Origin of the sequence: Chryseobacterium sp. 2987, assembly GCF_031456375.1 — a bacterium.
GTDB lineage: Bacteria > Bacteroidota > Bacteroidia > Flavobacteriales > Weeksellaceae > Chryseobacterium > Chryseobacterium vaccae.
Window position 1 is genome coordinate 1 of record NZ_JAVDUN010000008.1, and the last position, 57,671, is coordinate 57,671.

Below are 57,671 nucleotides of genomic sequence, written 5' to 3' on the forward strand. Positions count from 1 at the left end.
CTTTCATGAATAATCATCATAAAAGGTACACCTCACTAGCCCCGATAGCAGCGGTTACCCCGCAACATGCACTGGAAAGACGCTGGAAATGCCGCGGAAAGTAAAGCCTGAGGAGTAGAAGCGAATAGCGGGAAAGTGCTAATAAGCAATTATCTTATTAAAGGGATTTAAAATCTGGAGAAGTTGAAACGTGAAGTTCCTCTTTGACTTCAATAAAGTGATCAGAAAAATCGTTTGAGTAAAGCCTTATATATATAGTATCCCAAAAGACAACCTATAGTATCGGCTACGATATCGAGGGTTTCCATAGATCTTCCCAGTCCCATCTCTTCCTGAAGAATCTCCGTGAGAAAAGCGTAGATCAACATGATCTGAATGTAATAGGAAAACTTTATACGGGGAAATGTGACCATAAAACAAAAGCCCAGAACGGCAAATATACTCAGGTGCAGGACTTTGTCAATACCGCTGAACATAAACCAGTACTCCTGATTTTCCTGCCCGGGTTTGAGAAGCATATAAGTAAGAAATGCCCAATAAATGGGCAAAATCTTACTAAATATTTTTGAAATTTTATCCAATGATAGCCTGGTATTCTTCTGCAGAAAGCAATTCAGACTGATCTGCACCGTCAGCAATTTCTAATTTGATGATCCATCCGTTTCCATAAGGCTCTGTATTCAACAGTTCAGGCTGATCTTCAAGATCTGAATTGAATTCAATTACTTTTCCTGCAATAGGTAAGAATAAATCTGAAACCGTCTTTACTGCTTCTACACTTCCGAAAACCGCTCCGCCTTCAAGATCATCATCTACTGTATCTACATCTACATACACAATATCGCCAAGCTCTCCCTGTGCAAAATCTGTAATACCAATCGTAGCAACATTTCCTTCAATCTTGATCCACTCGTGATCTTTAGTGTACTTTAATTCTGATGGTGTGTTCATTTTTAAATTTTTATTTTGTACAAATGTATTCAAAATTATACTAGCTTCAAATATCAGATATAAAAAATGTCCTTCAAAATTGAAGGACATTTGAGTTTATTTCACTTTATTTTAGAAACCACCTGAATCACCGAACGTAAACGTTGCAGAAATTCCGGCTCTGATGGTAGATAATGGGAATGCCGTTGATATCTTATATTTTGAAGTCATTTGTTCGTAGAAGACTCTCAGGTTAAGATTTTCGGAAACATTGTAATCTGCAGAAAGCTTAATATTCATTAGCTTTTGCCCTCCCGTCACCTGCGAATCATTCAGTAGAATATTCATAATAGAGGTTTTACTGTCCCTTAATGAGATGTCTCCCCTGATATTAAGGTCGCTTCCTTTTCCTCTGCTTCCTCTGGTATTGGCCATACCTAATCTGAAGTTTTTCACAATATAACCAAGCCTTACCACGTATTCTGTATTGGAATCTTCTGTCAGGGTATGGTTTACCAAACCTAGTGATAACATCCTGTTTTTGTTATACTGAATACCAAACTGCATATTATTTCTCATGGTAACATCTATTCCGATAAGCGGAGAGAATGATTCTACATAACCTACCTGTGAGAATGTAAATGGATTGATGTAGTCACCATTCACATCAAACACAGCATTAGGATCACTCCCTTTAGCAGTTAGGCTATTAAAATAATCAATACTTGACTGAACCCCTGCCGCTGTATAGGTTGCTGTGTAGGTATGTTGTATATCAAACTTAGAGAACTGACCATTAATAATCGGGATATTTCTCAATCCGGAATAGGTTAGTTTCCAGTTCGGAATTGGAAGTCCTGCTTTCTTTGCATTCCCCATCTGTTTTACAGATTTACCTTCAACAGCAGCTCTGAATGCAGGAATTAACACATAAGCATTGGAAATACTATAGCCGTCTGCAAAACCATCTGTTAATGGAGCATTAGGACCACCAAGCTGTTGTGAAAGTTCTCTTGCATTCTGCCTGATCGCCTGGTAAATCGCTTCGCTTTGCTTGAACGAGGTTTTCAACAGTACTACAGAATTAGAGTAAGTTACCAGATCATTAGCAAATACATAATCATGGTTTGTTGTTGCCAGGTTATTCCTGTTATTGAATCCTGACTGGGAGAAGTTTCTGTTATAATTATGCAACGCACTCAGATCTATTCTGAATTCATTAATTGGGACAATTTGTAAATTGGCTCTTAATTCCCGTGTTGACATCCGTATATAAGGATCTGTCATATAAGGAGAGTCACTTACCCATCCGTTCTCCAGAACGGTTCTTCTGACGTCAGCCTGAGACCCTAATAAGAATCCCATAGTAGGTCCTCCCAGGGTTTGACCGTAGCCATACCAGTTCGGAGCAGACAGTAAGCCAGGAAGTACTGTTCCGTTATTTTCAGAGTAATTAACATCCAGCTGTTTGAAAGAGGTCATGAAGAATGCTGCACTCTCAAGCGGTGTCAGTTTATTCTTGAACTTATATTTTTTGTATTTGAATCTTTTTTTCTCCCACTGCTGAGTATAAACATTATTCAGGGAGTCAATCTCCTGCTTACGTTTCTGAAGCTTTGTATTGATATTCTTAAAGTACTTAAACTGACTGAAGAACTTCGGAATATCCGCCGTTGCTGTTGCCAGGATCATATTGGTATTCTGACCAACAGAACCAAGGCTTCCTTCAGGACTCGAAAGGAGTGCTGTAGACCTTGCATTCCAGTTGTAGGTAAATCCATATCCTACTTCTGCATTAATGAAATCAAGATACGGAAGATACTGGAACGGAAGTTTATAGTTCAACTGTGCTCTGTGATTGTACAATACCGGCCTTCCCGCTCTGAATACATTTCCAAAAATGGATTTGTCATTCATGGTATTCACATCCACCTGATCATTAAGGGTTCTTGTAGCAGAATTGATTTCCAGCTTTAATGATTTTGTGAAATTGAAGCCCAACCCGTACTGCCATCCAAAATAGAAGTTTCTGTTTTTGATTGCATCGAAGCTGCTTCCTGTGTTTCCACTTAAAATAGCTTCTACATTTCTAAATTCAAGTTCATTATAATTTCTGTCGATTTCCGTTCTGAAAGATAATCTTGTAGGAATAGGATTGAAATTAAACTCTTTAACCCATCTCAGATACTTCGTTGATTTTGCCGTATCGCTGATCATTCTATTGAAAGGTTTGATCACCCACGGTTTGAAGGTATAATTATAATCAACATATCCTCTCAGATACTGTCTGTAATTTCTGGAAGTATAAATATCTCTGAAGTAATCATCGTTATATACCGCCGTTACAGAAACGTTCTCAATATCATAGAATTTAGGTTTCTTATTAGGGTTCATTCTTTCTTTATGCATATTCACTACCCCGATACTTCTCTGCTGGGTATATGTTCTCGCTACTTTTTTCAGCTGTTCTTTGTTGGCAGCTTTATTGAACTCTACATCGGTATCCAGTGGATTGTACTTAGGATCTTCGATGGTTTGTGAGTATGAATAGTTCAGAGGAATTTTCACTCCGCTTTTTTCAGGAAGGAATTTATCTACATTTACCGCTGTATTGATACTGAAAGCTGATTGGGTAGACTGGGTTCTTTCTGCCGGTTTTGAGTCTATGTTTCCAAATCCTACTGAGGTATAGGAAGCGCTGGTATTAACCGTTGCAAAATCTCCAAGATTAAAGTTCAAACTTGCATTTCCGGCATATCCTCCGTCATTTTCAATTTCAGAAAGACGAATCTCATTCACCCATAGAACTCTGGTAATTGGACCTCCTACTCTGTCTCCTGCATTTCTTACCCCAATCATTATGGTTGTAATATTTCCTAAACTTGGACGTCCTTTGATATAAATTCTCTTTAAATCATCACCAAATACAGGATCCATGATTCTTTTGATGATATCAGTAGGTGAACTCTTGTCTCTTCGGATTTTAGCATCAACAAAGTTTTGGATTTCAAGATCTACATCATTTTCAAACGGCCAGATATCCATAGGTGCAGTTGCGGTCTTATCCGTCAATTTCAATGCTGATTCATATTCATAATAGTTATCTGTAGCATCACTACCGAAACGAATAAAGAATCTGGTTCTAGGATCTATTTGCCCGTTATTACTACCTCCACTAGGGGTAGGGTCATGAGCGTGTACAAAAAGTTTCAGCTTTTTATATCTTCTCATATCCAGGGATGTATTTTTGAAAACTCCTCTGGCCTCTTCAAAAAGATTGTCCACTTTCATATACAAAGACGCTTCGTTTTGTCTCTGAGCTCCTGCATTTCCACTCAATACCTGTCTGTCAATTCCCGGAGGCAATACGTAAGGAGGCTGATTTAAAGCATTTTCTTCAATATTTACACTTCCAACCTCAAAATTATTGTTCATCGTATCAGGTCCTGTTGTTCCTTCATTAGGCTCAGGCACTGATATACTGGCAATTTTATTTGGATATCTTCTCCAATCTGATCGCACTAAATCCAATGTTCCAAATCTTAATGTAGAAGTCTGTTCGAATCCGGCTAACATTAATCTCGCAAATCTTACGTTATTAAGTACTGCTGATTTACGCTCTCCTTCTGCTCCAGTTTCCTCAAATTTGGAAACCGGGATTCTGAAAAGGTACCATTTTACATCTGAAGACTGTCCGTTCTGGAAGGTTGCCTTCACCGTTTTTACATCTACGATATTATTCTGTCCTAATGCAAGGTTTGGTTGGTCAAGTTTTACAACATATTCATTATAGCTTTCTGTTTGGTCAAGGTTATAATCTTTGTTGATATCTTCTGCATCCGGTGTCTGTGAAGCAACTTCCAATGAATTCGCCTGAGAGTTTCCTTCCGGGTTTCTGAAATATTTATATCTCTGTACCACAGAAGACGCCTGACTGCCCGTAAATTTCTCGGACATATAGAATACGAAGTCATCTACCGCAGGGTCTACCAGATTGGTTACCGGGTTCACAAATGTATTTCCGAATCTCGATGATTCCTGTTCTGAACTTAAGCCGTCATACCCAAGATCCTGTACTCTTCTATCATCCCCTTCACTAGAGAATGCATAAAGGATAGGGGGTTGTTTTGGCTGAATTCCCCAATTGGAAGCAGATGTTGTAGAAGGTGCTCCTGCTGTAGGAAGACCATTCTCATACTGCATTTTTCCGTCTTTCAGGATGTCTTCAGAAACGTTTCCTAAGTGAAGTAAAAGTCTTGGCGGATTTCCAGGAGACGATCCTAGGGTATTACCATCGGCATACGGATCCATCATCCAGAATTCTACATATTCTATATTCGAAGTGATGAAGTTAGGTACACTCACCGGTCTCATAATTCCCGCCCATCTGCTGGCCGAAGCTTCTGCATTCGGATTCACATTATACGGACCTTTTTCCTGAGGGAAATAAGAAATATCCAGGGTATTGGTGAAAGTCTGCTCTCCAGCTACAAAATCCCTGTTGTTATAAATTTCGGAATATTGTACTCTTCTGGATGCATGATTGGACATTGACTGTGCCGTAATCCCTGCCGGAGCTCTTCCTCCAACTCCCCAGAACCTAGGGTCAATATTATACCAGGATAAAAGTCCTCTACCGTAACCGGTTGTTGTATCATCATTAGCCGGAACTCCGTTAAAAGGAGGGAGCACATTTTTCTCCGGTTTAGAGGCAAGACTCCATGCAGCAGGTTCTTTTAATGATATTTTAGAAGTAGTCTGCTCAAAATCGTCAATATAAGACTGGTCATTTGTTCCTTTATTAAGTCCCGGAAGCAAATAGGCAGCTTCCATCTTGAAGTTCAGATTGGATGGGGCTTCCGTATTTACCAATGGGATTTTATCCGTTAATCTTGTAAGGAAAGGTACCTGATTGTTATACATCATGTTGATACCCGCCATTGTATTATTAACAGCTTCCTGTCCGTAATTTACCTTTTGGGTAAGCGGAGATTCTGAATAATTAACAACCGTTCCTCCCAGAATAAAGTTCTCACTGAATCGTCTTTCGAGGTTTAAGCCGAGGAATCTTTTTCTCTGTGTATTAAAAGTCAGTTGATTTTCTAATGAAATATTGATGGCCTGTCCGGACTGTTTTACATTTTCATTGATAACTGTTACAGTACCCAGCATATAATCTACGGTGTAATCCACCCCTTCTGTCAGCTGTACTCCGTTTGCAGAAACTTTTACGGATCCCTGAGGAACGTTTACTGCACCAAGGGAAATTCCTTGTCCCTGTGTTCCTTTATAACGACCCTCTATGGTATAACGCTGTGCCAGGTTACTTGCCGTAGCGGTCTGTTTCTGCTGCTTATACAGGTCTGTGAAAACAAACTGCGGATCATTTCCAACCTGACTCTGCATAAAGGTTCCGAAAGGCTGTACTTTGGTAAAGATTATTCTTCCGGTTTCAGGTTTGATGGTAACACCATTAACAAAGTCAAAAATACCATCTCCCAGAACTCCTCCACTGTTTTGAATGTCACCATTCATATTGAGGCGGTCCCAATTCAACAATTTCAATAAATTTTTGTCTGCAACCGGTGTTCCGGGAAGATAATTTACTTTACCTCCGGTTTTAGGATCTCTGTAAAAAACGTTGAGGATAAAGCCATCCTGTGCAACCTGCCCTGCATCCAGAGAATAAATATTCTTCATCATCAGGTCCCACATCGGCGAATCTACATTCACTCTGTTATTTACTCTTAGGACTTTGGTTACCAGAACAGGGCTTTCTTCTGAAAATTCCCCTACTTTATACACTTTATTAGACCCATCTGTGTAGGAATAGGAAACAGCTAAAAGCTGATTCTCATTTAGTTTCTGATTTAATGAAATATATCCTAACTGAGGTTGTAATGTATATTCGTTGGAATTCAGCCTTCTTGCTTTGGTATTGAAGATAAACTGTTCCCCATTATCATAAGGCTGCGCACTTCCCGGAAAGGTCTGTCCCTGGAAATTGGGTGCATAATTTTTACCGGCCTCTCTAGGTGTTCCGATAGCGGTATTAATTGATGTATATAAGCCGTTTTGAGAGTTATCCGGCAACCCTGCTCCTTCTCCAAGATCTCTGATCCCGATAATACTTTTCTGATACGCCAGATTACTGTTCCCCTGATCAAGTACCCAGACTTCAAGCCTGGTAATATTCACTGTGGAATTGATCTGTGGATAGTTCATTAAGGCATTATCATAACGGTCATGGAAATAATGTCCAAGGAAAAAGTGCTGGTTATCTTCATAGTCAATCGCATTGACCTTAAAGTTATTCATCACACCACCACCCTGTACAACAATATTTCTTGCTTCACCCTGTTGTTGGGAAAGCACAACAGTTCCATAGGTTTTCCCAAGCTGGAACTCTGTTTTCATACCAAATAGAGACTGCGAACCCCGGATAAGACTGGTTGAAAGCGGCATGTTTACGTTACCGAATTCTACTCTTTTGATGATTTTATCTTCTCCTCCGGCACTTGGTTTATCAACATCACCTAAACCTTTAGTCTGTAAATCTTTCCAGTTTCCTTTTGCCTGCCAGACAAGATTCATTCTGTTCTCGAATGCAAAACCACTCTGGGTGTCATAATTGGCTTTTAGCTGAAGATTTTCTCCAACTTTTCCCAATAATCCCAGCTGTATTCTCTGATCGATGTCAAAGGTGAAACTCGTTCTGTTCTGCGGTAAAATCAGTGGATTGTCTATTTTCTGATACAAACCTGCAAAGTCTAAAGAGGCATATCCCGAAGGAATGATCTCAATCTTGTTGCTTCCGAAAATAGTTTCAAAAAGCTTGTTATTGATCATCAGAGAAGGAATAAGGCCTTTTCTGCGGGCATCACTTCTGTCTTTCCTGAAAAGCAGGTTGTATTTATCCGATTTCTCCTTATAATAAGCCCTTGTCTGGGTTGCCATCATAAATTCTTTATACTCTTCCGGAGACATGGCTGTAGGAGGACCGGTAATTATATTCCCAATTTTTGGATATATGAAATACATTCCGGTTTTTATGTCATAGTAGGCTTCGTATCTTGTAGGATCGGCCAGCTGATATTCCTTTTTTATAATCGCGGTATCACGTACCTGCTGTGCAAAGCCACTTACTGACATACACAGGAACGACAGGAACAAAAATATCTTAAAATGCTTATTCTTCGCCACCAAATGTTAAATGTTTTTTAAAATTTGTTTTACCAGTTCTTCTACAGAAACCTCCGGATTCTGCTTCAGAATTCTGTCTGCAATTTTTTCACTCATCCGTTTAGGAATCCCTAAAACTTCTAATGCAGATAACGATTCTTCCTTGATTTTATTATCTGCAAGGGCAGAAATGTTTTCTTCCGGAAGACTGAATTTCTGGACTTTATCTTTAAGATCTACAATGATCCTCTCTGCTGTTTTTGCCCCGATTCCTTTTGCTTTTTGAATGAGTGCACTGTTCTTTGAAAGTATGGCTGAAGAAATCTCCCCGAGACTTAAAGTAGAAAGCAGGATAAGTGCTGAAACAGCGCCTACCCCATTAACGCTTATTAACAGGTTGAACATCTCTTTTTCTGAACGAGTGTTAAAACCGAAGAGAAGGTGGGCATCTTCCCGGATGATCTGCTGGGTAAATAAGAAAGCCGGCTGATTCAGGGCCAGTACCTGGGAGGTCATCAAACTGATACCTACATAGTAACCAACTCCTTGTACATTGATCACTGCGTAGGTGGGCGTAAGTTCTTGAACGCTGCCTTGTAAAGAAAATATCATTATTAATTTTTAAAACTCCCAAATATAGCAATTTAAACTAATTAATGTTTTTATTTCCAGTACGAATGAATTTTAACTTAAATTTTGACTGTATATTCAATGAATTCATATAAATACAAAAAACCTATCCAAGCGGATAGGTTTTATACTATTTTTATTCTTAAAAAACAGGTTTTTTATTATTTTTTGCTTTCTCTTCTTTGAGCATCCAATACTGCAATTGTTGCAAGATTTACGATTTCATCTACACTGGAACGCATCTGCAATACATGTACAGGCTGCTTTAATCCCATTAAGATTGGTCCGATAACCTGTGCCACTTTCATTCCTCTGATAATCTTGTAAGATAAATTTGCACTTTCAAGATTCGGGAAAATGAATGTATTGGCCGGGGTTGTTCCAAGTTTTGAGAATGGATAATCACTTAAATGATCTGCGTTCATGGCAAAATCCGGCTGAATTTCTCCATCTACAACCATTTTAGGGTATTTTTCATGCAGAATACTTACTGCTTTGGCTACTTTTTTAGAGGTATCAGAGATGGCAGCGAAGTTTTCAAAACCAAGCATTGCAATTCTAGGCTCAATAGCAAAAGATTTTACGGTAATTTCTGCCATTTTAGCGATATTCACCAGGTCTTCTGCTGTTGGATTCTGATTGATGGAAGTATCTGCAAAGAAAATAGGTTTCTTTTCAGACAGGATCATCATCATTGCAGCTACTTTGTCTACGCCTTTATCTTTTTCGATTACTTCTAAAACAGGACGGAGTACTGAGGTATAGTTTTTAGAGAACCCTACGATAAGCCCGTCTGTATCTCCATGTCTCAACATCAGAGGTCCGAAATAATCTCTCTGGCGTACATATCTTTTCGCCTTGTACTCGTTCATTCCTTTTCTCTGACGAAGTTTCCAGAGTGTTTCTCTGTATTTTTTCCTGTTTTCCTTCTGATCGTCATCACTAGGATCGATAATCGGTACATCCAGATTGATTCCGAAACGTACCATCTGTTCCTGAATGTATTTTTTATCTCCTAAAAGACTTGGGAAAGCAATTCCTTCTTCATAAAGAATCTGTGCAGCTTTCAGAACATTGTATTCTTCGGCATTTCCAAGGGTAATTCTTTTCGGGTTGGATCTTGCACGGCTCTGCATCATTCTTACCAGCTTTTCGTCACGTCCCATTCTGTCCAGTAGCTGGTTTTCGTATTCTTCGAAATCTGTGATTGTTTTCCCTGCAACTCCGCTTTCAATAGCTGCTTTTGCTACAGCACTTGATACTTTGGTGATCAGTCTGTTATCAAAAGGTTTCGGAATGAAATACTCTCTTCCGAATTGTAAATTCTGTACATTATATGCTAATATTACAGCTTCAGGCACCGGTTCTTTAGCCAGATCTGCGATAGCGTGTACGGCAGCCAGCTTCATTTCTTCGTTAATTCCTTTTGCCTGAACATCTAAAGCACCACGGAAAATATACGGGAATCCCAATACATTGTTTACCTGGTTAGGATAGTCGCTTCTTCCTGTTGCCATAATCACGTCTTTACGGGTTTCAACAGCCAGGTCATACGCAATCTCCGGATCTGGATTTGCTAGGGCAAAAACAATAGGGTTTTCGGTCATGCTCATCAGCATTTCCGGAGTCATCACATTACCTTTTGATAATCCAATAAAAACATCTGAACCTTTTACAGCGTCTTCTAATGTTTCAATATCAGTTTGAGCGATGAAATCCAATTTTTCAGGGGTAAGATTTTCTCTTTTATGATTGATTACTCCCTTACTGTCGCACATCAGAACGTTTTCCTTTTTCAGCCCCAGTGCAATGTACAGTTTAGTACACGCAATGGCAGCTGCTCCTGCCCCGTTCACTACCATCTTTACTTCAGCAATATCTTTATTGGCAATCTGAAGTGAATTGATTAGTGCTGCTGCAGAAATAATTGCTGTTCCGTGCTGATCATCATGCATTAATGGAATATCCAGCTCTTCTTTAAGTCTCTGCTCAATATAAAATGCTTCGGGAGCCTTAATATCTTCAAGGTTAATTCCTCCGAACGTTGGAGCAATTCCTTTTACAATCTGAATGAATTTATCCGGATCTTTTTCATTGATTTCGATATCAAACACATTGATATCTGCAAAGATCTTAAACAGAAGTCCTTTCCCTTCCATTACTGGTTTTGAGGCTTCTGCCCCAATATCACCAAGCCCAAGCACGGCAGTTCCGTTTGAAATTACAGCTACCAGGTTTCCTTTTCCTGTGTAATCGTAAACTGTTTCCGGTTTATCGTGGATTTCCATACAAGGAACAGCCACTCCCGGCGAATAGGCCAGGGACAAATCTCTTTGAGAAGAGTGCGGCTTTGAAGGAATCACTTCGATCTTTCCTTTAGGTTCTGCTTTATGATAGTCTAACGCGGCCTGATTAAAGTTCTTTTCGTCGCGGTGGGTTTTACTTGACATAGAATTTCGTTTTTTATTAAAGTATATATTTAATATGGTAGTCTACTAAACTTTCGATAGGTTTTTGTACGACATGACCCACATTTAAATGAAGTTCTGCCGCAACAGAACGGAGAATATTTTCATAGTAATAAGCGATAGAGCCGATAAAGTTAATTTCGGCATCTTTTGATTCGGCATAAGGAATCACCTGGTATTCGAAAAAGTTCTTCATTTCTTCGAAAACCATCTCCTTAAGGTAAGGATGATCTTTTCTTTCGATCACAAATTTGTTGAAGTCTGCCAGAAAGGCATTCGGTCTCGGGCTGTGATACATCTTTTTCAATGCTTCTTCTACCGTAAGCTGATAAGCCTGCTCAAATTCGGAATGAAGGTCTGCAGGAAGTTTTTTCATAAAATATCTGCGCACGAGCTGTTTTCCGATCGCACTTCCGCTTCCTTCATCTCCTATAAGGAAACCAAGGGACGGTAGTTCTATTTTCAGGTTTTTCCCGTCAAAATAACAAGAGTTTGACCCTGTTCCTAAAATGCATACGACAGCCGGTTTTCCGCTGTATGCGGCATAAGCTGCGGCCATAAGATCTTCTTTTACCACAATTTCAGCTCTGGTAAATATCCTTTTAAGCTCTTCTTCTATTGTTTCGCAGTTTTTTTTCACACCGCATCCGGAACCATAAAAGAAAATCTTTGTGATGGAGTTTTTGATCAATGTCAGGTTGCTGTTTTTCTCTATTTCAGGGACAATAAGTTCTCTGTTGATAAAGTTCGGGTTGAAGCCGATAGTTTCTGTTTTTAGAAAAACCTTTTTGAAATCATCAAGAATCACCCAGTCCGACTTAGTAGAACCACTGTCAACAATAGCAACCATATTTTACATTTTAGTTTAAGGGTGCTAAAATATGAATTTATCTTCAATTAGCGTTTAAAAACAACCTGGAAGCTGTTTAAAATCACGAATGTTTTATATCAGTTTTTTCGTTATTGAACTGGATCAGCCAGTCTTCAATTTCATCTTCCAGATAGGAGGTCTGAAGAACCATCGCATTGATAAAATCATCGGGTACGGGTTCTCCTGTAGAATTTTCAAGATTCCAGAGTTCATCTGCCATATTTTCATATTCAGAATATACTCTTTTGAAGCGGGAATTTTCTTTTTCAAGAGCTTCAATATTTTTTTGCTGAAGCTGGAATTTTCTGTATTTGTTTTGACGTTTCATACAAATATTGTTATTAATTGAGGGGCGTAAAAATGGGGTGTATGCTTTCAATCGTGCATTACAAGATAGAAAAAACCATCAACACAAGAAGTTGAAAATGAATTTATTATCAGGTTATAATTACATCATTCAGAAGATTAAATTTAGACATAATTTTGATTCAAAAAAATTTTTTAACAACTTTTTTCAGTGTTTAACATATCATTATTAGTTGATCCTTTTCTGAGCTTATGTTTATATGTTCTAAGACACAGGTTATCATCTCATCTTTCTTAATCTTTTTTCTTTATTTTAAATTTTGACTCTCTTTCTTATTAATTTATCATTCACCAGCAAGACGAAATTCACGATTAACAGGTTGAGGAGATACAAAATCTTTTGTGTGAAAACTTTTATTTCCGGTATATTAATATATAGTTATAAATTTGCAGATCATATATTTTGAATGAAAGAGTTACTCATACGCCAGAAGCAGGTTCTGTTCTTCATCATTGCCGGAGGACTGAGTGCTGTAGTAGAGATCGGAAGTTTTAAGGCATTCAGCACCTACCTTCCTCATGTCTTTGCCAGGGAAGTTAATTTTCATGGTATACATTATCCTTTAAGCAATATTTTCTCTACGAGCTGTGGCATCATCAGCAATTATTTTCTGAGCATCTGGTTTGTTTTTGAAAGAGGAAAACATTCCAAGAAACGGGAATTTGCCTATTTTATGGGAGTTTCTTTTGTTTCAACCTTATTGAGTCTTGGATTTTTCCAGGTATTTTACAGTTTTATATTTAAGGATAATATCAATTTAATTTTTTATACCTTAAGCCCGGAAATGATCAGCAAAGTAGCGGCAATCCTGCTGGTTTCCATTCTTAATTATTCAGTAAAAAAGAAAGTAATTTTTAACGGTTAAGCAGTGGCAAAGATTTTAAATTACCTATGGAGATTCTGGCTTCTTCTGTTAGCTTTTGTACTGACAGTTACTCTGGGAATTCCTGTTTATATTTTATCCTTCAACAAAAAGCATTATAAATATGCGTATAAATTCATACGATTGTGGTGCTTTGGTATGTTTTACGGTATGGGACTGAGATATGACCTGATCAAGCTTTCAGACCAGAAGAAAGATAAAAACACCCAGTATGTTTTCATTTCGAATCATACTTCCATCATGGATATTATGCTTACCTGCATTTTATTTCCACACAACCCGATTTGTTTTGTGGGTAAAAAAGAACTGGTAAAAATTCCGATCTTCGGAACCATCTATAAAAGAATATGTGTAATGGTAGACCGGGGAAGCGCCAGAAGCCGAGCCGATGTTTACAGAAGATGTGCTGAAAAGATGGAGGAAGGTAACAGCATCGCCATATTTCCTGAAGGCGGCGTTCCGGATGACACGTCTGTTATTCTGGATGATTTTAAAGACGGAGCCTTCACCTTATCTTCGAAACATAATTCTCCTATTGCTGTGTATACTTTTATCGGGTTAAAAGAAATTTTCCCCTTTGACAGCTCGAAAGGCTACCCTGGAAGAGTAAAAGTATATTTCAACGGAATTATGGAGCCTTCAGATTCTCCAAAAGACTTAAAAACAGAAGCTTATAATCAGATAAAAAAAACGCTGCTGGAACATTCTATTTAAAAGAAATAGTTATATTTGTTTGCGAAATTTTTAACAAATATGTCAAATTATTCTAAACAAACCAATTGGGGACAATTCATTCCTTTGGTTACTGTGTTTTTTTTCTGGGGATTTGTAGCGGCAAGTAATGACATTCTGATCCCGGTCTTTCAAAAAGCCTTTAAACTGACCCAAACTGAAAGTATGCTCGTACAGATCTGCTTTTATGTGGCTTACACTGTGGGTTCTTTAATTTATATGGCTGTTTCAAAGAGTTTGAAACAAGACCTGATCAACAAAATAGGATATAAAAACGGCTTAATTTTAGGTCTTCTTATTTCTGCAGCGGGAACTTTACTTTTCTATCCTGCAGCCAATATGGGTTCTTTCCCATTAATGATCTCAGGACTTTTTATCGTAGGTCTCGGGTTTTCACTGCAACAGATTGTAGCCAATCCATTAGCCATTGAAGTCGGACCGGTGGAAACAGGATCTCAAAGACTGACAATGGCCGGGGGAATCAATAATTTGGGAACAACGATCGGCCCTCTTATTGTTTCATTTGCCATTTTCGGATCTGCTTCTGCTGCTAATACGGAAGCGAGTATTGAAAGTGTAAAAATTCCTTATCTGATCTTAGGGGCTGCATTTGCTTTGGTAGCTGTAATGCTTAAGTTTTCATCTCTTCCTGCAATAACTCCTACCAATACTAAAGATACTGATGATATTGTTCCTGGCGATCATAAAACATCAGCTTTCCAATACCCTCAATTAGTTATGGGGATGATTGCCATCTTTGTTTATGTAGGGGTGGAGGTTTCTACAGCAAGTAATCTTCCTGCATATATGGAAAAAAGTTTAGGTTTCGAAACTAAAGAAGTTGCTCCTTATATTTCATTATACTGGGCTTCATTAATGATCGGCCGTTGGACCGGAGCTGTAGAAGCTTTTGATGTGAGCGGCGGATTTAAAAAGATATTAAGATTCATTGCTCCTTATCTTGCATTTGGAGTCTTCCTTCTGGTGAATGCCATTGCAAAACATGATCTTTCTCCGTTTTATGTGTATGCAGCGGTTATTATCGTAATGATTATCTGCGATATTATGAGTAAAGGAAATCCTGCAAGAATGCTTCTGATCTTTTCCGTAGCTGGTATTGCAGCATTATTGATAGGAATGTCTACCTCTGGAATGACTTCTGTATATGCATTTACCAGTGTAGGTTTATTCTGTTCTACCCTATGGCCGTGTATTTTTGCTCTTGCGATCAATGGTCTTGGAAAGCATACTAACCAAGGATCCGGTTACCTGATTATGATGATCATGGGAGGTGGTATTGTCAGTATGATACAGGGTTACATTGCTGATTTAACAAATATTCACTTCAGCTATATCGTAGGTGTTATCTGTTTTGCTTATCTTGCGTTCTATGCAATCCGTGTCACAGGAATCCTGAAGGCACAAGGTATTGATCTAGACAAAATTTCTAAAGGCAGTGGTCATTAACAGTAAAAAAATTATTCATAAAAAACGATTTTGGGCAGGTGTATTACTTGCCCAATTTCTTTTGTTCTATGGATTTTCGAAATCCAGCATGATGGTTTCTTTTTTTGAACAGTTCTTTGAATATCAAAAAGGAATACATCAGGTACTTTTCAGCTGGATTCCTTTTTCTTTCGGAGATCTGATCTATATTATTCTGGGAATCTTTCTTTTATATTTTCTCATTAAATGTTTTAAAAAGACAGGCAGAAACGATGCTTTTCTTAAAATACTCGCAGGCATCAATATTTTCTATTTTACCTACCAGATCTTCTGGGGAATGCTGTATTTTCAGACTCCAATCATCAAAAAGCTTGCATCTCAACAGGAGCCTGACATTAATAAAGCGAAAACTCTTGCTCTCCGCTATCTTGAAAAATGTAAAGCTACCCGCACCTCCGTTCGGGAAGATAAAAACGGTATTTTCATTATTACTGATCTGAAATCGGTACAAACTGAAATTCTTAAACAACAGCAGCAGCTTCCAAAGTTTATTTCAGACAAAAGAGCCCCGCAGGTTAATGCTTTCAAACCCAGCCTGTTTAAAAAAGTAATGAACTTTACCGGAATATTGGGATATTATAATCCTTTTACGGCAGAAGCTCAATATAATGGAGAGCTTCCGCACACTTTTATTCCGTTTACGTCGGCGCATGAAAGTTCTCATCAGCTTGGCTTTGCACGGGAACAGGAAGCTAATTTTATAGGCTATCTGATTGGCATTCATTCAGACAATATTGATTTGAGATACAGCACCGAATATTTCACTCTTAAAAGCCTTTTAAGATTCATTGTGGAGGAAGATCCTGAATTTGTAAAAATGGTTTTGAACCACTATTCTCCTGCCATGAAAAGAGACAGAGCTTATGAAAGAGCTTTTATTTTAAGGCATCAGGGCTGGCTTGATGATTTTTTCGGATTTACGAACAATCTGTTTCTGAAAAGTAACCAGCAGGAAGGTTCTGTAACGTACTCCTACTTTATTGACCTTCTTTTAAACTATGAGAAATAGTGTAGGACTTAAAATGAAAATTCTGTGAAAGCAAGACACAAAATTTTGAAATAATTTTTATTGACCGCGAAGGCAAACAAAAAATAATAGTGGCTTGTTTTGAAGGCTCTTTGCTCATATTTGAAATATAAGGTCTTTGTATTACTTTACTAAACTTACACCTTTGTTTATCCCTAAATTTATCCATCTCTTTGCCTTGATTTATGTTTGATATAATGTATGATGGGGGTATTTAGTCAGATCTTAAGCAGCTTCAGCTTTTATGCTTTATCCTTTTTAACAGGCATAAAAAAAGAATCGTATCAGGCGATACGATTCTAAAAACACAAATGATGAAAAAAAATTTATTACCTTGACTTGTTCCCTCATTCAAGGCGATGTAAAAGTACAACATATTTCATAAATACAAAAAGATTTCCCTCCTTTTTTTAAACTTTATGAAAATTTTATGATTTTTTAAGTTTTTTTGAGTTTGCTATTGAAAATCAACATTATGTTAAAATCAACAATTCTGCAATAAAATTGATTTTAAAGATCGGTTTTAAATATAAAAAGGTTACAAAATTCAACACTTATATAAAGATATAATAAACAGTTTTTCTTTATTTTTCAGAAGTAAAAAATTAGAGTTATTATCGAATATAAGGTATAAAACGGCTTTCAATTTTTAATAATGTCTCAAACTGATTATGCTCATAGTTAAACCAGGAAAAAACGGATATCAAATACAATTCTGTGTAAAATAAAATCTGGAAACGGTCCCATTGAACAGAACTCTTGTTGACAGGATTGGGGAATTTTTAATAGAAAATGAAAATCTAAAAGATTTTCTGACGTTATCAGCCGCTACAATCGGTTACCTGCTGCTCATAAAAATCTATAGCATAAAATACCAGACTATTTCTAAAAGTACAGATTTACAACCTTATATAGTCACTTAAACGTCGTATATCACCCTTGAAAGAAAAAAAATTTGTTTATTTGAAATCTCTGCGTATTTTAGATAAAAATATTAATATGATTTTTGACAAGCTAATAAACTACCTGAAATTAGACAAACAGGAATTCACATTTCAGTTCAATTCGCATCCTAATTTTCCTTCTGCACTTGCATTCAGCGATACCTTAAACTTTATGGGGGTAAAAAATGATGCCTATGAACTGGATAAAGAATACTGGGATGAATTGCCGGAAGAATTTATTGCTATTGTGGACAACTCTTTCTCTCTTGTAAAAAAATCAGGAAACTCTTATTCAGTTTACTCAGAAAAAGCTAAAACTCTTAACAAAGAAGAACTTCATCAAAAATCTACAGATTTCGTATTATTATTTGAAAAAACAGAAAACGCAGAAAATAAATCAGCTTTTGATTTTAAGCCTGTTTTATATCTTGTTTTTGCGGTCATTCTTATCTACTCTTTTCTAACTCTGAGTGTATATGAAGCTATTTTCAATGTTCTTTCGTTAGCCGGCGTTTACATCTCGCTGGAAATCTTCAACCAGAAATTCGGGAATACTTCCACAGTTATCGGAAGTATATGCGGTGATACAACTGCCAGCCAGGCGGCTAATTCATGTGATAAGATCATCAAACAGGATAAAACAAGTATTTTCGGTTTAAAGTTTTCAGATTTTTCTCTGATCTATTTTACCGGACTTGCAGTAATGGGATTATTCCTTCCAGCTTCAGCTTATATTATTAAGGGATTCACGTTTGTTTCGGTAATTGCCATTGCTTATTCTTTATATATTCAGGCTTTTGTAGAGAAAACATTCTGCAGAGTCTGCCTTTTGATTATTTCAATTCTTGCAGGACAAATCGTAATCAGTACTCTGTTGTTTCAGAACACGGTTTTTAGTATAGGAATATTATTATTAACTCTTATTTTGTGGCTGCTTATCTTTTCAGCCGTCCTATATTCCAGCAATCTGCTTACTCAAAAAGAAAACCTTCAGAAATCTAATGCAAAAAATCTAAGATTTAAAAGAAATTATGATCTTTTCAAAAGTCAGCTTTTAGAAAATGAAAAAATAACATTTCAGGATAACCAGACCTTTTCTCTGGGAAATAAAGATGCTAAACTTCGTATTGCCATTGTATCTAATCCCTATTGCGGTTTCTGTAAAGATGCTCATAAGATTATGGAGGGACTTTTGGAAAAATACCCGGAAGATATTTCCGTACAAATCCGTTTCAATTATTTCCCGGACAGGGCTCCTGAAAAATACACTCAGCTTCTTTCTGCATTCAACTATATGTACCATAACAAACCTCAGAAAGAATTCATGCACACTATAGAAGAATGGTTTGAAACAAAAGATGAGAGCAAAGCTGTGGCAAGAGCAGGCTTGGCTACGACTGAGGATCTTACACCATTCACTGCAATGTCTACTGACAACAGTAATGCAGGACTTAACTTCACTCCTATATTCGTTCTGAACGGATATCAGTTCCCGGATAAATATGATCGTGACGATATCTGGTATTTCGTTGATGAATTAATAGAAGATGAAGACTTTTAGTAAGATTTTCCAAAAGAAAAACCTTTATTGAATTTGAAAATTCACTATCTTAGGAAAAAATAAAAGCGTAATCCGAAAAGCTTTAAAAGAGTAGGAAGCCAACCAAAACTAATTATTATGAAAAATTTAAAGAAAGTATCCCGCGAAAACCTGAAAATGATCATTGGTGGAGACAGTACCCCTATAAGTGATGGTCTGGGTGGATGGCGTTGTTCAAGCAGTTTTGAAATAGTATGCTATAAAGGCTGTACGCCAATGTGCATGAGTTTTACTAAATGTATGATTTCATTCTGCCATGATCCGATCTAATCAATTTATTGAATTAAAAACAACAACCAATACAAAAAAAGACTATTGTGAAAAATTTAAAAAAACTTTCAAGGGAAAACCTAAAGACTCTTAAGGGAGGAATTACTGAAGAATGTGCCCGTATTCAGGCTGTATCGGTATGCTATCCTATCGGCGGATGCCCTTTAGATGAAATTTGTGTACGGGTATGCAATAAGGTATGCATTCTGTAAATAAGCGTTAAGCTTGAATATTAATAATAGTAGATAAATTAAAAATGTCGCCATCTTTTGGCGGCATTTTACAATGAAAAAAGTTTTGAAGAAATTTCCTTTTTATAAACAGCCTGACGCTAAAGACTGCGGGCCCACCTGCCTTAGAATAATAAGTAAATATTATGGCAAAAGCATCTCGCTTCAGCAGATCCGTACACTTTCTGAAACTACCCGTGAAGGGAGCAGCCTCTTAGGCCTCAGTGATGCAGCAGAAAATCTGGGATTCCGGTCACTTGGAGTTCAGATTGATTTCAATACCCTTACAGAAGAAGTTCCATTCCCCTGCATTGTACACTGGAACAAAAATCACTTCGTTGTTGTTTATAAGATTGATAAAAACAATAAAGTCTATATTTCAGATCCTAGTTATGGACTGATTACCTATACCAGAGAAGAATTCATCAAACTATGGATAGGAGAAAATGCTAATGAAAATACAGAAGAAGGCATTGTCCTGATTCTGGAAACAACACCGGCTTTTTTCCAGACCGAATTCGATTCAGAAGAAAGCAAGGCAAGCTTCTCTTTTCTGTCCAAATATCTTTTAAAGTACAAATCACTTGTTATCCAGCTTGCAGTAGGACTTTTAGCAGGAAGTTTACTTTCCCTTATTTTCCCATTCCTTACCCAGAGTATTGTAGATGTGGGGATACAAAATCAGGATCTTAACTTCATTTATGTTGTACTTCTTGCACAGATCATGCTGTTTCTGGGAAGAATGGGAATTGAAGTTATCCGAAGCTGGATCTTGCTTCACTTATCCGCCAGAATCAATATCTCTATCATTTCAGATTTCTTTATTAAACTGATGAGACTTCCTATCAGCTTTTTCGATACGAGAATGACAGGAGATATCATGCAGAGAATTAATGACCATCACAGAATTGAACAGCTTCTGACCAGTTCGTCTTTAAATACATTGTTCTCATTGGTCAACCTTATTATTTTCAGTATTGTTCTATTGTTTTATGACTATAGACTATTTATCGTTTATCTGGTAGGAGCCGTATTGTATGTTGGATGGATCAGCTTTTTCCTTAAAAAGAGAAAAGAATTAGACTATAAAAGATTCTCTCAGGTTTCTCAGGAACAGAGTAAAGTCATTGAACTGATCAACGGGATGCAGGAAATTAAAATGCATAATGCTGAAAAACAGAAACGCTGGGACTGGGAATTCCTTCAGGTAAAACTATTTAAAATAAGAATTCAGTCACTTTCATTAGAGCAATGGCAGTCTGTAGGAGGAAATTTCATTAACCAGATGAAAGATATCCTGGTAAGTTTTCTTTCTGCAAAACTTGTTCTGAGCGGTAATCTTACTTTGGGGATGATGCTTTCTGTACAGTATATTATTGGGCAGCTTAACAGCCCTCTGCTTCAGCTTATTGACTTTATCAAACAAACTCAGGATGCTAAAATTTCTCTTGAAAGGCTTGGTGAAATTCATGATAAAGAAGATGAAGAAGACAAGGATGAGCAATATGCTACAGAAGTACCGCAAAAAGACATTGAGATCAGCAATATGTCATTCAGATACATCGGGTCTGATGTTCCGGTATTTGAAAATCTGGATCTTAGCATTCCTTATCAGAAAACCACCGCTATTGTAGGAGCAAGCGGAAGCGGAAAAACGACGCTCTTAAAGCTGCTCATGAAGTTTTATGAGCCTTCTGAAGGAGATATTAAAATAGGGAATACAAAATTGAAAAACGTATCTCCAAGATTCTGGAGAGATCATTGTGGGGTTGTAATGCAGGAAGGGTATGTTTTCAATGATACGATTGCCAACAATATTGCTGTTGGCGAAGATCATATCGACAGGCAAAAATTAAGACGTGCCGTAGAAATTGCTAATATTAAAGAGTTTATTGAAGGACTACCTTTAAGCTACAATACAAAAATCGGAAATGAAGGCGTGGGAGTAAGCGGTGGACAAAAACAAAGGCTTTTCATTGCCAGAGCAGTTTATAAATCTCCGGAATATATCTTTTTCGATGAGGCTACTTCTGCCTTAGATGCCAATAATGAAAAGATCATTATGGAAAATCTGGAACAATTCTTTAAAGGAAAAACAGCCATTGTCATAGCTCACAGGTTATCTACCGTAAAACATGCCGACAAGATCATTGTTCTGGATAAAGGAAAGGTAGTGGAAGAAGGCAGCCACAGTGAACTTGTTGCTTTAAAAGGTGAATATTACAGACTGGTGAAGAATCAGCTGGAATTGGGGAATTAATCTGTTTTTACTAAATTCACGTACTCAACTTAATACGTATCAATTACAATATTACAAAGAAAAAAATTGAAGACAGCATTACAATGATTAGAGATATGATTGCCAACTGTCTTTGTTATAATTTATTTTAAAATGAAAAAATGAATCAGGATCTTCCTGTGAAGATTTTGGTTTCAACAGACTGCTTATATGGAAAAGGAAATTTTAGATACTATTGAACTTCGTTCGGAAAGCGTTCAGGACATTCTTACCCAGCCGCCCCATTGGATGATACGCTGGGGAAATACGCTTATATTTATTATACTTCTGCTTATTCTTCTGATGAGCTACATCATCAAGTACCCTGAATTTGTTCCGGCTCCAATTATTGTTACTTCACAAAATCCTCCTGAAAAGATAGAGGCCCGGACCAGTTCAAAAATTGAAAAAATATTTATCAAAAACCATCAGGAAGTTAAAAAGAATGATGTTCTTATGGTGATGCAGTCTGCAGCCAACTATAAAGATGTTCTGGAATTGAAAAAACTGGTGGATTCCATTACTCCCAACCAGGTTCTGTCCTTTCCCATCGCGCAGGCATCAAGGTTTAAGCTTGGAGAGCTTCAGGGCGACTACAACAATTTTGCAAAAGCATTTCAGGATGAAGAACTTTTCACCAGACTCCAGCCTTATGCACCGGAAAATATTGCAGCCAATCAGAGTCTTTCGGAATACCGTGTAAGAATGGCAACAACGAAGCAGCAAAAGAATTTAGAACAGGCCAAATATGAACTCACAAAAAAGAATTATCAACGATCGCAGGAACTATTTAACCAGGGCGTTATTTCTTCCATGGAACTGGAAAACGAGAAAATAAAATATATTCAGGCCCAGCAGAATCTTGAAAATATTACGATTTCTCTATCACAGATGGAAGAAGGAATCTCCAACCTACATAAAACCAAAAGCGGTACTGCCATTAATACAGAAAAGGACAAGATTACTTATTCATCACAGACTTTACAGCTTTTCGAACAGCTTCGTAAGTCTTTAAAACAATGGGAACAAACCTATCTTGTAATTTCTTCGACTGACGGTATGGCCAGTTTTCAACAGTTTTTTGGTGAAAATCAGTTTGTAAAAACCGGTGAACCTATTCTTTCTATTCTTCCTGCCAATAAAGAGAATCTTGTAGGACGGATGTCTGTACCTACCATTAACTCCGGAAAAATCATTCCAGGCGAAAAAGTACTGATTAAACTGGATAATTACCGTTTTCAGGAATATGGTATTGTGGAAGGAAAAGTACAGAATATCTCTCTTATTCCGGATGACAAAGGAAATTATTACGTAGATGTAATTCTTCCAAAAGGATTAAAAACCAGCTATAACAAAACCCTCGTATTTGATAAAGAGCTCAGAGGGAATGCTGAAATTGTCACCCAGGACCTAAGACTGATTGAAAGATTCTTCTACCAGATCAGAAAATTACTGGGGTATCAGAGTTGATACTTTTAAAAAAAATATATAAAAACCGCAATCTGATTCAGGCTGCGGTTTTTATTTTATGTTTCTTCAGAATTTAAAGAAATTTTTCAGTCATATCAAAGTGAACCTGATGTTGAATTTCTTCTTTTCTTTTACAATTGATTTTTATTCTGGCCACCATGATCCGGATGAGCTTCAGACGGAAATCAAAATTCCAGCGCGGATATCGTGGATGCTCCATATGTTCACTGATCATAATAACCGTTACCAGAATCATCGCCAGATTATGTCCTTCCGGCAGGATCATCGGGAACAGCATTAAGCCCCATCCAGAACCGATACACCATATTCCGTGCATTATTCCGAATTTCAAGACATCCCGATCTGCAGCCCATCCAAAAGCAGCAATCGAGATGTGATCATGTCCGCGGTTCAAGCACATTTGCTTCACTGGTGAAAATTGCCAGATCAAAGCTACAATTCCTACGATAAGAGCCGGAATATATGAGCCTCCGGGCAATAACAGATTAAATCCGAGGATAACAGCATTCATTACTACTCCCATAACCGTCCAGACCATTGTATAACTTAATACAAAGAGTAAGCTTAGCCAGAAGCGACGTCTTTTAAGGCTTCTTGCATAAATATACTGAACCGGTGAGATCAGCTTTGGAAGCATCATCGCCAATACCATAAGAATCCAGCCTGTCATCATCTCTGAAAAAGGATTCATCTGAAGCATCATCTGCAGAGAAACATTTGATGCGCCGTCTGCCGTCATGTGGCAATGTTTTATCCCCATAATTCCACCCGGATTCACCAGCAATATAATCCAGAATATGATACTTGTGATGAGAATGACAGCCGTGATATAGTTGCCATCTCTTACTGAGATTTTCATAATTTCTGTTGTTCACGGTAGATGCTCACCCGTCCTACCGTAATGGTTTCGTCATTTGGAATTGCGTTATCAGGCAGAATAGCTACTTCCAGAGAATTTACATCAAGATTATTACTCACAAACAGGTTGTCAATGATCTCTGTAATATTCAGGATAAAAGTAAGTCCATTACCTCCATTATGCCCGTCTTTGTCAGAAGCGTTACGTAACCCGAAAAGAGAAACGTAGCCTGCCAGCTGATGATTTACCGAAACACTTAAAACATTGGAATCAGCGGTTCCTTTCACATTCTCCAGCTGAAGATAAACCTGATCCGGCAAATTGTTTACCGAAGCTTTCATCAGACTTCCGGATACGTTTTTCCAGGAGCTTCCTTCCAGCTTTACACTGGTTTTTGTTCCTGATCCGTCTAATTGAACTTGTCCTGCATTGGCACCAACAAGCTCTGAGTTACGTCCTAAATCCATATTTTTTTCTTCCAGATTTTCAACAGGCTGTGCACCTAATTTATTTAATCTCTGAGCAAGTGTCTTCTGAGGCAGCGGAGCCGTGGTCAGTGAAAGGTCATCATAGTTGTAATCCAGTGTCTCTAAGTTACTCATTTCTGCCGGAGTGTATACCCAGCCTTTATCATTACCCGGTACAGGCATGATAAACTCTCTTTCCCCCGATGCTGCAGGCCCGTTTAACCAATCCGGATCCGTAGGATTATCATTGCTTGTATTCCATGCCGCCCACATTCTGTCTATATTGCAATGGTGCAGATAAAAAATAGGATCCAGCCCGGCAGAATCAGGATCTGACATCCAGCCATCCTGGCCTCCAACCTTTACGTGCACCAGATTATGCGGATTGCTTTCTAAATTTCCGCTCACATTACCGTCATGTGAAAATTTCGTTTTTGGCCCTCCATATCCAGGATGTGGCGTTGAAGTATTGCTTCCTGTATAAATAGTATTTCCCTGGCATACCTCTGAGATGGGTGGGATGGGTACATATACATTTCCGTCACTTTTAGGTCCATATCTCGCGGTTACATACAAAGGATTGGCACTACCATCAGGCATTGTCTCTTGCATAAAGGCAGGTGGAATTTTATATTGATCTCCGGGACCTAAATAATTCCAATAAGGAAGTGCCCAGTCTGCCGGTCCTCCTAAACTGATGACCGCCTGACGAACCTGTTCTTCCAAAGCGATAAGGTAACCACGATGCCATGGTGTAAAATACCAGCTTTGATGCTGACATTGATTCCAGAATTTCTTAATAACATCCGGGGAAGGAAGCGGGCTTGTAGGAACTTTCGGAACACCGGTAAGTACATTCCAGTTAGGAAATTTCTTTCCTCCAATCTGTTCACCATGAATAGCGGCAAAGAACCACCAGCTGTTTTCATCACTCAGAAGTCTTGATTGCAAAGCTCCTACTCCCTTTGCATACCAAAAAAGATCAGGGTTATCAAAAGTGCCTCCTTTCTCCCATGCATTTTTTCTTAAGAATTTAGCCATAGAATTAGTTTTTTTTAGATTTATACTTTTATGTTAAATACAAATCTAAGCACCCTTCTAAAAAAAACAGTACGTATTTATACCTAATTTATCCCTTTGTTGTGATAATTTAATATTGAAAAAACATATTCTAAGAATAAATGAAAAAGCTGCAAGAGAACTCTTACAGCTTTAAATGTTATAATGATAAACCAGAATTATATTGAAATCTGCAGTAATTTCCGGTATGATCATTTTCACTTTATTGTATCAATTGTTTGCGTCTTGCATATTTTAAATAAAAAAATAAAAGCAGATTACAAACTACAAAATAAATTAAAAAGAAGATACTCTTTTTAACATCCAGGTATTCAAAATTCGTAATGAAAAACCCTTCCCCAATCTCATTACTATCCTGAAATTCTAAAATAGTAAACGCAAACTTATAAGGAAGAAAAATGATAAATATAATTAAATAGAGAAAAACATTCTTTATTTTGTCATTATTGATCAGTTCATCAAAAAGGAAAGGAAGTGCAACACAGAATATTCTTGTAAGATCAGATCCTGAAACGGACAGAAGTGCAATCAGAAATGTAAAAAACAAGGTCTGCTCAGAAAATTTTCTTCTGATAAACAAGAAGGAAGAAAATACAATAAAGAAACACGCAAGAAGCCGGACTGTATTTTCAATCTCACCATAAAAGCGGTGGAAGAAAAACTCAAGGGCACCAAGCCCTACACTTTCACTGTTAAATCCAAAGATTTCGGCACCCAACTGCAAATAGCCCCAGAAGAGCAGAACAACCGGTACAATATACAACAGGTATTTAAACTTTCTATAGATTAAAAATCTTGTTCCTAAATAGATACAACAAATAGGAATCGTACTTTCTTTAAAGGGCATAAAAAGTATACTTGCCAGTATCACATATAAAGGTTTATCGAAAAACCATAGCATTAAAGCAATAAATAAAAACTGCACCCCATCTACGGTAAAAGGATAAAAAAGAGTAAGCCTGAACGGCATCTGCGGCGTTATCAGAATAGAAAGAATAAAAATTAAAGCAATAGTAATATTCTTCTTTCCCCATTTATACATCAACAGGATAAGCCCGGAGAAGAAAGCTATAAGATTAATTAATTTAAAACTGGTAGCCGCATCAAAAGGAAGAGCTGTTGCCAATTCGGGGACCCCTACCCTTTTATTAAACGGATCGGCATCATGATATAAATTATAATACGTATTGTTGTGATCTTTACTTTTATACAGTTCATTTCCTTTATCTGAAAATACCTGATAAGCTGCATTATAATACACCCCGTCCCATCCTAAGCCATTTTCTTTACCAATCTGCTTCTGGGTAATAAATCCAAAAGCAATATAAGAAATAATAAATAATATTAGAGCTCCATTTATATAGGGGATTACCCCTTCTTTACTGATTTTCATCAATTATCAATTTTCGCTCAAAAGTAAGAAAGATATTCTAGAATAGGTTTAAAAAAATATTCAAATGAATACAAATAAAAAAGTCCCTAAAATTAGGGACTTTGTAGCGAAGACGGGAATTGAACCCGTGACCTCAGGGTTATGAATCCTGCGCTCTAACCAACTGAGCTACCTCGCCGTTTTGGTGGTGCAAATATAGAAAATATTTATTTACTACCAAAATTATTTTACCTTAAAATATTCCAAAACATCGCCTACATGGTCTGGTTTGCTGATTATCTTATTGTTAGCATCTAAAATAAAATACGTAGGTGTTGCGTGAACATTATAGGTTTCGGTATAACTGCTGTTCCAACCTCTCAGTTCAGAATCATTGATCCATGGAAATGCAGCAATTCTGTTGGTGTAGGAATTTTTATCTGTATCTAAAGACAGACCTACAATCTGGATATTTTTCGCTTTCAGATCATTGTATTTCTCCAGAAGCTTAGGCAGCTCAGTTTCACAGTGAGAACACGTAGACGACCAGAAAATTACAACTTTCTTATCTGCTTTTACATCCTGAAGTGACTTTGCTGTGGTATTCACAGGTGACTGGAATTTATAATTAGGAAATACAGCCCCTATTTCTACATTAGCATTAGATTTTAACGTAGAAGCTAATCTATCGGTGATTGTACACTTAAGATTTTTAGCCAGGCTAAGGTACTTGTTTTTAAACTCATCCATTTCGTAAGCATCGAAAATATCAATAAGCTCAGACAGAACAGCCTGCCCTCTTGGAGTTTCTACTTTTAAGCGGTCTAACACCTTATCTACAGAAGCTGGTACATTAGTATTGCCACCAGCATTAAGATAAGCTACTAAAACTGGTCTTAATAAGGATGAAGATTCAAGCATATCATTGGACTTGTCCAGGAAGTTGATAATATCGTCCTGAGAAACCTTTTTAGAAGGATCTGAGGAATTAGACAGAAACTTACTGTAGTTGGTATTATAGAAAGAAATAAAGGGGTGTTTCGCTGCATCTATAGGGGCGGCATTACCTGAAAGTCTGCTAATTTCTGTTTTGAGAGCTTTTCCGAAATCTGTGTTATCTTTATAATATTCTTTGATCTGTGCCAAAGCCGGAAGAATCATTTCCTTTTTCTGAGAACCTTCCTGCTGTTTGCTCATCAGATCATTAACTTCATCCAGATAAGCTACATCTTTAATTTTATTGTTCTGAACATCCAGCTTAATATTGACATTCTTATTTTCGGAAATAAAACTCACCGTATTATTGGAGCCCGGAAAATACACCTTCATCATTCCCATGTAATGATTAGGATTCTTGAAAGTCCATGTATTGTTCTTATTTTGCTCTTTGGTAACAATAACGTCCTTTGAGCCGTTGAGTGTATATAGAATGGCATCCTGATCTTTAAAATCTGCAGGCGCCTGAATGGTTACAGTAAACTGAGCCTGTAAAGAAAATGCAGCTAATACTGCAGATACTATATAAATCTTTTTCATAGGGTAAAAATAAAAAAACTCTCTGATTAATCAGAGAGTTTAATGTTATTTTAATAAAATTTTAGGCTTTTACGCTTTTATATTTTTTAGTGTAATAAACAATGAAGAGGATAGCTACTATTGACAGTACATAAATGTACATATCGATAGGAGATGCCGGTTTTCCAGGACCTACCGTTCCTGTTCCGTCTCCACCCGGCACTGGCATATCATTAGGATCTGCTGCCCTGACCAGTAATACTGCGAATATAAAAAGAGCTGATACTAGTTTATTTATAGTTTTCATAATATTTATTTTAAGATTTTAGTGCTAACGGTTATTCCTTTATCTGAAACAATTTTTACAACATAAGAGTTTTTAAGAGCGCTGTTAAGCTCAATTACAAAATCTCTAGATGTGTCAACTGCTTTTTTAGAAATAACCAGTTTACCACTCATATCATAAACTTCAATATCTGCTTTTTTCCAATCCGGATCGAATCTCACAATGTAGTTGGTAATATCTGGATTATAAACTACCATTGTTCTTGATTGTGTAGCCTCAGTATCTCTCGCTCCTAGCGAACCTTTGTTTGGCTCTCCGTAATATAAATTATAAGATTTAGAACTTAAAGAAACTATATCTCCTTGTTTTGCCTGCTGTACTGTACCATTAGAAGCTTTGTAATAGAAACCTTCCCCAGAAGAAAGCTGGTGTGTTCCAGCCGGAACAAGTTCAGCGTTTTCTCTGATCTCAAATTTATAAGATACAATTTTTCTGTTTGGCTTATCGTAATCATAGTTCCAAAGTAAAACATCTTTTCCAAGGAAGTTGTTTTCATTGGCTTCATTGATGTATAACCAATATTTAGCGTTGTAGTTCGGATCATAGCCTCCACTTGGTAATTCTTCAAATGTTCCGATTAGGTTAGCACTTGTATTGGTTGCCTGAACGGTAGTAGCAATTGAAGACTGAAACCCTGTAGTGGCAGTATTGGAAACTACATAATACGCTCTTGAAACTTCATATCCGTTAGCATCCAGACCAATTACTCCAAGTTGCTTCAGAGTTCCTGAAGTTACGTTTTTAGCAGCAGTTACGTTATAGTCTGTACCTGCAGCTCTGGTTGTGGAACTAAATCTTCTAAGGGTATTAAAATTTAAAGTCTGAGGATTATTGTTTCTCAGTTTCAAAACAAATGCCTGCATAGGCTTAATAATAAGTCCTACATCCCCTGCCGGAATTCCGGAAGCATTATACGTCTGAATCTGAGCTCCCATACTGTATGCATTACCCGCAGGAGTAGCAACAACAGTTCCAGGGTCATATCTTACTCCCCAGATATTGGAAATATTATTTCCGTCAGTAACTCCTCCGTTCTCTACATATCCGATTCTTGATAAGTCAAGATTGGTTAGGAAAGGATTTCCGAACTGATAAATATTTTTACCATATGTTGATGATACCCAGGCTCCTGTTGAAAATTCAAACTGATCCTGAATATGGGTGTTATACTTTTCACCATATGGATTCAGGTTGTTACCTCCTGCTCCGAAATCTACACTTCCTCCATTCTGCAAGGTAGCGTTAGCCAGTGTTGCATTAGGACGTCCGTTAAGGGTATAAACAGAACCTGTAGGGGTTGGAGCAATGGTTGCCATTGAAGTTGGCGGCGTACTGGTATCTAAGTTATTATTGTTTGATCCCAACATATAATAACCGGTTGCATCGCTGGTTGTTGCTGCAAGATTGGTGAGTGTTTCTGCAACATTGTTAATGTTGTTCAGCTTCAGAATTTCATTTTTACTGTATCGTGCAGTATTGAATACTTTACCGAATTCTGAGGACAGAGAACTCAATGTTTTACCAAAAAATGGCATTGCCAGCTGTTGATAATAGCTACCGTTACCATGTTTCTTGCTTCTGAATTCTTTACTTACAATACCTGTAATATCGCCTTGGTTTAACCCATTGATATACAACTGTCCGTAAGTAGAAGTGTCATAGCTGCCTGAATTATTCAGCCTTAATACGATATTACCACCATCGGTTTTATCTGAACCGGTGCCGGTAATTGTTTTTAGGGCATCTCCTGCGGCACCTACAATCATAACGTTACCGTGAACATCCAAAAGACCATTGCCTTTTGTCTGAACACCTCCACCGCTATAAACCAGGGTACCTTCGCTTACATACATATTAGCGTTAGTGTCTACGTGACATAAAACATTCTGCGCCTGAACAGAATAGCTAACGGCTAAAAGACCTATAGCAAATAAACTTTTTCTCATTGTATAAATTATTTGTGTGTTAATACAATCTCACCCGCAAAGGTATGATTTTTATTTCTTAGAAAAAAATATATTTTATTTATTAACAAAAATATTATCTTCCGTCAATATGATTTCTTTCTCTTCTCCTATTGAAAACATATAATCCTCCAAAACCTTCTCGGTTGTTCCTCTTAAGCCTCTGGCGCCCAATCCTTTCTCAATGGTTTCTTCTACAATTTTCTCGATAGCACCGTCTGTGAAAGACAATTGGGTACCATCCATTTTGAAAAGCTCCACAAATTGATTAATGATAGAATTTTTAGGTTCTTTCATAATCCTTACCATGGTTTCTTTTGTTAGTTTATCAAGATAAGTAATGATCGGAAATCTTCCCAAAAGTTCAGGAATTAATCCGAAAGAACGAAGATCAATTGCATTAATATTTGTTAATACATATTCATCTTCATCTACTTTATTAATCTTTTCAGAACTAAACCCGATAGCCTGCTTGTTCATTCTTCTTTCAATGATCTCTTTGATTCCATCAAAAGCACCTCCGGCTATAAACAGGATATTCTGGGTATTTACCTGGATATACTTCTGATCCGGATGTTTTCTTCCTCCCTGAGGCGGAACATTAACAATGCTTCCTTCCAACAGTTTCAGCAGTCCCTGCTGTACTCCTTCTCCGGAAACGTCTCTTGTAATACTCGGGTTATCTGATTTCCTTGCAATCTTATCAATTTCATCAATAAATACAATTCCTCTTTCTGCTTTTTCCACGTCATAATCTGCCACCATTAAAAGTCTTGAAAGGATACTTTCGACATCCTCCCCTACATAACCGGCTTCTGTCAGGATAGTTGCATCAACGATACAGAAAGGTACATTAAGTTCTCTTGCAATGGTTTTTGCCAGTAAGGTTTTTCCGGTACCTGTTTCACCAATCATGATGATATTGGATTTTTCCAGCTCTACTTCTCTGTTTTCATCCTTGGCATGAAGAAGTCTTTTATAGTGATTGTACACCGCGATCGAAAGCTGTTTTTTTGCCTGATCCTGCCCAATAACATATTGATCAAGAAATACCTTGATCTCCTTAGGTTTTTTTAATTCGTCTATATTTTCTGCCGGGGAATATCCTGTTTTTGAAACGCTGTCTTTTACAATCACATGCGCCTGCTCTATACAGTTTTCGCAGATAAAACCATTCTGCCCGGAAATCAGCATCTGTACTTCATTTCTTTTTCTGCCGCAGAAAGAACATTGGTTTGAGTTCATACTATAATAATATATTGTATATGTTAAAGAAAATCGTAAAAAATTACTTTTTTACGATTTATGTTTTTAAGAATTAATAATAGAGTTTTTAATCTCTGTGTATTCTTCGTCCGTTAATTTTAATCTTTCATTTCTGAAATTCATGTCTTCCACCTTATTCAAAGGGATGAGATGAATATGTGCATGCGGAACTTCAAGTCCCACTACTGCCACCCCTACTCTCACGCAGGGAACAGCATTTTTAATCTTCTTCGCTACGTTCTGTGCAAATCCCCAAAGGTTTTTGTATTCTTCACTCTCCAGATCAAAGATCAGGTCTACTTCTTTTTTGGGAACAACCAATGTATGTCCTTTCACCAATGGCATTGCGTCCAGGAATGCGATAAAGTTCTCATCCTCTGCAATTTTATAGGAGGGAATTTCGCCGTTGATGATCTTTGTGAATATACTGCTCATGTTGTAGAAGTTAGAAATTAAATAATAGAGTTAATAATCAGAAATTCAGATAAGAAGATGTATCAGACTATAGAGAAATGTCTAATACTTCGAAAGACAGTTTGTTTCCGTTAGGCAGAACGATATCTGCAGTTTCGCCTACTACTTTTCCAAGCAGTCCTTTTGCGATAGGGGTATTCACAGAAATTTTCCCTGCTTTAAGGTCACTTTCATTATCCGGTACCAGTGTAAACACCTGCTCCTGTTTGGTAGCGTTATTTTTAAGTTTTACCGTTGTAAGAATGGAAACCTTTGAAGTATCTAATTGACTTTCATCTATGATTTTAGAGGTTGCGATAGTATCTTTCAGCTTGGAAATTCTCATTTCAAGCATCCCTTGAGCCTCTTTGGCCGCATCGTATTCCGCATTTTCAGACAAATCTCCTTTGTCTCTTGCTTCTGCGATCTGCTGGGTAATTTTTGGTCTTTCCACAGTTTCTAACTGTTCCAGCTCAGCTTTCATTTTCTCTAGCCCCTCCTTTGTTACATAGCTTGCCATAATTTTCAAAATTTAGTTTTAGTATAAAAAAATAATCCGACATTTGCCGGACAATGTTTTCGTATTATAATCGTTTTATTTTTACAAATATATAAAAATTTAAATTGAAATGAAAAAAACTTTTTCGATACTATCTATTTTCATACTTCTGATTTTCAGTAATTTAACTATAAACTCATGTGGAAGCAGAGAAGATACTGTAAGCTGCTTTCCCAACAATCCTATTAATGTTACCTTAAACCTCAACCTTCCGGCTTATTATAATCTTACGTACAGCGGAGGCTGGATTTATGTGGACGAACAGCAGTCCGGAACCAGAGGGCTGATTGTTGTCCGTGTTGGTGACGCCTTTAAGGTTTATGACCGTAATGCTCCTCATCTCTGCCCTGATTCCAATACTACCCTTGAGGTACAAAACAACATCAATATTCTGTGTCCAAAAGATAATACAAAATGGATACTGAATACAGGCCAGCCGCTGGATGGAGCTCAAACCTCCCTTCCTCCGAAAACGTACCCTTACAATTATGACCCGGCATCCAAAACCCTGAACATTTATTATTAGTCCAAAATAAAAACCGCAATGATCTTAAATTGCGGTTTCTTTATTCATTATCGGGATATTGAATAGCCTTATCCAATTCTATCGGGTTATTAAAAGATCTGAGCTTTTTCCGTTCATTTTTTTCTGCCGGCTTTAATTCTTCTTTGGTCAGGATGGTGCCATCATCCAACTGAAGCTTTTTGCCTTCAGGAATACTCAATTTTCCATTAAAAACGTATTTAAAAGGGCTCTGATACAGTTCTAGTTTCAGATCATTCAGTTTTTTCTGACTGACTTTTATTGCTTTGCTTCTCCGCTCTTTAAGGCTGTAGCTTTCGTAATTTCCGGGAATTTTCTCACTTTTAATCAGCTTGAAAATATAATCATTCCGGGTATCATGGATTTCAATGATCATTCCGGGAAGACCATTAAATTTATACGGGCCATATGACAAAGGGATTTCCTGGGTAAACCACGCAACCCATTTTCTTCCCCCAAAACCGGTTTCTGCTTTCTGTACTTTCAGCTCGCCTATCATCTTTGTACTGTCTGATATCTTCCATACAAGATGGGCAGGTGTTTCCAGTTTATAAAAATTCACATCTCCTATATATTCGTAATTTTCATAAATGGAATTCCCTTTATTTCTGGTTAAAAAGGAAGTTAAACGATATCCTTTAAAACCCTCTTTTCCTGTTGCCGCAAATACGGAATCATTGATATAAAAAATTCTGTTGTAATAGGCTATTTCTTCTTTTGTAATGTCTAAATGGTAATTTTCTTTTGTGATTTCGCTGGAAGCAGAATCTTTTTTGAAACTGATCTCATAAATAAAGCGGTCATTTTGAGAATATAGTAAACAGCTCATGAGCGCCAATAGTATCGCGGCTATCTTTTTCATTGTTATCATGTTTTTAAAGCTTTTCAGAATACTGAACATAAAAGGCTGACAATATATAAAATTATAGCTTACCATTGAACAAAACTTTCCTGAATTCTTGCTGCTATCCTTTGAGTTTTCTTATATTGGAAGTTTAAAAGTAAAGATCAATAAAATGAAGATTGTCATACAAAGAGTATCGGAAGCCAGTGTAAAAGTAGATGGAAAAACAGTGGGTGAGATCGGTAAAGGCTTAATGCTGCTAACCGGAATAGATGAAAACGATGAAAAAGCAGATGCAGACTGGCTGGTTCAGAAAGTACTGAATCTCCGGATCTTTGGCGATGAAGATGGGAAACTGAATCTTTCTGTAAAGGATATTTCAGGAGAAATCCTTTGTATCAGTCAATTTACATTGATTGCTGACTATAAAAAAGGAAACCGTCCTTCATTTATAAAGGCAGCAAAACCTGACAAAGCTGTCCCTCTCTTTGATTATTTTAAAGAAGAGATCGCCAGATCCGGATTAAAAACTGAAAGTGGTATCTTTGGGGCGGACATGAAGGTTTCCCTAATTAATGACGGACCTGTAACCATTGTGATGGATTCAATAACAAAAAACTAATCCAGGAATTCATCAGTATTCATTAAGAATTGAATACCTCACCAGCATTACTTTAATCCTCTATAAAACAGCGTCTTTCAAAATTTCTGAAAGACGTTTTTCATTTTAATCCTGTAAATATAGTTTTCATCAGTATTAAAAGAATTATTTATTTGAAAAATTCACAAAAAAGTGATTTGCATTTATTTTATTCTTATTTTTGATGTAATCTGATTATAGCAGATGAAGATTTCGTTCGTTCATTTATTTTTTATCTCATTACCTAAAAAAACACCAATTATATATGATTCACAACCATTTAATACAATATTATGAGAGCAAAAATTTCACTTCTCACGTTACTTATTTTATGCTTTACCCTTTCTTTTGGGCAAAATACATTTAATAAAGCAAGCCATTTGAAAGATCACATTTATGTATGCTTTTCAAAAGGGATCAACTCTGAAAAAATGGCATTCAGTAAAAATCCGGAGCTGGAAAGCTTTGCCAGAGCCAATCAGATTTCATTTACTTATGATCTCGGTTTCAGTGATCAGAAACTTGATGAAATGATGAGAGACAGTAAGGCCAATGGTCATTCGGGTGAATCTGTAGAAAAACTGAAACGGATATTCAAGGCAGAGCTTCCTCTACAAAATGAAGAAGGTACAAAAAAGATGATTCGGGTTCTTGAAAAATTTCCTGAGATTGAGTATGTATCAGTCATGAGCGGAACTCCAATTGAGCCACCGTTAGTTAAAATGTATACCGTAACACCTAATCTGGAAAGCCTGCAGACCTACCTCAACGATAATCCCGGCATCAATGCAAAATATGCCTGGTCCAGAGGGATTACCGGACAAAACATCCGTATTCGTGATGTAGAATATGGCTTTCATAAAACCCATGAAATGCTGTCCGCACAGAACTTTATACAGCTGGAATCAGGATACACTCCTAACTCCGGATTATCGGGCAACAATTATATGGATCATGGAACCGCTGTGGTAAGTATTATGGGTTCAGCAAAAGATAATGTAGGGCTTTCCGGGGCAGCCTATGGTGCTTCTGAAATAAAAGGTTATTTAGAATGGACGACTGTTGGTTATAACAGGGCTTCGGCGGTAAGCAGATCTATCAGTGCTTCTCAGGCAGGCGACATTATTTTATACGAAATGCAGACCGGCGGGAAAGATGGTTACTGCCCTGCAGAATATGACAGTGTTATCTGGGATATGACAAAAGCCGCTACAGATTCCGGAATTATCATTATTGCTGCTGCAGGAAACGGAAATCAGGATTTAGATGAGCCTTTTTACGCAGCGTACCGGGCAAGAGGAAACAGCGGAGCCATTATTGTAGGAGCCGGTTCTCCTAATACTACCCATTCTAAACTAAGCTTCAGCACCTACGGAAACAGGGTGGATGTTCAGGGCTGGGGAAGCAGTGTTCTGGCGGCAGGATATGGTTCTTACCAGAAATATGATAATGATAACAACAGGACTTATAACTATTTCAGCGGAACAAGTTCTGCCACTCCTACCGTAGCCTCAGCAGCTGTATTGATCCAGTCTTTCTACCGTCAGAATACAGGCCAGTATTTAACTCCGGCTGCCATGAAAAACCTTTTGGTTTCTACGGGAATTCCTCAGGGAGGAACAGACACCAATAAGAAAATAGGACCACTTCCCAATGTAAAAAATGCCATATTACAATTAGAGGGCAGCTTTGCAGCTCCTGTAAAAAATATGCTTCCGTTAGAAATCAAAATTTATCCTAATCCGGCAGGCAACTATATTGCATTAAAAGGCGGTGAAAATAAAAAGCTTGATATAGAAATTATCAATATGCAGGGACGATCTGTGATCAAAAATTCGGTTTCTACAGATGAAAGAATGGACATATCTTCTCTTCCTCCGGGACAATATATGATCAATATTAATGAAGGACAAAGAAGAGTTGTTGAGAAATTCACAAAATTATAAACTCAACAAAAACACCTTTCAGCAGTACTGAAAGGTGTTTTTTTAATCAATATATATTAAACTATTTCGCAGGAACGCTGCTGAAATTAAGCGCAACTTTGATATTCATATCTGAACTGGTCTGGTTTTTCAATTCATAAACGGTTCTTACGGTAAGTCCGGAACTTTTTACGACCTCATCCAGAAATCCGGTATCATTAAGATCAAGATTCAGGCTGGAAGAATTGGTTGATATATTGGAGCGGGAAGCAACCAGTCTTTCTCCGGTACCGCCTGATGAAATGTATACTTTAACTGTTTTAAAGGCACTCAGATTTCCGCCTGAAGGAGAAACTATAGAGATTTTCGCATCAGAAATTCTTACGTCTTTAATTTTAGCGTTATTATTTCCTCCAAACCATGTCTGTACATTGGTTGCCGTAGAAGTTGATGAAACTTCTTTATCGGCAGGCACTCCCGTAGAAACTAAAACATTGGCTGTATAGGGGAATGTATTCTGAACCAGCGACTGTACCGTTCCACAACTTACTGCTACCACAGAAACAGCTGCTGTCATTAAAAATATATTTTTCATAATTTTAAACTTTAGTGTTCAGTTTGCAGAAACTATACCAAACCGATTACAATTATTCTACATTGACCATAAAACTACCTTTTGTATTTCCTGAAGCCATATTACTTTTCCCGATTATCAGCCATACTTCGCCTTTTTCCGGAATTTTATAGGTGATATCTCTTCCGAAAGGGCCATCATAGCTTCCGTTCGGCAGCCTGATCTGGTTGAAACGGATATTAAAGTCTTTCTGGTTGGTAGTGATTGTAGCTTTAAGATCCGTCTTTTTATAATTTCTGAGTTTAAGAACAAGCTCCTGCCCTTCTTTTGTAAACTCCTCCCCCAATGCGAAAGGCAGCTGGGAAGCATCTGCTGTTCTTATGATCTGTCCATCTTTTTCTTCTCTCATGATTCCCTTCCGTCCGCCAGCCGGAACATTCCTGGTGACAGAATCTCTAGTAAGCACTGCCGAATCTGATTTTACTGCAGAATCCGGTATTTCTGTTACCACTGCAGAATCTTTGTCGGGTACTGTAACCGGGGGTACTTCTTTTTTACAGGAAAGAATCAACAATGGAATGAAGAATAAGCTCTTTTTCATAGGACTTTATTTTAGAATGATGTGTTAACTGTAGTTTAAACCGGGAAAACATATTTTCAATCATCCGTATCTCCGGTTCATATGATCTTTTCAAAGCTAAAATTATTCCAAGTGTTTTTCAGACAATCTTTTATTTCTATTTCAGGGTTTGATAATATACAATCTTTGAAAGGAAAGGTTTTAATTTCTGTTCTTTAATTTTATCCTGCACTTTCTTTCTAAGTTCCGGATTATTCTTTTCATCTGCATATTTCAGCAGAGGTCTTTCACTAAAATTAATAGACCTGAAGTGATAATCCACGACAAAATCTTTACGTTTCATATTCTGTGAGGTAATAAACCCTCCCCAGTTGATGTAGCTGCAAATCAGGATCGTTCCATAAAAATACCAGGCCATTGTATTGAACAGGAATACATTTCTTTTTTGCTTCTGAATTTTAATAAAAGTCATTGCCAGCCCCGCCAGAGACAGAATCAGAAATGCAAACACACCAAGTCTTTTATAGGTAAACCCGTAATTCACGATATATTCGTAGTTTTTTACGGCTGCAGACAGCACCAACACAGCATTCAGAAATATCCAGATTTTGGCTAAAATTTTCATCAGCCGGGCTTTGGGATCAAAATTAAAGCCAGATTTAAAGTAGAACATGATGACCAGAATAGCCATTATAATAGATACAATCACCGCATTCACTCTCTGATGGGTTTCTTCTGAAAGCTGGTAAGGAGTCTTTACAGCTTCATAAAATTGTTCATAATTGTAGGTCAGAATAAAAAAGACCAGCAAAATGTTGAGGGAGAAGAAAGAAACGACCCCGCTTATTCTTTCGGCATCAAGATCCAGAAATGAATAGGTGGATTTCTGAGGTTTCCTGTTTTCACTAAAGTCATTATCCAACAGGTGATTCATTTTATAGATTGGTCTTTCTACTGCATAATTCCAGTAATTGAAGGCAATAAAAAACCCGATGGCTGACAGACAAATGACCTGCCAAACGTTCAGATCCAGTTCATAATCTCTGAAAAGTGCAGCAAAGTGATCACTTCCTGCTGAATAGATCGCAAAAAAAATGGACAGGAATATGAGTGGAATTAACACAAAAGCCAATGTTTTCTGCCAGACCCCTGAGACGTTTCTTTTCGGCAGCCATGCATCAAAACTGAAAAACCGGAAAAATGAGGTAATGCAGTTGATTATAAAAACCGGAATCAGGAATAACATTTTCAGCTTCCTGTTTCGGGAACGGTAAGAAAGCATAAGGAATGAACTTACAACCGCCAGAAATGAAGGAAAGTCCCCGTACCATATAAAAGCAATACTCGACAAAATACTGGTAACAAAAAGTATCAGAAAAATTCTGGTCCTGTTTTGCTCCGGCGTTCTGAATAAAGTTAATAAGGCATAGATAATTCCCAGGATTCCAAAATTCAATCCGATATCCTGATCATAAAACAGAACAACAAATAAAGCGGCTGTAAGAAATATATAGTGATGTGTTTTCATAATTGAAAAATTTAGAGATTAAAGGTTTATATATTAAAGACAATAAGAAGGTATACAACTGCTATCGGGATGTTAAGGAGAAGCAGCAATATGGAATTTCCTGAAGCCTTATGATCTGAAACATTCGTTAGAAATTCTATGAGTTCGTACAATAGTACAATCAGATTGATGACTGCAGCAGCAACGACATAATAAAAGCCCAGTATGACCAGAAAATCTGATCGGGTTACCAGGAAGCTGATAAAAATAAACGTTCCTGTTAAAAATGAGGTAAGGAAAACATTTCTACCCAGCGGGCTGCATTTGATACTCTTCATGGTTTGATCAGTTTAATTAATAAAGTACAACTGGATCTTTCTGTTGGATATAGTCTCTCAGGTGGTCAAAATTCTGCCACAGGAGGCTTTCAAAATCCCAGTTATAAAATGGTTTCATACGCTGTCCTTTTCTGTAGGCTCTGAGGTACATTTTCATGTATTCAGGAAGGATAAGTGTTCCCAATACCACTGCCGCAAGAAGGTGGGCATTCAATTTTCCGTTTCCGAGAAGCAGATACTGCATAGCGATTTCATCTTCAAAATGAGTTCCACAGCCTGTGATCAGATGGTGTACATCGTGGTTCTCCATTTTAGGGATCATAGAGAATCCATGTTTTTTATAAAACTCCCCCAACTTTCTGCCTAAAGAATCTTCTTTGAATTCCAGCAGCTGCTTTTCATTGAACTGCCACTGTCTTTTTTTCTTCTTAAAGTATTTTCTGTAAAGTTTCTGAGTTTTATCATAAACAAAAAGCAAAAAGGCAACACGCATTTTTTTCATAGTTTATTATTTTAAATGATAGTAAGTCCTATTAAAGTGTACACAATAGCGAGAGGAATATTGATAAGGATTATTCCTATAGCTTTAAGGCAGGCATTGAGTTTTGAATGACAGATAAGCCCGTACAGCAGCAGTCCTGCTATTGCTATCATATTCAGTATAGATCCGAATACAAGCAGCATATAACCGCCAGCCATAAAACCGTCATCTCTGGTGAATATAAAACCAAAGAGACATATATTTCCCAGCAGCAGGCATAACCCAAACAGCCCTCTTCCTATATTTATAATTTCATGGTCTTTCATTGTTATATTTTTATATTAAGCTTGAGCTAAAGTAAAAACCGTTATTTCCGGACGTACCATAAAACGGATCTGGAAAGAATGCCCGATTGCCCGGTTGATGTACAGCATTCTTCCATCCTGAAGATCAATCTCGCCGGAGATATATTGTTTATTTTTCACCGGGAGAACCGGAGTAATTATTCCCGGAATTCGGCATTGTCCACCATGGGTATGTCCGCTCAAAATCCATCCCTGGTAGCCGTTCCAGATGTCTATATCACAGGCATCAGGGTTATGGCAGAGCACAATGGAAGCTTTTGAAGGATTATAATTCTTCATGACTTCAGAAAATCCGAAATTGGGTGACCACAGATCATCAAACCCAATAAAGTTCAGCCCGTGGCTTTCTTCACTTCTGTTTTTTAGCATCGTGATACCTGCGTTTTCGAGAATTCCACAGATCTTTTCTGAGCATGGTATATCTTTCCAGTCTGCTCCGTAATCATGGTTCCCCAGTATCCCGAAAGTAGCCAGATTTCCGTGAACAGCGTGGTTCATCACTTTTTTCAGAGCTTCCTGCTCTTCTGCATTTCCGTGGTTCACAAAGTCCCCGGTGTAGACTACAAAATCTGGATTGAATTGTTGGGCTTCCTGAAAAGATTCGATCAAAAAATTCCAGTCGAAACGGTTTCCCACATGAAGATCAGAGATCTGCATCAGTGTTTTACCATTTAAAGTTTCCGGCAAATTTTTAACCGGAAGTTTTTTTTGGACAAACTCTATCCAGAAAGGTTCTACCTGCCATGAATACAGCGCAGGAAATGCTCCGATTACTGAAATCTGCATCAATCTTTTAATAAATTTTCTTCTGGTCATCATTGTGGTATTTTCTAATTCCGGGAAAGTAAATCCGGCATTAATTTCCGGCAAACGGGCTTCCGAAAATCCCTACGGCCAATTCAATCCAAATTAATGCGAGAACCAGCAGAATGAAAGTACAGATCAGGATTTTCCAACTTTGTTTTTTAATTCTGCTCCTTACGAGGTTGACTAGAAAAGCAGTAGCAAAAAGTAAAACTCCTGCGATCATAAAATCTGAAGGAGACCAGTTCACCTCATCAGTAATTATAGTTCCAAATAGCGGAATACATAGTAAAACCAATGGAAGGGCGTAAATCGTAAGTGTTTTTTGTTTTTGTGTCATCATATTATTTAATTTTATTTTTTATAAAGTACTTTGAATTGCAAAGTAAATTTTCAAAAAAATATAAGAATTATCGTCCCAATAATTTTTCAAGAGCATTAAGGTGTTCCGTGAAGGCCAGTCTCCCACTCTGGGTTACGCGGTAAGAAGTTTTAGGTTTTTTTCCTACAAATTCTTTCTTCACTTCAATATATCCTGCTTTTTCCAGGGCATTGCTGTGGCTTGCCATATTACCGTCTGTGATTTCAAGCAGAGCCTTCATTTCAGAAAAATCAACCCAGTCGTTCACCATAAGAACGGACATGATGCCCAGTCTTACGCGGCTTTCGAATTCTTTATTGAGCTGATTTATCTTTATCATTTTAACGTTATCTTATTTATTCTGAAATAGTCATAGAGTGCTGCATCAATGGCTATTCTTTCTTTAGTTTCTTTATTCTCCACGACCACAAAATCATGGTCTTTAAAAAATTTTGAGGTGAAGTACTGATTGATATTTTTATTCAAAAAATAGATCTCTCCTACTTCATGGCTCACCTCCCATTTTTTATCTAATTTATTCTTCCTGAGCTCAGTTTGTATCAATGCTGCTAAAAGTGCGGAATATCCTATACAATTGGCCTTTTTTGTTTTCAAAAGCAGATTGGGATCATTTTCACAGCGCTCAAAACTAAATGCCAGTACGGATGAGGTCTGTTCTAAGTTGTTCTGAATAATCTCTTCTATTTCCCTGGCAGGTTTATCGTCTTTTAAATTTTCATTTTCAAATGGATAAATCTGTCTCTCTTTGATGATTTCATATCTGAATAAACTGCTGAACAGAAAATTCCTGCTGAAAACAGCTGCAAAAATAATGATTAAAAACAGGATCCATTTCTTCACAATTATAAATTCTATTTTCCAGTTATCTTTTTCTAACAATTTTAAAAACTACTTGCTTCAAAAGCGACACTGCTCCTACACTTCCCATGAAAGATAAAATCCCTATCCAGATTGGCCATAAACTCATTATTTTACTTTTCCTGGCTGAATAAAAATCATAAGCATCTGTCAGCTGAAGCTTCTTATTTCCAATTGAAGAGCTCAGTTCTTTTTCAGTACTGAATTCTTTAACTTCACTGGTCTTTGTATTGTAAGAAAAATACTGGCCATCAAACATCTTTCCCAAGATCTGATTTCCGTTTTCCTCAATTTCTGATATTTCCGAAACCAATAGTTCTCCGTTTTCTTTTGCAATAGATGCCTGCTCCGGAATATCAATGAATAACAGCTGATGTTCATGTTTTAATGGTACATACCATGCATCTCCAATTCCAACATCTACCTTCTTTTTATCTGCCACAATAGACATTCCCATAAAGCCACAGATAAAAAAAGTATAAAAACCTACAAAAGGGGCTATTATCACCAATATCGTATTTCTGCTTTTTCCTTCCCTACTTACAAAATAAGTAATGATACCTCCTATTACTGCACAAGTCAAGCTTAAAATAAAGAGTATGAAAAGATATATAAGTATGACAAAGCCTATTCCCATTATTTATATTTCTTATGCATGATTAATCCATACACAATGTGCAATACTCCAAAGCCAAATGCCCAGAATACCAATCCCCAGCCTAAGAAGAATAATGAAAGCATTCCTAAAATAATTTCAAGATATCCTAAATATTTTACGTCTGTGAGGGTATATCGTTCTGCACTTACCAATGCAAGCCCGTAAAAGATCAGGGTAGCCGGAGCAATCCACACATACAGATGATGGAAGATGAGCGCCAGGCAAAAAATACCTCCTGTCACCAAAGGAACAGCAAAGGTTACCAAAAGGCGTTTTGTTGTTGCATCCCAGATTTTCAGTCCTTTCTTTTTACTTTTATTGGCTGTAAACACAGATCCGTTAACCACAGCTACTATCAGGATTACAAATCCGGTTATCACCAGTTCCTTCACCAGTTCCGGGCTAAAAAAATTCCTCTCACCTTCAAAATAATCGATTCCTTCACGTTGAAGTATAAAATATACATATCCAGCCCCAATTAAGGCTGCAAGTCCTGCAAATACACCGGACAACCCGCTCAGTGAAATAAACCGGGAAGACCGCTCCATCATGGAACGGATATGGGACAGGTCTTCATGATAATTTTTTGAATCCATAAAAAGAACTTTGAATTACAAAGTTATAATTTATTTTTATCCTGCAAAATATTTTTCGAAAAAATTGAAATGGAAAATAAGAGATTATGAATAGCGAATTGATTTTGCAGTTAATGGTCAACAAAAAAGCCGCTGAACAAATCAACGGCTGTATTATAGGAAAGCTGGTTTTTACTTAGCTCTCAGTCTTTCTTTGATGGCTTCGATATTTTTCTTGGCAGAATCTTCAAGGATAAGGCTTGCACTCATATGGATTCTGGCAGGCATCAGCTCATTGAAATGATCTGTACCTTCCCATGATACTTTTTTGATCAGTGCCAAAGCATCACTGCTTCTGGACGCCAAAGTCTGTAAAAATTTCTCAAGCTGTTCATCCATTTCTGCGATGCTGTCTGAAACGGAGTGGTAAACATTGTGTTGTTCTGCCCACGCTGCCGATCTGAAATCAGCATCAATAGCCATTGCAGAGAACTGTGATTTTCCGATTTTTCTTTCTACATAAGGACCGATAACGAAAGGACCGATTCCCAGATTGATCTCTGTTAACGCTAACGCAGAATCTTTAGTAGCAAAACAATAATCTGCTCCACACGCAATTCCTACTCCTCCACCGGTTGTTTTTCCCTGAACTCTTACTACGACAATCTTTCCGCAGTTTCTCATCGCATTAAGCACTTTGGCAAATCCTCCGAAAAATTTTGTAGAAGCCTCCAGTTCTTCAATAGCCAGAAGCTCATCAAAGCTGGCTCCTGCACAGAATGCTTTTTCTCCTTCACTCTTTACCAGAATGGCTTTTACCTCATCTTTTGCGCCTTCATCCAGAATGGTTTGAGCAAGCTTTTCCAGAATTGCTCCCGGAAGAGAGTTGCTTTTAGGGGTTCCGAAAGTAATTTCGGCAATATTATTTTTAATTTCTGATACTACAAATTCGTTCATTTTTATTTTAAATTGGATTCTTACAAAAATACTAAATACTGATCTTTCAGAGAAAATTATCCTCTACAAATTATTTCTTTCATCACCGCTTCGGAATATCAGATCACTCATCCCTTTTTTAATGAAATTACGTATAAATACGTAGTGCGAAATTTGGTATTTTCTACGCTAGTACTGCCTTATGGGAAATCGTTCCTTTGACCTATCAAAACAACTGATCTATTGAGGCGGAATCCGAAAAGCCCTATACGAGTAGGAAATTTAATCACTGAAAACTATTTATTATGGATGAGTACATTGGAATCGTAAAATTATTTGCCGGAAATTTTGCACCTAGAGGCTGGATGTTCTGCGACGGAAGCTTATTAAGAATTTCCCAAAACAGCGCTTTATTTTCAATTCTGGGAACAACTTACGGAGGAAACGGGATTGATACTTTCGCACTCCCTAACATGAAAGGGCGTATGGCTATCGGAGCCGGAACCGTAAACTCTAACGAAAATTATCCTTTAGGAGTTCAGGCAGGGACCACTCAGAATACACTATTATCAGCCAATCTTCCAAGTATAGGAGGTGGGTTTCAGCTGAGAGTAAAAAACCAGAATGCCAACAGTGCAACCCCTACGGCTGCTTCAGCACTTGCTATTTCGGGAATTCCAAACGGGAGGAACTTTGACCCAGTGCCAAGTTTTATAGATGCTGATCCGGATACGGCTATTAGTACAAAGTCTATTATGTTCACCGGGCAGAATCTTCCTGTGAATAATATGCCTCCGTATATCGGACTGAACTATATTATCTGTGTTGAAGGAATATATCCTTCCCGCAGTTAATATCCAAACAAAAATCTAATATTTAATACAAAAATCATGAAAAGCACTACCTTTTTAACAATATGTAGCCTGCTCATTTCAATTTTTTCATTTGGGCAGACCAGCAGCGAACTTTTTGAAACTGAATCTCCTGGAAGCACTACCTTTACAGATAACGGGGTAATTTTTAAAATTAACTCGCATGTATCCACTTTTAACGTCGTAAATTTCCCAAATACAGGCTGGTCTGGTACAGCTAATGATAACAGGTATATAGACAATACATCCAATGTAGGTCCGGCCAATCCATCATTCAGTGTTAAAACCACGTCCAATCTGTTTAAGGTAAACAAGTTTTGGGTATACACGGCTGATAAATTCAGCAATCAGAATGCCACAGGGTCACTTACTGTAACCGGAAAATTAAGTGGTGTTACTAAATTTTCCACCATAAAAACCGGAAACTTTGCTACATCACTTGGCTCTACAAATGGATACACGCTAATTGATATGACTAATCTGAACGGCCAGAACTATTCAAATATTATTATTGATGAGCTGGTGCTGACGCTTGGTGGTAATTTCTACTATCTTGGCTTTGATGCTTTCACCTGGGTAAAGGACAGCAATATTGTATTGGCAACCAACGAAACCAAAGCTGCGCAAAAAGGGATCAGTATTTATCCTAACCCAACTGACGGACCTGTTTCCATTGAAACGGAAAAGGATATAAAAGCTGAGGTTTACAGTATGGAAGGAAAGCTAATGAAGACTATGGATCTTAAGAAAGGTAATCAAAAGGCTGATCTTTCAGAGTTTCCAAGCGGAACGTATATCGTTAAAACTCCGTCAGGATCTTCTAAGGTCATCAAAAAATAAAATCCAATTTTTTCATAAGTCTTTGTGCGATAAAGATTCTAATGCATAAATGATCAAATCCCCTGAAATGTTCGGGGGATTTTTTAGTTTATCGGGTCCATTTATGAAGATGCTCTATTCTTGCATCTGTTTTCAGGAGAGCCTGAAATCTTAACTTTAACAGAATCCGGCGGCCTTCAATAGTTCTGGTAAAAAGCACTTCTGATTTTTCAATTTTCTCACTCCATGTTTTGGCAAAGAAATCAGCACTTTTCTTATTTTTGGCGAAAGCCTCAGGGATGGGATAATACATTTCTTTTTTTGTAAAGAAAAATATGGTCTTTTGCTTCAGCAGATATCTTGGGTTATCCACTTTTGAAATTACTTCCTGAAGCACCTGGATGAATTGTGATTTTTCATAATAACTGCCACCTTCCAGATAACAGAATACATCTTTATCTTTATTGCCGGAACTTACTACTTTCATCTTTTCAGGATCTGTAGTAATAATTCTTTCATGTACCAGACATTCCAAAACTGTTTCTCCGATAAGGCCAATCTGTCTGCCTACATTTTTATATTTTTGATACTGCCGTAAAGCACGGTAAAATTTCCTGCCATATCGTATTATTCCTCCAACTCCTAATATAAAAGTAATCAGTAACAAACCTTTCCTGGAATCTATTGAATCTGCATTTTCAAGAATTCCCATCAGAAGATCTTTTCCAAAAAGCAAAACAGATGAAATAAGAACCCCTGAAAGATCACCTATCATGGTTTTAACATAGTTCATTTTCATGTCGTGCATTTCCGTCATATCCGTTGACGGAACTTTGATTTCTTCAATGAGAACATTTCCTTTTTCTAAAGCTTCTTTCCAACGTGACGACTGCCCTTTTCTGTTTCCGGCCCTCGAAAATATTTCTTTATTAACTGCTGAAATGTTTTCCGGCTTTTCGATAATTCCCAGGTGAAGTCTTTCAAAATTATTTTCAATGGTAGCTTCTTCTTTATTGGAAATTCCTACAAAGGTTTTGAATCTTTTTTTCACAATATTCAGGTCCTGCCCACCATCTTCGCTTTGTGGATCAAAACATATAAGATGCCATATATTTCCACTTTTACAAGGGTTATCTTTATCAACTCTTATTACCCGACCTCTCATCTGATTGGAAAGGACAAAAGAACTTACAAAGCTTGCAAGAATTAAAGTATTCATTTTAGGGGCATCCCAGCCCTCTCCCAACAGAGATTTGGTTCCGATAAGAATCTGTATTCCACCTGACTGAAAAATTTCGGTTACAATGTGTACAATATCATGTTTGATCTGTTCGCTAAGGCTGATCTGAACATATCCAGAGTCATACGTAAGCTGTGAAAACGAAATTCCGGATATTCCTTTTTTAAAGCAAAGAGCATTTAACTGATCTTTTACTGAAGCCGGAATGATGACCAGACTGCCCGTAAGAATTCCTATTTTTTTATTCTGAGCATTTTCTCTTCTCAGTTTTTCAAAAATGGGCACTGCTCCTATTTTGTCCAGCGTGAGATTGTTTTGCTGTCCGCTGCTCAGATACTCTTTTTTTATAAAATCGGTAAGGATAACCATTCTCAGGTCTTCTTTCAGAATTGAGAATTCAAAATCCGCTATATCTTTAATACCTTGAAGTTTTCCGATACTGGAATTCAGGATCTGACCTAAATGTTTGTTATTAAAAAAACTTATGGTCTTTTTCTCAAAAAACCCTTGCCGTTTAAGCCTGTTTCCGAGTGCTGTACGATGCTCTTCTTCTTTTTTAAAATGAATCTCATCTACAATCAGGTAAAAATCAAGCAGTTCTTCTAGCCAGAAAAAGTCAAATTCCGGGATATATTTCTGATGATCTCCTATAACCTCAAAATGAATTTCAGGGATTTCTTTCTGTCTGAAATGCATATATACAAGCCCCGAAGTATAAGATGATACATTTTCATAGATCCAGTCCAAATGTTCTAATGGATTTAAATAAACAGGATGCTTTTCCAAAGCATTCAAAAGAATATCATCAGTACTGATCTCATTAAGAAAAGCGGCGGCCTGGGCATGATAATATTCTATTTTCTGTTGTTCTTCATAAGACGGCAATGTAAAATAGACCAGATCCTGATGTGGGCAAAGGTCTCCTTCTATCATCAGTTCAGGAACAGAGATTTCTGCATCAATGGGACCATTCAGTTGGATATATTTCTGCCATTCGGAACCTGAGACATCAAAAGGAGGTGTTGCGGTAAGGGAAACTATGGTAGGCTCAATCTTAGATTTTAGCTCCATTAAACTTCGCCACCATGCACTTTTCAGATGGTGAGCTTCGTCAAAAATAAAGGTTTCCACATTCTGTTTTTTCAGTTTTCTGATGATATCAGCTAATGAAACCCTTGACGATTTTTTATTGGTATCTTCTTCTTCATCCACATAACCCGATGCGGCATGAATTCCCTGATATGTAGTTACAGTAATAAGCCCCGGGTTTTTAATATCTCCTGATATCCAGTCCGGAACAACTTCTGTATCCAGGAAAAGTTCACAGAATCTTTGTATCCATTGATTTTTTACAGCTAAAGTAGGGGCAACAATAAGGGAGGGTTTATTAAGTCTCAGCATGACCTCCAGTCCCAGAACGGTTTTTCCTGATCCGGGCGGCGCAGTTACATGAAGGTGCCCGTTTTGAAGATATTCTTCCATATTATCCAGAAAATTCTTCTGGTAGGCACGCCAACTGTATTTAAATTTTGCTTCTGCAGGAAAAATGGTCATAGGTTATTAGGTTTAGCTAAGAATCGTAAAGCTGACATTTTACTTTTTCAATGCCAGAACATACTTGTCAATATACAATTGTTTTTCTTTGGATTTATATTGCTGAATATAGCGGGGATGCTCCAAAACGGTCATTTTCCCGAACAGCTTAGTTTCTTTGTTTAATTTTGAAATGAAATCGGCATTCTTTTTTCCAAGGATGAAGACTTCTGAGGTATCCAATCCGAGACTGATATGTTTTTTTAATGAATCAATCATAAAATCTTTTACCGCCTCAACCAGACTTTTATCATCATAATAATTGGCGTTCAGCCAGCCGTTTTTCGTTTTTCTGACAATAGCCAGCGGAAATGGTGAATTGATATAAATATCTCTGTAAAACTCTGCCGGACCACCATAATCAGCTATCATATCGTACATGAAAACAGAGGAAACTTCATGGGTATGCGCCGCCTTCATGGATATACCGCAGACAGATTCAAGTCGTTTGGTGTCAGTAAACGGGACTCCAGTAACGCCTGCTCCATGACGGCTAGGATTGATTCCGATCATCAATTTTCTTTGTGCTGAATCGTTATAATATTTGTGATAAAATTCTTTCATCACAATCATCGTTTCCGGATTATCCAGATACGGATTTAACACCTGAAAACCTTCAGGAAGTTCACCTGTAAAATTTAGATTTTCATTAAACTCAATAACCTTATCTGCAAAAGTTTCATTCATAAAATCTTATTCGTGCCATTGTTCCCTACAGCTATCGCTCATTATTTTGTCCTGCTTGGATTTGAATTCTAAAAATACAATTTATTTGACGAATACCAATTCTTGCTGAATTTTTAACCTGTTACTAAAGCATATAATTTCATAAAAAAGGCCTTTAAGTTCTATTTTTTCTTAATTTCGTTTTTATAAAACTGTAATACTTTGATATTTAAACAAATAACCTATGATTGGAATCATTACTGAATTAATTATTTCCTGGCTCTTACTTTGGTTTATTGTGAAAAAAAATCTCAGTATTTTGGGATTTAAACCCTCCAGAAAAAGGCTCATCCAGCTATTTTCCGGAATATTACTTGCAGCAGTCTGCTGTATTTTTTATCACGTAACCTCCAAAATTTCAGCAAATAATAACTGGGAGCTGAATAAACAGATTTCATTTCGGACCCTTTTACCGGGAGTATGGTGGGTTTTAAAGTCGGTATTGTTTGAAGAACTTATTTTCAGGGGTGCTTTACTGTATATTGCCATAGATAAATTAGGAATAAAGAAGGCTTGTTTATTGTCTGCAGCCTGCTTTGGAATCTATCACTGGTTTTCATACAATGCTTTCGGCAGTCCTTTCCAGATGGCTATTATTTTTGTAATGACCGCTGTTTTCGGATATATGCTTGCTTATGCTTTTGCCATAACAAAGTCTCTTTATCTACCCTTTGGGCTTCATCTTGGATGGAACCTTTTCAATATTATTGTGTTTTCCAATGGCCCGTTGGGAAATCAGATTCTGTTAAAAGCGAATGAAAATAAACCTGAGGGGATTTTATCTTTGGTTATTTTTCTGTTCCAGATTTTTGGTCTTCCTCTTTTGGCTTTCTGGTATCTGAGATATTTAAAATCAAAAGATGAAATGGAGCATAAAAAGCAAGAAGAATAAACTTAAATATTTTACATTTTTTAAACGCAAAGTTCAATGTACAGGCAATGTTGATTTTAGGATGCAAAGAGCAGAATCAACTCCGTTGATTCGATGAAGCGGACGTATAATTAGCAACGAAGTGGCATAACTTTGTGGTTTAAAGAAATATAAAAATCTGCTGAACCTGCCAGATCAGCGGGCAAAATAAAATACACCTGTAAAATTTCCTTCAACGCATAAAATACGCAAAGGGATGCATAAAACATTATGTATACTTTCGTTTGCAAGGGCATTTCATTCAGCAAGTTTAATCTATTAAAACCCTCTGCTAAGTACCAAAGCAAAACAGCAGCCCGCTAGAAACGAACTGCTGTTTTTATTAGATATTCTGTTGGAATTAAATTAATCCAAACTGTTCAAAATGATGGGTAAAATGTTTTTTGTGCATTAGTTCCCACATTTCTTTGTTCAATTTTCCGAAGACAAAATTCATATGCTCTGCCTGAGGATTTTCTCTGTAATAGATGGCATATTTCTTCATGGTTTCGATGAAAGATTCTTTTGCTTTCTCCAGGTTCTTATAAACCGGTTCCGGAAGGCTGCCATCCTGCGGAAGGAAAGGAGCGGTAAAATCTTTCGGCATTTTTCTATGGGTGTATAGTGAATCCTGCCATTTTTCAAGATGTTCTTCCGGAGTGAAACATTTTTCAGCTTCCGGTTCTCCCAAACTTACCAACACTCCCTGTTCAAGGTGTTCAATCATCTGCTGTGGAGACATTTTACCCCATTGTGCCGGAGTATTTTCTGTTAATCCGTTCAGAATTTTCTGAATATTTTTCACATTCAGATCGATAAAAGGAGACTGTTTTGCGACCAGTGTCAGAATGGTTGCTACGCAAACGATCTCGTCTCTCTGGTTAACTACCTCAACCAGCCATTTAACAACTCCTGAAGGAATATTTCTTCCTTTTACGCCCCTGTTGATCTTCTCTTTTGCTGTAAGGTATACTGTGATGGTATCTCCTGCATATACGGGTTTGAAGAAACTACAGTCTTCCAGGCCGTAATTGGCGATAACCGGACCTTTTTTCCCGGAAACAAACAATCCTGCTGCTGCAGAAAGGATAAAGTATCCATGAGCAACGGTTTTATCGAAAATTGTCCCTGATAAGCTTGTTGCATCTGTATGGGCGTAGAAGTGATCCCAGGAAACATTGGAGAAGTTTACGATATCTGCATCGGTAACAGTTCTTCCTGCTGTTTCTAAAGAATCTCCTACTTCAACTTCTTCAAAGTATTTCTGGAACGGATGCTTATCTGAGAATTTTTTCTCGGCACCCTGCTGATAGATCTTGGTAATGGCTTTCAATACATCCGGTGATCCCTGAATTGCTGTTTTCTGTAAGAAGAAATGGAGACCGTTCAGTCCACCCATTTCCTCGCCTCCTCCTGCTCTGCCAGGACCTCCATGCATTAATGTAGGAAGTGGAGAACCATGACCTGTACTTTCTTTAGCACTGTCTCTGTTCAATACAAAAATTCTTCCGTGTTGGGAAGCCATTTTCCATGACGTTTCTGCGATGAAGTTTTCATCGTGGGATATAATAGATCCTACTAAGCTTCCTTTTCCTCTTTTTGCCAGCGCAGCTGCTTCTTCTGCATCTTTGTAAGGCATCAGTGTAGAAACCGGTCCGAAGGCTTCTACATCATGAGAGATATTCTTTTCAAACGGTTTATCATTCAGGAATAATTTCGGGCTCATGAACGCTCCTTTTTCATAATCAGCATCTACCAGCTCATGTTTCCCGTCGTATACCAATTCGGTTTCTGCTTTCAGTAGATTAACTTTTCTCAATACCTCATCATACTGTTGTTTTCCTACTAATGAACCCATTCTGGTTTCTCTGCTCAGCGGGCTTCCGATTTTAGTCTGGTCTAAAGCCTTAGATAAAGCATTCTGAACGTCTCCGATCAAATGTTCTGGAACAATAATTCTTCTGATTGCCGTACATTTTTGCCCGGCCTTTGTGGTCATTTCATTTCGTACTTCCTTAATGAAAAGATCGAATTCAGGAGTTCCCGGTTTTGCATCCAATCCAAGGATGGAGCAGTTCAGAGAGTCTGCTTCCATATTAAAACGTACAGCATTTCCGGCAACTGATGGTGAGGATTTTAATTTTCTACCTGTAGAGGCTGAACCTGTAAACAAAACGGAATCTCCGTCCTGAACATAATCAAGAATATTTCCCGGTTCTCCGCATACCAATTGGATTGCTCCTTCAGGAAGAATTCCGCTTTCAATCATATCCTGGAATACCGCATTGGTAAGGTATGAACCAAATGGTGAAGGCTTAACGATAGAAGGAACCCCCGCCAATAATGAAGTAGACAGTTTTTCCAGCATTCCCCAAACCGGAAAGTTATAAGCATTAATCTGTATGGATACTCCTTCACTTGGTGTTAAAATATGGGTTCCAAGGAAAGTTCCGTTGGCAGAAATTTTCTGAGTATCACCATCTACCCAAAACGGAGTATTAGGAAGCATTCTCTTCGCTAGTCCTGAATAGGTGAAGAAAGTTCCGAAACCTCCTTCGATATCTACCCATGAATCTACATGAGTAGCTCCTGTCTTGTAAGATAAGTCATAATATTTTTTCTTTCTTTCCAACAGATAAAGGGCTACTTTTTTCAGCATTTCCCCTCTGTCATAGAAAGTCATTGAAGAAAGATTTTTGTACCCTACTGTTCTACCATAATCAAGAGCCTGTTCAAAATTAAGCCCTTCCGTATCTGAGACAGCAACCTGCTCACCGGTAACAGCATTGTATAAAGGGACTCCGTTTCCGGTACCTTCTATCCATTCTCCGTAGATATAGTTTTTCAGTTTTTCCATATGAATTTTTACTTATTATATTTTCTGTTTTTATTTTTAATCACATTCCTGATGAGCAGATAAGGAACAAAAAGGATAAGCGAGAAATCCAGAATCAGAACGGCATCTATCAACAGGGTATAGAAAAAACTTTTCTGTTCCAGCTTTTTTATGACCCTCTCTGAATCTATATGTTCCAACGCATCTGAAATGCCAATTGATTCTTTGATCAGATAAAACCCCAAAAAATTGACTGCAATCACTGCAATCAATATCAAGACCCAATATTTTCTCAGGAAATTTCTCATTTTGCTTTCATGAGCTCCAGAGCTTCTTTCAATGTATATTTTTTATATTCTGCTCCTGTAAGGTCTTTTGCATATTCTTCTACTGTTCCTCCAATTCCTGCTTCCTGTCTGAGTTTATTAACATTTTCAGGATCTTTTATGGGCCAGATCAGCCACACTAACTGCTGTTTTCCATCTTTTGTCACGGTATAGGAACGGGCCTGTGTTCCGTAGATCTGTTCTTTATTTTCCTGCATTAGCTTCCGATCCAGCATCATGGCATACAGTCTGAACGGCAGTTCTTTTTCTTCAGCTGCTTTTTTGATCATCGGAAAATACTTTTCGATCTCTGGCGAGTGTTGTATTACATACCATACGGCTTTGTTCTCAGGCTCTCCCACCAAAGATTTTCCCGGATAACCATATTTTTTGATAATTTTTTCTACTTTGATAAGATTCTCACGATCCTGAGCATCCGCCCGTTTAGGCAGTTCTGCCCCCATATCTGCCTGAGTGAGATTTTTCTCCGTCATAATTTCTTTTCGCCTCTCAGGTGTAATTGGAGACATCAGCTCACGGTAGATCTGGTCATCTTTATAGATTTGTGCCAGCTCTTTTTTAAGTTCTGTATTAACAGGTTTTACTTCGGTCTTCTGACCGCTCATTACTATTGAAAAGAAAACTGCAACGAATAGGTATCTCATGGTTAAGTCTATTATTTAGGCTCTTTATACGGGAACATTTTTACTAATCCTTCGTACAGACTTCTGTGTAAAATCGTAGCGTGGTTATCTGTTTCCATTAATTGGTATTCAACAGTCCAGTTTTTCTTTCCTGTTTTTTTCAGGACATCATACAGCGATCCTGCATCTTTTACCATTACAGGATGTTCATCTTTTCCTACGGAAACATACACAAATTTCTTTTTATCTCCTGATTTTGAAAACATTTGAGGAGCCTGCTTCAGAAGGCTCTGGTCATCCCACCATAAACTCGGACTGATGATAAAATAATTATCAAACATTTCCGGTTTCTTTACAAGAATCTCAGTTGCCAGAAGTCCTCCTAATGATTGTCCAAACAGATATTTGTCTGTTGTTTTATATTGACTTTCGATGTAAGGTTTCAGTTCTTTTTCCAGAAAACTGATGAATTTATCTGAATGTCCTGTTGTAGGATAGTCTTTCTGCAGATCTTTTAAATCTGTATGAAAAGTAAAGTCCCTTTTTCTGTCAATATTTGCAATCCCAACAACAATGGTTTCAGGCATCGCATACATCAGGTTGAAAAACTGAACCAATCCTGAAACATGGATAAAATCTTCATTCATTGATCCGTCCAAAAGATAGACCACCGGATATGATTTTGTTTTATCAAAATTCTGTGGAAGATAGATGTTTAAAATTCTGTCTTCGTTTAAGACTTTAGATTTTAATGTTCTTACTTCTCCTATTGTAAGCGGTTTTACTGTTGCAGTTTGCCCCAACATCATAAAATTCACAGCCCAAAGAATACTGCAAAAAATAAAAGCTTTTTTTATCATATATAAAATTTATAAATCTGATGCTTAATTTAAAACCTAACAGGCTTTGGAAACCTGTTAGATTTAAGTTTGTATATATCTTTATTTCACATCATCCCAAATGCTGTAATCAACAATTTTTGTAGGGATCTGCTGCACATATTCTGTAAACGGTTCACATGGAAGAATAGCTTCTTTGCCTTCTCTTGCCAATTCCTGATATAGTTTTGTTCCTTCTGTTTTCCAGCGGATCATTTCATCAGAAACATCACGAATGATCTTTGCCGGGCTTCCTACGATGAGTTTTCTCGGTTCACATTTAAAATTAGCAGGAACAAAAGCCAGAGCTCCAATGATACATTCGTCTCCGATAACTGCTTTATCCATTACTACAGAATTCATTCCCACCAGACAGTTTTTTCCGATATGTCCGGAATGAATGATGGCTCCGTGGCCGATATGGGCAGATTCTTCAAGAATAGTTTCGATATTCGGGAAAACATGAAGGGTACAGTTTTCCTGAACATTGGCACCGTCTTTAATGATAATTTTCCCCCAGTCGCCGCGGATCACTGCATTCGGTCCGATATAGACCTCTTCACCAATCTCTACGTTTCCGATAATTACGGCCTGCGGATGAATGTAGGCTGAAGGTTTTATAACGGGGCGTATTCCATGGTATGAGTAGATGTTCATATTTCTTTAATTTGAAGATTTGAAAATGAGATAATTTGAAAATGAATAGTACGCTGTTTATTTCCTAACGTTTTCATTGTTTAGAAACTATATAGAAGGTTACATTCCAGAAGAAATTTCCGGTAGCGCATTTTAAATTCTCAGATTATTTCATTTTCAAATAAGTTATACTTTTTCAATCACCATTGCATACCCCTGTCCAACACCGATACAAAGGGTACACAATGCATATTTTTTATCCTGTTTCTGAAGTTCTATAGCAGCCGAACCAACAATTCTTGCTCCTGAAACTCCAAGAGGGTGACCAATGGCGATCGCTCCTCCGTTTGGATTTATTCTTGGATCATTATCCTGTAAACCTAAGCTTCTTGTTACGGCTAGTGCCTGTGCTGCAAATGCTTCGTTCAGCTCAATGATGTCCATATCTTCTAAAGACAGGTTAAGTCTTTTCAACAGTTTCTGTGTAGCTTCTACAGGTCCGATCCCCATGATTCTCGGTTCTACCCCTGCTACAGATGATCCAAGAATTTTAGCTTTTGGTTTCAGTCCGTATTTTTCCACAGCTTCTTCGCTCGCCAGAATAAGAGCTGCTGCTCCGTCATTCATTCCTGAAGCATTTCCTGCGGTTACGGTTCCTTCTTTTCTGAATGCAGGACGAAGTTTGGCCAGTCCTTCCATGGATGATGAAGGTTTGATGAATTCGTCTTTTTCAAAAACTACAGGATCTCCTTTTCTCTGTGGAATTTCCACTTTTACAATTTCTTCGGCCAGTCTTCCGCTTTCCTGAGCTCTTGATGCTTTCTGCTGAGACCAAAGGGCAAACTGATCCTGGTCCTCTCTGCTAATCTGGTGAATATCTGCAAGATTTT

At 37.5% G+C, this 57,671-nt stretch carries 53 protein-coding genes and 1 tRNA gene (1 of these 54 running past the window's edge); 15 read left to right on the top strand and 39 right to left on the bottom strand.

What is annotated here, in order from left to right; all coding sequences use genetic code 11:
• Positions 1 to 221: 221 nt before the first annotated feature.
• The 7 genes from J2Y40_RS19860 to J2Y40_RS19890 form a co-directional block, all read right to left on the bottom strand.
• Complete coding sequence (locus J2Y40_RS19860; protein ID WP_310000920.1) at positions 222 to 548, bottom strand: VanZ family protein; 327 nt, start codon at positions 546 to 548, stop codon at positions 222 to 224.
• A gap of 25 nt (positions 549 to 573) precedes the next feature.
• A complete protein-coding gene (gene gcvH / locus J2Y40_RS19865; RefSeq protein ID WP_153397966.1) occupies positions 574 to 951 on the bottom strand; it encodes a glycine cleavage system protein GcvH in 378 nt (125 codons plus the stop codon).
• A gap of 111 nt (positions 952 to 1,062) precedes the next feature.
• On the bottom strand, positions 1,063 to 8,082 hold the full coding sequence (gene sprA / locus J2Y40_RS19870) for a cell surface protein SprA (RefSeq protein WP_310001033.1): 7,020 nt from the start codon (positions 8,080 to 8,082) through the stop codon (positions 1,063 to 1,065).
• Between the two features lie 57 nt (positions 8,083 to 8,139).
• Positions 8,140 to 8,724, bottom strand: coding sequence for a Holliday junction branch migration protein RuvA (gene ruvA / locus J2Y40_RS19875; RefSeq protein WP_153397965.1), 585 nt, complete (start codon positions 8,722 to 8,724; stop codon positions 8,140 to 8,142).
• Between the two features lie 179 nt (positions 8,725 to 8,903).
• Positions 8,904 to 11,192 carry an NADP-dependent malic enzyme gene (locus J2Y40_RS19880; protein ID WP_153397963.1) on the bottom strand — a complete coding sequence of 763 codons (2,289 nt, stop codon included), beginning with the start codon at positions 11,190 to 11,192 and terminating at the stop codon, positions 8,904 to 8,906.
• A 16-nt stretch (positions 11,193 to 11,208) separates the two neighbouring features.
• Positions 11,209 to 12,060: a BadF/BadG/BcrA/BcrD ATPase family protein gene (locus tag J2Y40_RS19885; protein ID WP_153397961.1), complete on the bottom strand. Its 852-nt coding sequence runs from the start codon at positions 12,058 to 12,060 to the stop codon at positions 11,209 to 11,211.
• Between the two features lie 82 nt (positions 12,061 to 12,142).
• Positions 12,143 to 12,409, bottom strand: a complete 267-nt coding sequence (locus tag J2Y40_RS19890; protein ID WP_153397959.1) for a hypothetical protein — start codon at positions 12,407 to 12,409, stop codon at positions 12,143 to 12,145.
• A 445-nt stretch (positions 12,410 to 12,854) separates the two neighbouring features.
• Here J2Y40_RS19890 and J2Y40_RS19895 point away from each other — a divergent pair, with 445 nt between their 5' ends.
• The 9 genes from J2Y40_RS19895 to J2Y40_RS19935 all read left to right on the top strand — a co-directional run bounded on the left by J2Y40_RS19895 (position 12,855) and on the right by J2Y40_RS19935 (position 23,388).
• A complete protein-coding gene (locus J2Y40_RS19895; protein WP_153397957.1) occupies positions 12,855 to 13,313 on the top strand; it encodes a GtrA family protein in 459 nt (152 codons plus the stop codon).
• A gap of 3 nt (positions 13,314 to 13,316) precedes the next feature.
• Entirely contained in the window at positions 13,317 to 14,045 is a 729-nt protein-coding gene (locus J2Y40_RS19900; RefSeq protein ID WP_153397955.1) for a 1-acyl-sn-glycerol-3-phosphate acyltransferase, read from the top strand.
• A 39-nt stretch (positions 14,046 to 14,084) separates the two neighbouring features.
• Positions 14,085 to 15,530: an MFS transporter gene (locus J2Y40_RS19905; protein WP_153397953.1), complete on the top strand. Its 1,446-nt coding sequence runs from the start codon at positions 14,085 to 14,087 to the stop codon at positions 15,528 to 15,530.
• Entirely contained in the window at positions 15,526 to 16,578 is a 1,053-nt protein-coding gene (locus J2Y40_RS19910) for a DUF3810 domain-containing protein (RefSeq protein WP_153399977.1), read from the top strand. Before J2Y40_RS19905 ends, J2Y40_RS19910 begins: the two co-directional genes overlap by 5 nt.
• Positions 16,579 to 17,595: 1,017 nt before the next feature.
• The gene (locus tag J2Y40_RS19915; RefSeq protein ID WP_310000925.1) at positions 17,596 to 19,101 is read left to right on the top strand and encodes a vitamin K epoxide reductase family protein; all 1,506 of its coding nucleotides are present in this window, start codon (positions 17,596 to 17,598) and stop codon (positions 19,099 to 19,101) included.
• A 117-nt stretch (positions 19,102 to 19,218) separates the two neighbouring features.
• Entirely contained in the window at positions 19,219 to 19,410 is a 192-nt protein-coding gene (locus tag J2Y40_RS19920; RefSeq protein WP_153397949.1) for a bacteriocin-like protein, read from the top strand.
• A gap of 47 nt (positions 19,411 to 19,457) precedes the next feature.
• Complete coding sequence (locus J2Y40_RS19925) at positions 19,458 to 19,622, top strand: bacteriocin-like protein (protein WP_310000927.1); 165 nt, start codon at positions 19,458 to 19,460, stop codon at positions 19,620 to 19,622.
• An 85-nt stretch (positions 19,623 to 19,707) separates the two neighbouring features.
• Entirely contained in the window at positions 19,708 to 21,900 is a 2,193-nt protein-coding gene (locus J2Y40_RS19930) for a peptidase domain-containing ABC transporter (RefSeq protein ID WP_310001036.1), read from the top strand.
• 189 nt (positions 21,901 to 22,089) lie between these two features.
• Complete coding sequence (locus J2Y40_RS19935) at positions 22,090 to 23,388, top strand: HlyD family secretion protein (RefSeq protein WP_153397945.1); 1,299 nt, start codon at positions 22,090 to 22,092, stop codon at positions 23,386 to 23,388.
• 73 nt (positions 23,389 to 23,461) lie between these two features.
• On the opposite strand, the gene J2Y40_RS19940 is transcribed toward J2Y40_RS19935, so the two are convergent.
• The 10 genes from J2Y40_RS19940 to greA form a co-directional block, all read right to left on the bottom strand.
• On the bottom strand, positions 23,462 to 24,268 hold the full coding sequence (locus J2Y40_RS19940; protein WP_310000929.1) for a DUF2182 domain-containing protein: 807 nt from the start codon (positions 24,266 to 24,268) through the stop codon (positions 23,462 to 23,464).
• On the bottom strand, positions 24,265 to 25,776 hold the full coding sequence (locus J2Y40_RS19945; protein ID WP_310000931.1) for a tyrosinase family protein: 1,512 nt from the start codon (positions 25,774 to 25,776) through the stop codon (positions 24,265 to 24,267). The genes J2Y40_RS19940 and J2Y40_RS19945 overlap by 4 nt, the downstream gene beginning before the upstream one ends.
• 241 nt (positions 25,777 to 26,017) lie before the next feature.
• The gene (locus J2Y40_RS19950) at positions 26,018 to 27,208 is read right to left on the bottom strand and encodes a hypothetical protein (RefSeq protein WP_153397939.1); all 1,191 of its coding nucleotides are present in this window, start codon (positions 27,206 to 27,208) and stop codon (positions 26,018 to 26,020) included.
• Between the two features lie 104 nt (positions 27,209 to 27,312).
• Positions 27,313 to 27,386: transfer RNA gene (locus J2Y40_RS19955), tRNA-Met, on the bottom strand.
• A gap of 44 nt (positions 27,387 to 27,430) precedes the next feature.
• Complete coding sequence (locus J2Y40_RS19960) at positions 27,431 to 28,723, bottom strand: TlpA disulfide reductase family protein (RefSeq protein WP_310000934.1); 1,293 nt, start codon at positions 28,721 to 28,723, stop codon at positions 27,431 to 27,433.
• Positions 28,724 to 28,784: 61 nt separating this feature from the next.
• Positions 28,785 to 29,009, bottom strand: a complete 225-nt coding sequence (locus J2Y40_RS19965; RefSeq protein WP_153397935.1) for a signal peptidase — start codon at positions 29,007 to 29,009, stop codon at positions 28,785 to 28,787.
• A 5-nt stretch (positions 29,010 to 29,014) separates the two neighbouring features.
• A complete protein-coding gene (locus tag J2Y40_RS19970) occupies positions 29,015 to 30,994 on the bottom strand; it encodes a T9SS type A sorting domain-containing protein (protein WP_310000936.1) in 1,980 nt (659 codons plus the stop codon).
• Between the two features lie 75 nt (positions 30,995 to 31,069).
• Positions 31,070 to 32,257 carry an ATP-dependent Clp protease ATP-binding subunit ClpX gene (gene clpX, locus J2Y40_RS19975; protein WP_153397931.1) on the bottom strand — a complete coding sequence of 396 codons (1,188 nt, stop codon included), beginning with the start codon at positions 32,255 to 32,257 and terminating at the stop codon, positions 31,070 to 31,072.
• Positions 32,258 to 32,323: 66 nt separating this feature from the next.
• Complete coding sequence (locus tag J2Y40_RS19980) at positions 32,324 to 32,713, bottom strand: HIT family protein (RefSeq protein ID WP_153397929.1); 390 nt, start codon at positions 32,711 to 32,713, stop codon at positions 32,324 to 32,326.
• Positions 32,714 to 32,780: 67 nt separating this feature from the next.
• Positions 32,781 to 33,251, bottom strand: coding sequence for a transcription elongation factor GreA (gene greA, locus J2Y40_RS19985; protein ID WP_153397927.1), 471 nt, complete (start codon positions 33,249 to 33,251; stop codon positions 32,781 to 32,783).
• 109 nt (positions 33,252 to 33,360) lie between these two features.
• On the opposite strand from greA, the gene J2Y40_RS19990 reads away from it, so the two are divergent.
• Positions 33,361 to 33,816, top strand: a complete 456-nt coding sequence (locus J2Y40_RS19990; protein WP_153397925.1) for a hypothetical protein — start codon at positions 33,361 to 33,363, stop codon at positions 33,814 to 33,816.
• 40 nt (positions 33,817 to 33,856) lie between these two features.
• On the opposite strand, the gene J2Y40_RS19995 is transcribed toward J2Y40_RS19990, so the two are convergent.
• A complete protein-coding gene (locus J2Y40_RS19995; RefSeq protein WP_185152005.1) occupies positions 33,857 to 34,696 on the bottom strand; it encodes a GLPGLI family protein in 840 nt (279 codons plus the stop codon).
• 154 nt (positions 34,697 to 34,850) lie between these two features.
• Here J2Y40_RS19995 and dtd point away from each other — a divergent pair, with 154 nt between their 5' ends.
• Together dtd and J2Y40_RS20005 are read left to right on the top strand one after the other, a co-directional pair.
• Positions 34,851 to 35,300, top strand: coding sequence for a D-aminoacyl-tRNA deacylase (gene dtd, locus J2Y40_RS20000; RefSeq protein WP_153397921.1), 450 nt, complete (start codon positions 34,851 to 34,853; stop codon positions 35,298 to 35,300).
• Positions 35,301 to 35,611: 311 nt separating this feature from the next.
• Positions 35,612 to 37,264: a S8/S53 family peptidase gene (locus J2Y40_RS20005; protein ID WP_153397919.1), complete on the top strand. Its 1,653-nt coding sequence runs from the start codon at positions 35,612 to 35,614 to the stop codon at positions 37,262 to 37,264.
• Positions 37,265 to 37,325: 61 nt separating this feature from the next.
• Here the strand turns inward: J2Y40_RS20005 and J2Y40_RS20010 are convergent, their stop codons facing one another.
• The 13 genes from J2Y40_RS20010 to J2Y40_RS20070 all read right to left on the bottom strand — a co-directional run bounded on the left by J2Y40_RS20010 (position 37,326) and on the right by J2Y40_RS20070 (position 45,322).
• Positions 37,326 to 37,838: a hypothetical protein gene (locus tag J2Y40_RS20010; RefSeq protein WP_153397917.1), complete on the bottom strand. Its 513-nt coding sequence runs from the start codon at positions 37,836 to 37,838 to the stop codon at positions 37,326 to 37,328.
• 52 nt (positions 37,839 to 37,890) lie between these two features.
• Positions 37,891 to 38,418 carry a hypothetical protein gene (locus J2Y40_RS20015; RefSeq protein ID WP_310000943.1) on the bottom strand — a complete coding sequence of 176 codons (528 nt, stop codon included), beginning with the start codon at positions 38,416 to 38,418 and terminating at the stop codon, positions 37,891 to 37,893.
• A 136-nt stretch (positions 38,419 to 38,554) separates the two neighbouring features.
• Positions 38,555 to 39,925 (bottom strand): DUF4173 domain-containing protein, encoded by a 1,371-nt coding sequence (locus J2Y40_RS20020; RefSeq protein ID WP_153397913.1) that lies wholly within the window; start codon positions 39,923 to 39,925, stop codon positions 38,555 to 38,557.
• Between the two features lie 26 nt (positions 39,926 to 39,951).
• Positions 39,952 to 40,242 (bottom strand): hypothetical protein, encoded by a 291-nt coding sequence (locus J2Y40_RS20025; protein WP_153397911.1) that lies wholly within the window; start codon positions 40,240 to 40,242, stop codon positions 39,952 to 39,954.
• Positions 40,243 to 40,258: 16 nt separating this feature from the next.
• Positions 40,259 to 40,744: a Coq4 family protein gene (locus J2Y40_RS20030; RefSeq protein ID WP_153397909.1), complete on the bottom strand. Its 486-nt coding sequence runs from the start codon at positions 40,742 to 40,744 to the stop codon at positions 40,259 to 40,261.
• A gap of 11 nt (positions 40,745 to 40,755) precedes the next feature.
• Positions 40,756 to 41,049 (bottom strand): hypothetical protein, encoded by a 294-nt coding sequence (locus tag J2Y40_RS20035; protein WP_153397907.1) that lies wholly within the window; start codon positions 41,047 to 41,049, stop codon positions 40,756 to 40,758.
• Between the two features lie 15 nt (positions 41,050 to 41,064).
• Positions 41,065 to 41,904 (bottom strand): metallophosphoesterase, encoded by an 840-nt coding sequence (locus tag J2Y40_RS20040; RefSeq protein WP_153399975.1) that lies wholly within the window; start codon positions 41,902 to 41,904, stop codon positions 41,065 to 41,067.
• A 40-nt stretch (positions 41,905 to 41,944) separates the two neighbouring features.
• Entirely contained in the window at positions 41,945 to 42,235 is a 291-nt protein-coding gene (locus J2Y40_RS20045) for a hypothetical protein (RefSeq protein ID WP_153397905.1), read from the bottom strand.
• Positions 42,236 to 42,302: 67 nt separating this feature from the next.
• On the bottom strand, positions 42,303 to 42,593 hold the full coding sequence (locus J2Y40_RS20050) for a transcriptional regulator (protein WP_153397903.1): 291 nt from the start codon (positions 42,591 to 42,593) through the stop codon (positions 42,303 to 42,305).
• Positions 42,590 to 43,114 (bottom strand): hypothetical protein, encoded by a 525-nt coding sequence (locus J2Y40_RS20055; protein ID WP_153397901.1) that lies wholly within the window; start codon positions 43,112 to 43,114, stop codon positions 42,590 to 42,592. Before J2Y40_RS20055 ends, J2Y40_RS20050 begins: the two co-directional genes overlap by 4 nt.
• Before the next feature lie 22 nt (positions 43,115 to 43,136).
• Positions 43,137 to 43,715: a hypothetical protein gene (locus J2Y40_RS20060; RefSeq protein WP_153397899.1), complete on the bottom strand. Its 579-nt coding sequence runs from the start codon at positions 43,713 to 43,715 to the stop codon at positions 43,137 to 43,139.
• 53 nt (positions 43,716 to 43,768) lie between these two features.
• Positions 43,769 to 44,386, bottom strand: a complete 618-nt coding sequence (locus J2Y40_RS20065; protein WP_153397897.1) for a hypothetical protein — start codon at positions 44,384 to 44,386, stop codon at positions 43,769 to 43,771.
• A 171-nt stretch (positions 44,387 to 44,557) separates the two neighbouring features.
• Complete coding sequence (locus tag J2Y40_RS20070) at positions 44,558 to 45,322, bottom strand: enoyl-CoA hydratase/isomerase family protein (RefSeq protein ID WP_153397895.1); 765 nt, start codon at positions 45,320 to 45,322, stop codon at positions 44,558 to 44,560.
• Between the two features lie 284 nt (positions 45,323 to 45,606).
• On the opposite strand from J2Y40_RS20070, the gene J2Y40_RS20075 reads away from it, so the two are divergent.
• A complete protein-coding gene (locus tag J2Y40_RS20075) occupies positions 45,607 to 46,155 on the top strand; it encodes a phage tail protein (RefSeq protein WP_153397893.1) in 549 nt (182 codons plus the stop codon).
• Positions 46,156 to 46,191: 36 nt separating this feature from the next.
• Positions 46,192 to 47,013, top strand: coding sequence for a T9SS type A sorting domain-containing protein (locus J2Y40_RS20080; protein WP_153397891.1), 822 nt, complete (start codon positions 46,192 to 46,194; stop codon positions 47,011 to 47,013).
• A gap of 88 nt (positions 47,014 to 47,101) precedes the next feature.
• Here the strand turns inward: J2Y40_RS20080 and J2Y40_RS20085 are convergent, their stop codons facing one another.
• Complete coding sequence (locus tag J2Y40_RS20085; protein WP_310000951.1) at positions 47,102 to 49,786, bottom strand: DEAD/DEAH box helicase family protein; 2,685 nt, start codon at positions 49,784 to 49,786, stop codon at positions 47,102 to 47,104.
• Between the two features lie 39 nt (positions 49,787 to 49,825).
• Positions 49,826 to 50,512: an SMUG2 DNA glycosylase family protein gene (locus tag J2Y40_RS20090; protein WP_153397886.1), complete on the bottom strand. Its 687-nt coding sequence runs from the start codon at positions 50,510 to 50,512 to the stop codon at positions 49,826 to 49,828.
• A 223-nt stretch (positions 50,513 to 50,735) separates the two neighbouring features.
• Here J2Y40_RS20090 and J2Y40_RS20095 point away from each other — a divergent pair, with 223 nt between their 5' ends.
• Positions 50,736 to 51,443: a CPBP family intramembrane glutamic endopeptidase gene (locus J2Y40_RS20095; RefSeq protein ID WP_153397884.1), complete on the top strand. Its 708-nt coding sequence runs from the start codon at positions 50,736 to 50,738 to the stop codon at positions 51,441 to 51,443.
• 379 nt (positions 51,444 to 51,822) lie between these two features.
• On the opposite strand, the gene paaZ is transcribed toward J2Y40_RS20095, so the two are convergent.
• The 6 genes from paaZ to pcaF all read right to left on the bottom strand — a co-directional run.
• Positions 51,823 to 54,318, bottom strand: a complete 2,496-nt coding sequence (gene paaZ / locus J2Y40_RS20100; protein WP_310000954.1) for a phenylacetic acid degradation bifunctional protein PaaZ — start codon at positions 54,316 to 54,318, stop codon at positions 51,823 to 51,825.
• A gap of 8 nt (positions 54,319 to 54,326) precedes the next feature.
• Positions 54,327 to 54,605, bottom strand: coding sequence for a hypothetical protein (locus tag J2Y40_RS20105; protein WP_310000955.1), 279 nt, complete (start codon positions 54,603 to 54,605; stop codon positions 54,327 to 54,329).
• A complete protein-coding gene (locus J2Y40_RS20110; protein ID WP_153397879.1) occupies positions 54,602 to 55,288 on the bottom strand; it encodes a DUF6624 domain-containing protein in 687 nt (228 codons plus the stop codon). Before J2Y40_RS20110 ends, J2Y40_RS20105 begins: the two co-directional genes overlap by 4 nt.
• An 11-nt stretch (positions 55,289 to 55,299) precedes the next feature.
• On the bottom strand, positions 55,300 to 56,127 hold the full coding sequence (locus J2Y40_RS20115; protein WP_153397877.1) for an alpha/beta hydrolase: 828 nt from the start codon (positions 56,125 to 56,127) through the stop codon (positions 55,300 to 55,302).
• 81 nt (positions 56,128 to 56,208) lie between these two features.
• Positions 56,209 to 56,802, bottom strand: a complete 594-nt coding sequence (locus tag J2Y40_RS20120) for a transferase hexapeptide repeat family protein (RefSeq protein ID WP_153397875.1) — start codon at positions 56,800 to 56,802, stop codon at positions 56,209 to 56,211.
• 165 nt (positions 56,803 to 56,967) lie between these two features.
• On the bottom strand, positions 56,968 to 57,671 hold the 3' portion of the coding sequence (gene pcaF, locus J2Y40_RS20125) for a 3-oxoadipyl-CoA thiolase (RefSeq protein WP_153397873.1). The gene runs 502 nt beyond the window's last position; 704 of the gene's 1,206 nt are visible here — the last part of the coding sequence; its start codon lies beyond the right edge, outside the window — the gene reads right to left on this strand; its stop codon occupies positions 56,968 to 56,970.

Bases quoted from the DNA above. Each gene is read 5' to 3' on its own strand.
- gcvH (WP_153397966.1), bottom strand. From the start codon at position 951: ATGAACACACCATCAGAATTAAAGTACACTAAAGATCACGAGTGGATC.
- J2Y40_RS19920 (WP_153397949.1), top strand. From the start codon at position 19,219: ATGAAAAATTTAAAGAAAGTATCCCGCGAAAACCTGAAAATGATCATT.
- J2Y40_RS20105 (WP_310000955.1), bottom strand. From the start codon at position 54,605: ATGAGAAATTTCCTGAGAAAATATTGGGTCTTGATATTGATTGCAGTG.
- J2Y40_RS20110 (WP_153397879.1), bottom strand. From the start codon at position 55,288: ATGAGATACCTATTCGTTGCAGTTTTCTTTTCAATAGTAATGAGCGGT.
- J2Y40_RS19935 (WP_153397945.1), top strand. From the start codon at position 22,090: ATGGAAAAGGAAATTTTAGATACTATTGAACTTCGTTCGGAAAGCGTT.
- J2Y40_RS20115 (WP_153397877.1), bottom strand. From the start codon at position 56,127: ATGATAAAAAAAGCTTTTATTTTTTGCAGTATTCTTTGGGCTGTGAAT.
- J2Y40_RS20050 (WP_153397903.1), bottom strand. From the start codon at position 42,593: ATGATAAAGATAAATCAGCTCAATAAAGAATTCGAAAGCCGCGTAAGA.
- ruvA (WP_153397965.1), bottom strand. From the start codon at position 8,724: ATGATATTTTCTTTACAAGGCAGCGTTCAAGAACTTACGCCCACCTAC.
- J2Y40_RS19970 (WP_310000936.1), bottom strand. From the start codon at position 30,994: ATGAGAAAAAGTTTATTTGCTATAGGTCTTTTAGCCGTTAGCTATTCT.
- paaZ (WP_310000954.1), bottom strand. From the start codon at position 54,318: ATGGAAAAACTGAAAAACTATATCTACGGAGAATGGATAGAAGGTACC.
- J2Y40_RS19990 (WP_153397925.1), top strand. From the start codon at position 33,361: ATGAAAAAAACTTTTTCGATACTATCTATTTTCATACTTCTGATTTTC.
- J2Y40_RS20045 (WP_153397905.1), bottom strand. From the start codon at position 42,235: ATGATGACACAAAAACAAAAAACACTTACGATTTACGCCCTTCCATTG.
- J2Y40_RS19895 (WP_153397957.1), top strand. From the start codon at position 12,855: ATGAAAGAGTTACTCATACGCCAGAAGCAGGTTCTGTTCTTCATCATT.
- J2Y40_RS19890 (WP_153397959.1), bottom strand. From the start codon at position 12,409: ATGAAACGTCAAAACAAATACAGAAAATTCCAGCTTCAGCAAAAAAAT.
- J2Y40_RS19880 (WP_153397963.1), bottom strand. From the start codon at position 11,192: ATGTCAAGTAAAACCCACCGCGACGAAAAGAACTTTAATCAGGCCGCG.
- greA (WP_153397927.1), bottom strand. From the start codon at position 33,251: ATGGCAAGCTATGTAACAAAGGAGGGGCTAGAGAAAATGAAAGCTGAG.
- J2Y40_RS20085 (WP_310000951.1), bottom strand. From the start codon at position 49,786: ATGACCATTTTTCCTGCAGAAGCAAAATTTAAATACAGTTGGCGTGCC.
- J2Y40_RS19940 (WP_310000929.1), bottom strand. From the start codon at position 24,268: ATGAAAATCTCAGTAAGAGATGGCAACTATATCACGGCTGTCATTCTC.
- J2Y40_RS20020 (WP_153397913.1), bottom strand. From the start codon at position 39,925: ATGAAAACACATCACTATATATTTCTTACAGCCGCTTTATTTGTTGTT.
- J2Y40_RS20075 (WP_153397893.1), top strand. From the start codon at position 45,607: ATGGATGAGTACATTGGAATCGTAAAATTATTTGCCGGAAATTTTGCA.
- dtd (WP_153397921.1), top strand. From the start codon at position 34,851: ATGAAGATTGTCATACAAAGAGTATCGGAAGCCAGTGTAAAAGTAGAT.
- J2Y40_RS20065 (WP_153397897.1), bottom strand. From the start codon at position 44,386: ATGGATTCAAAAAATTATCATGAAGACCTGTCCCATATCCGTTCCATG.
- J2Y40_RS20015 (WP_310000943.1), bottom strand. From the start codon at position 38,418: ATGAAAAAGAGCTTATTCTTCATTCCATTGTTGATTCTTTCCTGTAAA.
- J2Y40_RS20120 (WP_153397875.1), bottom strand. From the start codon at position 56,802: ATGAACATCTACTCATACCATGGAATACGCCCCGTTATAAAACCTTCA.
- J2Y40_RS20080 (WP_153397891.1), top strand. From the start codon at position 46,192: ATGAAAAGCACTACCTTTTTAACAATATGTAGCCTGCTCATTTCAATT.
- J2Y40_RS19965 (WP_153397935.1), bottom strand. From the start codon at position 29,009: ATGAAAACTATAAATAAACTAGTATCAGCTCTTTTTATATTCGCAGTA.
- clpX (WP_153397931.1), bottom strand. From the start codon at position 32,257: ATGAACTCAAACCAATGTTCTTTCTGCGGCAGAAAAAGAAATGAAGTA.
- J2Y40_RS19885 (WP_153397961.1), bottom strand. From the start codon at position 12,060: ATGGTTGCTATTGTTGACAGTGGTTCTACTAAGTCGGACTGGGTGATT.
- J2Y40_RS20010 (WP_153397917.1), bottom strand. From the start codon at position 37,838: ATGAAAAATATATTTTTAATGACAGCAGCTGTTTCTGTGGTAGCAGTA.
- J2Y40_RS20095 (WP_153397884.1), top strand. From the start codon at position 50,736: ATGATTGGAATCATTACTGAATTAATTATTTCCTGGCTCTTACTTTGG.
- J2Y40_RS20070 (WP_153397895.1), bottom strand. From the start codon at position 45,322: ATGAACGAATTTGTAGTATCAGAAATTAAAAATAATATTGCCGAAATT.
- J2Y40_RS20030 (WP_153397909.1), bottom strand. From the start codon at position 40,744: ATGAAAAAAATGCGTGTTGCCTTTTTGCTTTTTGTTTATGATAAAACT.
- J2Y40_RS20025 (WP_153397911.1), bottom strand. From the start codon at position 40,242: ATGAAGAGTATCAAATGCAGCCCGCTGGGTAGAAATGTTTTCCTTACC.
- J2Y40_RS20090 (WP_153397886.1), bottom strand. From the start codon at position 50,512: ATGAATGAAACTTTTGCAGATAAGGTTATTGAGTTTAATGAAAATCTA.
- J2Y40_RS20005 (WP_153397919.1), top strand. From the start codon at position 35,612: ATGAGAGCAAAAATTTCACTTCTCACGTTACTTATTTTATGCTTTACC.
- J2Y40_RS19915 (WP_310000925.1), top strand. From the start codon at position 17,596: ATGATTTTTGACAAGCTAATAAACTACCTGAAATTAGACAAACAGGAA.
- J2Y40_RS19945 (WP_310000931.1), bottom strand. From the start codon at position 25,776: ATGGCTAAATTCTTAAGAAAAAATGCATGGGAGAAAGGAGGCACTTTT.
- sprA (WP_310001033.1), bottom strand. From the start codon at position 8,082: ATGTCAGTAAGTGGCTTTGCACAGCAGGTACGTGATACCGCGATTATA.
- J2Y40_RS19980 (WP_153397929.1), bottom strand. From the start codon at position 32,713: ATGAGCAGTATATTCACAAAGATCATCAACGGCGAAATTCCCTCCTAT.
- J2Y40_RS19950 (WP_153397939.1), bottom strand. From the start codon at position 27,208: ATGAAAATCAGTAAAGAAGGGGTAATCCCCTATATAAATGGAGCTCTA.
- J2Y40_RS20035 (WP_153397907.1), bottom strand. From the start codon at position 41,049: ATGAAAGACCATGAAATTATAAATATAGGAAGAGGGCTGTTTGGGTTA.
- J2Y40_RS19995 (WP_185152005.1), bottom strand. From the start codon at position 34,696: ATGAAAAAGATAGCCGCGATACTATTGGCGCTCATGAGCTGTTTACTA.
- J2Y40_RS19905 (WP_153397953.1), top strand. From the start codon at position 14,085: ATGTCAAATTATTCTAAACAAACCAATTGGGGACAATTCATTCCTTTG.
- J2Y40_RS19960 (WP_310000934.1), bottom strand. From the start codon at position 28,723: ATGAAAAAGATTTATATAGTATCTGCAGTATTAGCTGCATTTTCTTTA.
- J2Y40_RS20040 (WP_153399975.1), bottom strand. From the start codon at position 41,904: ATGACCAGAAGAAAATTTATTAAAAGATTGATGCAGATTTCAGTAATC.